The organism is Nocardia speluncae NBRC 108251, from assembly GCF_001613245.1.
Taxonomy (GTDB): domain Bacteria; phylum Actinomycetota; class Actinomycetes; order Mycobacteriales; family Mycobacteriaceae; genus Nocardia; species Nocardia speluncae.
In genome coordinates, this window is sequence record NZ_BDBZ01000039.1 from 1 (window position 1) to 57671 (window position 57671).

A 57671-nucleotide genomic window follows, 5' to 3' on the forward strand; every position below is an offset into this window, starting at 1 on the left:
GAGCTGCGCTCCGCGGTGCTGGGCGAAGGCCTCTTCGGGGCCGGCACCGCTCGGATGATCGAGGCCCACGCCCGGCTGTCCGCCGGCCACACCCACGTGTACTCGTTCGGCCACCGCTCGACGGCTTTGGACGGTCGGCTGGGCGCCACCCATACGGTCGAGCTGCCCTTCGTGTTCGATATCGCCGATGCACCGTGGCTGCACGGCGACGCCGGTCTGCTCGGTCCCGGCCCGGCGCCCGCCGGGCTCGCGGCCCGCGTGCACGGCGCCTGGGTCGCCTTCGCGACCCACGGCGACCCAGGCTGGGCCGCGTACGACCCGCGGCGTCCGCAGGCGGAAGTCCTGGGTGGCTGAAAGGTCCCCGTCGTTCTCACCGCGGCGTGCCGGACAGCGCCCGGGTCCGCGGACCGCCCGCCTCCGTCGCCGGCCGGCGACCGCGGATTCTGCGGACCAGACCGAGGAGAACCGACCGCAGCGCCTCGGCCCGACGGCTGGACGGGACGAACATCTGCTGCTTGAGCCGCGCGGTGCGTTGGTGCTTGGTGATGAACGGACGCAGGCCGGTCTCCCAGGCGGCCAGCGCGGCGGTGAGGTCGTCGGGGTGTTCCAGCAGGGCCGCGCCCAGCGCGGCGCCCCCGCGAAGCGAGGACGTGGCACCCATGCCCGAGTAGAGGTTCATGCACCACGCCGCATCCCCCACCAGCACGGCCCGACCGTTGCTCCACCGTGGCATCCGCACCTGGTGCACCGAGTCGAACAGGTGGTCAGGGGCCTCTTCCAGGGAGTCCAGGACATGCCGCGCCACGGGATCGTCCATTCCGGAGAAGACCGAGCGCAGCCGCTGGACCCGTGACCCGCTGAACTGCTCCTGGATGTCTGTCGTCCGGTACGTCAGCAGCGCGGTGGGCGAGTGGTCGGCGAGCCCGAACACCCACACCGCCCGCTTCGCGTGCGCAATGATGATGCTGTCACTCGCCTCGTACGACGGCACCTGCTGCTTCAATTGGAAGGCGCAGATCATCGCGTTCCACGTGGTCAGGTAGTCCTCGTCCGGACCGAACACGATCCGGCGCACGCTCGAGCGCATCCCGTCCGCGCCGACGACCATGTCGAAGCTCTCGCGGTACTGCGCACCGGTGCCGGTCGTCCCGAGCAGAACCTGCACCTCGGCAGGACCCTCGGTGATCGCGACCGGAGTGGTCCCGAACCGCACCTCGACGCCGGTGATGTTCTGCCACAGCGCGGCCTCGATGTCGCCGCGCAGCACCGCTGCCGGCTCCCCGGGCTGATCCAGGAATCCCAGCGCCGGCCTGCGCCTGCCCCGGCGATCCACCGACCACGAATTCGCGCGGGCCGCCCGTTGCGGGTTGCGGGCGTGCAGGTGGTCGGCGATGCCCAGGTCGACCGCGGCCTGCCGGCCCTCCGGGAACAGCCCGACGAAATAGCCTCCGGTACGCCGCTTGGGCGCACGTTCGACGATCACCGGTGTCCAACCGGCCCGGCGCAGCCCGATGGCTGCGGACATCCCCGCGATTCCGAGCCCGACCACCAACGCCCTCTTCCGCATGGCCGTCACCGCGTCGCGCCGGACGCGGCAGCGGTCGCCGCCGCGGTGAACTCCGCTGCCAGCCGGCGGTGCACGACCCTGCGGATCAGATCGAGAACGCCCGAAACCAGCACCTGGACCGGGCGGCTGGACGGGACGAACCGCTGTTGCTTGATCCGTGCGGAGCGCCGCTGGCTGGTGATGTAGGGACGCAGGCCGGTTTCCCACGCGTCCAGCGCGGCAGCGAGGTCGTCGGGGTGCTCCCGCAGGGCCACGCCCAGCGCGGCGCCGCCGCGAAGCGAGGACGAGGAGCCCATGGCCGAGTAGGTGTTCATGCACCAGGCCGCATCCCCCACGAGCACGACCCGCCCCGTGCTCCACCGGGGCATCCTCACCTGGTGGATCGAGTCGAACACGTGGTCAGGGGCCTGGTCCAGCGAGTCCAGGACGTGGCGCACCACGGGGTCTTCGTCCATCCCGGAGAAGGCCGCGCGCACCTGCTCGATCGGCGGCCCGGCGAACCGGTCCGGAATATCGCCGGTGCGGTAGGTCAGCCATGCGCAGGGTGCGTGGTCGGCGAGTCCGAACACCCACATCGCACGCTTGGGACGTGAGACGATGATGCTGTCGCTCGCCTCGTAGGAGGGCACTTGCTCCTTCATCTGGAACGCACAGATCATCGCCTTCCAGTTCGCCAGGTAGTCCTCGTCCGGACCGAACACCAACCGGCGCACGCTCGAGCGCATCCCGTCCGCGCCGACCACGAGATCGAAGTCCTCGCGATACTGCTTCCCGGTGCGGGCGTCCTCGAGCAGGACCTGCACCCCGCCGGCTCCTTCGGTGATGTCGACCGGAGTGGTCGCGAACCGCACCTCGATCGGGTCCTCGGTCTTGTTGCCGGTGACGCCTTGCCACAGCGCGGCCTCGATATCGCCGCGCAGCACCGCTGCCAGCCCGCTGGGCGCGTCCAGTAATCCCAGAGCCGGCTTCCGCCTGCCCCGGCTATCCACCGACCACGAGTTCCCGCCCGGTCGCCATTCCGGGTTGCGGGTGTGCAGGTGGTCGGCGATCCCCAGGTCGGCCGCGGCCTGTACACCCTCCGGGAACATGAAGATGAAGTAGCCCCCCGTCCGACGCTCGGCTGCTCGTTCGACGATCACCGGCGTCCAACCGGCCCGGCGCAGCCCGATGGCCGCGGACATCCCTGCGATCCCGAGCCCCACCACCAGTGCCTTCTTCTGCATGGCTTTTCTTCTCTCCGGTCACGTTCTGATGGATGGACGGCTCAATCCGGCACGACGACGGCGCGGCTGCGGCCGGTGTGTGCCCACGCCTCGCCGATCCGGCTCAGCGGGAACACGGTGTAGGGCAGCTGCAGGGACCCGTCGGCGAAGCGGGCCATGACCTCGGGCGCCTCGGCGAGCATCTCCTCGGCGGACCGCGATCCGACGCCGCTCCCGGTGATCCGGATCCGCCTGCTGCGCAGCAGGTCCGCGGGCAGCGATGCCTCCAGGCCCGCGAGCGAGCCGATCTGCACGTAGGCCGTGTTCGCCTCGGTGTCCTCGCCGCTGCGACCCAGCACGGCGAAGGCGGCCTCGGCGACGGGCCCCCACAGGTAATCCAGCACGAGACCGGGCGAGGTCTCGGATACCGCATCAGCCAGGGCCTTCTCCATGCCGTCGGGTCCGTCGTGGGCCAGCGACACGGTCGTCGCTCCCGCACCACGCAGCCGCTCCAGCGCCTCCGGATCGCGCCCGGCGGCGATGACCCGCTCGGCCCCGAGCGCCAACGCCCCCTGCACGGCAAGGCTGCCCGACATCCCCGTGGCGCCCAGCACCAGTACGGTGCCCAACGCCCCCATTTCCTTGCGTCGCGCGGTGAGGACCATCCAGCCCGAGAGGCCGGGATTCATACCTGCGGCGATCGCGAGTGGATCCACTCCCGCCGGGACCTCCGCCTGGAAGGACGTGACCAGCCGCTCGGCCATCGTGCCGAAGGGTGGATGCGCGTATCCGGTGTAAACCAGGCGCCCGTCGCCGGTGCGAGCGACCGCGTCGATGCCCGGCACCAGTGGATAGGTCATCTGCCCTCGGCCGTAGTGCCGCCCGGTGGCCAGCCCGCGAACGATGTTGTGCAGGCCGGCACCGACGAGGTGCAGCGGCTCGTGACCGGGTGGGGCCGTCGGCTCGGGGAAGTCGCCGCAGACAGGTGACGTATCGGGGGCGGTGACGATCGCAGCACGCATCAGGTTCTCCTTAACTAAGTTAAACGCTGTAGTCAGCATTACTTAACAACGTTAAGTTGTCAATCTTCTCTTCGCCGTGGGCTTCGCCATCGAGGAGCGGGAGCAGGAGGAGGGGGAGGAGTAGGAGCGGCGCCAGTCCTCCGCGACCGATCCGACGCGCTACTCGGCTACCGAGCGCGACGCCTGGCTCGGCGAAGGCGCGTCACTGGTGAAGGAGGCCGGGTATCTCTCGCAGGCCGGGCCGTTCCTGTCGCTGGAGCCACCGCCGACCGACGAACTCGGCTACGGCTACGCACTGGGGCAACTGGAAATGCCTGGTCATCGTGGGTGGCGAGGCAGTGTCAGTGAGGCTGGCCGATCTCATGAGCACGGCTGTCCGTCGGTGGGGCGGTGAACCGGGACGGTCGTCGGCGGGTCAGGCCGACGGCGAGCACGGTGGCGGTCGCCAGTGTGGCGGTCGCGATCGTGATGTAGCTGTACACGCCCGTCGCGGAGTTCACCGCCGTCCCGTCGATGATCGTCTGGGTGGACGAGAGCACGGCTGCACCCACGAACGTCATGACCACCGAGCCGAACGCGCCCACGACCGAGACCATGCTCGAGACCGCAGCTTGACGATCGGCCGGCACGAGCGACCCGGCCAGGTTGAATCCGGTGGTCAAGAGCGCACCCATCGTGCACTGCAGCAGAAAGGAGCAGGCAATCGCGGCGGGCAGCCAGGACGCCCCGGTGAGCATCCCGGCGGCGCCGGCGGTGCCGACCGTCGTGGCGGCGGCCAGCGTGGCGGCCGGTCCGATCCGGGTCGCGAGCCAGCCCGAGAGTACTCCACCCACGACAACCCCGACGGCGGGAATCCCGAACAATAGTCCCAGCATGCCCTGGGCGTCGAGCCCGTAACCGAGCCGCTGCTCGTGCGAGACCTGGGCGATCAGACTGAGGAGCTGGTCCATGCTCTGTGTCGCACCCGTGGCGAGGACGATGACGAGCAGCGTGAGCAGGAGGGGACGCCCGAGGTTGCTGATGTCGATCACCGGATCGGTGGCCCGCCGGGAGTGCCGTACCCAGTACGCCAGCGTGGTCACACCGGTGCCGAGGAGGGCGAACGGGATCACGCCGAACCAGCCGATCTCCGGCCCCAGGCTGATGTAGCCGAGTACCGTGACCAGGCCGGCGCCCAGTAGGAGGGCACCGCCCACGTCGAGCCGGCCCGGCGTCGTGGTTGTGGATTCGGGGATGACGACGCGCACGGCCACGGCGGCGGTGGCGCCGAGTGCGGCTGCCGTCACGAAGATGATGCGGAAGCCGAACTCGGCGACCAGATTCTCGTAGAGGAAGGCGGCGCCGAGGTTGAGCACTGCTGTGCCGGTGGTGACGATCCCGACTGCGGGCATCGCGATCCGTGGTTCGCAGAGTTCGCGGATGATCGTGGCGGAGAGGAAGACCGACGCGATGACGGCGCCTTGGGCGAGACGTCCGAGGGTGAAAATCAGCATGTTGGGAGCCACCACGGCGATGATGGAGCCGGTGCAGCCGATGAGCAGCGTGATGACGAGCATCCGGCGTTTTCCGCGCAGGTCGGCGCTCCGGCCCAGTAACGGGGCCCACAGCGCACCGGCGAGTACTGTGCTGGAGCTGATCCAGGCCGCCTGATCGGTCTGGAAGTGCTCGAGCATCTGCGAGAGGAACAGCAGCGGCGCCACGAGCACGGTATCCGCCATCAGATTTCCGATGAGGAGTGCGGCGATCTGCGCGGCGAGGCGCTTGTTCCACCGTCTGTGCCGTGTCGTACCCGGTGGCAGGCCGTTGTCCGGCGTGGTGTTCACGAAAGCTCCTTTGCGATGGCCGAGCAGTTTCAGCGCTGCCGCCACGGTCCGTTCCCGGGTGATCCCCTTCCCCGCCGTCAGCACCTTAACAACGTTAAGGAACGGGAGCAATCGATCGACTGAACTTTGATAAGGAGGATGTGGTGCGGGCGGCGGCCGTCACCACGTCCGATGTCGCGCCGGTGCGCGCGGAGTTCTCCGACCCCGGTGTATCCGCCTGTTGTGAGGGCCGGAACGGCTGACCGGTCGTCAGGGCAGCCGGGCGGCGAGGCCGTCGAGGAGAATGCCGAGTTGCCGTTCGAATCTCGGGTCGCCGTCGTCGCGGAGATGTCCGGCGGCCTTGACCAGTTCGGCGCCTTCGCCGAGCCATGCGTCACGTTCGGTGAGCGAGTATCGAGCAGGGTCGGCGCCGGCGGACGGGCTGCGCTCCTGCTCTTCGATGACGAAGCCGACTACGAAGGCGGTGACCAGGTCCAGGGTGTCGTCGGCCTCGGGCAGTGAGAACCCGGCCGCAGTCAAGCGTTCGAGCCACGACTCTTTCGCCTTCACCACTTCGGGGTCGGCGAAACGCGTGCCGCTGAAGATGCGCGCCCCATCCCGGTGCATCAGATACTCCGACCTCGAGACGTGGGCGTAGGCGGATACATCGTCACGCCAGTCGCCGCCGCGCGGGATCGCCGCGAGGGCATCGGTGATGCGTCGCATGACGAAGGTGGCCATTTCGTCGAGCAGTTCCTGTTTGTTGCGGACGTGCCAGTACAGGGCGGGGGCCTTCACGTCGAGCCGGGATGCGAGCGCACGGACAGTGAGGGCGTCCATGCCCTGCTCGTTGAGTAGATCGAGTGCTGTCGTCACGATCTGCTCCCGCGTAATTCCTTTTGGCACAGTTGACACCTTAACGAAGTTAAGGCACTGGTGCCGCCACCGGAGATCGAACTTGGTTAGTTGGCGTAGCGGTGCCCCGCAAGGGGCTGGCCCGAGTGCCGGCTGTCCTTCACGAACCCACGACCATCCTCGGGTCCAGCCGCGCTCCGATGACAACGATCCGACTCTGAAGGTGCGTTGTCACGTTACCGGGGACCTGTCACTACGATAGGGGCATGGCGGCTTCGTTCTCAAAGGGTCTCAACGGTACCGAGCCCCGGGCCGGTCGGCGGAACCTCAAGGGCGACATGCGAGAGCAAGCGATCCTCGAGGGGGCCTATGAAACACTGCGCACCGAGTCGATGCGTACGGTCTCGATCGATGATCTCACCAAGAGCGCAGGATTGTCGCGATCCTCCTTCTATTTCTATTTCGAATCCAAGTGGCAGGTGCTTTCGGCGCTTCTGTCGAGCGTTACCGACGATGTTTTCAAAGCATCCGCAATGATTTTCGATCGGCCGGCCGGAGTTCCACCAGAGGTTGCGATAGAGCACGCCGTCTCCGAAGTGATAGATGTATGGAAGCGGCACGGTCACATTCTTCGCGAGGTCGGTGATGCTGCGGCGGCTGAACCTGCCTTGCAGGCGCAGTGGGACAAAATCTTGGGTGGATTCATCGATGCCGCCGCCGCCGCTATCGAGCGCGACAGAGCCGCGGGTGTGGCTATCGACGGGCCGCCCGCCCGCTCCCTGGCGGCAGCTCTCATGTGGATGGGTGAGAGAAACCTCGGTCTCATGTCCATGCGCAGCGCGAACGCGATCCGCATGGAAGATATGGTCGAGACGGTGACGACCGTGTGGCTGAGAACAGTGTTCGGCCTCGAATACGCGGGAACCTCGAAAAATACCTGAGCGGACGTTTCAACTCCCGGTAGCGCCGTCCCGTTCCGTGTGCCGCTCCAGTCACCAGAGCAACTTTTCCATCCATTCTCCCCATTGTATTCTCCTCTTGGAGCGGGAGTTTCGTAAACTACCTCTGCTGTGGAGGGTTGCCGTATAGTCGAATCCCACGAATTCGGGCCCGCCACGAAACACCGATTTCGCTCACGGCGGTTCGCACCCGGCGGCGGATCGGTGTCGTGGGTGCTGGGCTTGCCGGGCGACCGGGCAAGCCGTCGCAGTCGCTCACCCTCGCGGAGCGTGCGGATGATCTGCTCGGGCGCGTGCCGACGTCGTGACATGGTGTGATCGTCTTCTTCTCATCCATTCCGGTGCATCAGAACTCTCACAACCGATGGACCCATTCGGTGGATCGAGGTCGCGGCCGTCCAGGTGCATATTCAGTGGTTGAGCGATTAGGGTGCACTGATGAGTGTGGAAGAAAACAAGAGGATTGCCTGTGAGTTGGTGCAGGGCCTCGACTCCGACCATGGCGACGCAGCTTTCGATCTTCTCCATGAGAGCGCCTTGTGGACTGTGATGGCACACGCTGATTCGTTCCCTGTCTCAGGCAGCATGTCCAAGGCGGAGTTCGTCGAGCACATCAAACGTTTTCGGCAGGCGATACCGAGTGGAATTCGAATTACCGTCACCGGGGTGACCGCCGAGGCCGCCAGGGTGGCCGTGGAAGCGGAATCGACCGCCACATTGCCAAACGGCAGAATTCTCAATCAGTTCTACCACTTCCTCTTCGAGATCGAGGACGGCACAGTTCGCAAGGCCAGGGAGTACATCGATACGGCGCACGGTATAGCAGTGCACAGCGGTTGAACCTGTTCGTCGAGCGACAGCGAACCGTTGTCCTGAACACGGGCTCTCTGGTGCCGGCCGGGCGGCTCGCCGGCCTCGGCTGAGTGATTCCGATCTCGGCTCGGTCGAGACAGCATCGGTCAAGGGGCCCAAGGCCAACGGCTCGCCGCCGATATGTGGACGCTGGCGAGGGTCGGCGAAGCGCGCCGGTCAGGTCGATGGCGACCCGCCGCAGAGTTCGGCCATAGTGTTCCCGGGGGCGCACCGACCTCAGCAGGCCGGTCGCTGCTTCGGCCGTGAGTCGTTTCGGGAGCTTCTGCTCGACGGAATGACCGCGACCCTGGCCGAAGCCCGCAAGCTCCGCATCTGGCCGTGTGGTTCGATCCGGCCAACGTGGGAATCGTGGCGCGGCTGTCGGATTCGTCGGAGGTGATCGATGAACTGGTCGCGGTATTCGTGGCGCGGTGACGTCCCGATCTGCCCGCCGCGGCGGCCCACCGGCTGGGCCGGTGGGCGGTGTGGGTGATGATCTCGCTGCTGACGCTGCCACCGGCGACCGAGGACGAGGAGCGCGCCCTGCTGCGCGATTTCCTGCTGCCGTTCCTCCTGGATTCCGGTCCGGCGGTGGGGCCCGGACCCGATCAGGACACCTGGCAGCCCGGAGCCGGCGGGGCCCCGGCGAAGCGGTCGGCGAGGAAGTTCATACCGCCGATGGCCTCACCCGCGGCGGCTCCCACATGGCCCGGGAACAGCGAGTGGGTCGCGGTGAGGGTCGCGCCCTGCGCGCAGTAGGTATCGACGAGGGCGGTGTAGCCGGCGACGGGGATCTTCTCGTCGGAGACACTGTGGTACAGGTACAGCGGCGTGTCGGGGGTGGCGCCGCCGAGCTCGTTGGGCGCGGCCGCGCTGCGGAAGGCGGGCTGCGCCGGCAGGTTCGGGACCGCGGCGAAGTTGTCGATATGGGGGTCCGGGAACTTCTGCGCCAGATCCGCACCGCAGGAGGAGGTATCCGCGGCGCGCAACGCATTGCGTCCCTGTTCGTTCAGGAGGTCGGCCAGCCGGGAATCGGGTTCGTTGCGGGCCAGCCCGAGCAGGATCAGCATCGCTCCCGCTTCGCCGTCGGCACGTTCGGCCATGGTCGGGATATCGGTGGGGACCCCGCCGGCGCTGGTACCGGCGAACCGCACGTCCGGTGCGTATTCCTGACGCAGCTGTGTGGCCCACAGGGTGGCGAAGGCTCCGGCCGAGTAGCCCCAGGCCCCGATCGGGCTCGCGGCGTCGATCCCGGCTGCGGCGAAGGATCGCGCGGCGCGAATTCCGTCCAGGACTCCACGCCCGGAGGTCACGCCGTCGAAGAGCCGTGATTGTGGGCCTTCGTAATCGCTGACCACGACGGCCCAGCCGCGCATCAGAGCGTCGGCGATGAACGGCACATCCTGCGCGACGGCCGCGATATCGGTGTTGCGTCCGCCGCGCAGCGTGAACGACGGCGCACATCTGGTGTCGAGACTGTTCTCGGGTACCTGATAGGACAATAACGGCCGCGGCCCGTTCGAGGGTACCGGCGGGACCAGCACCGTCGTCATATTCAGTTGCGGATTGTTGTCGGAATCGGTTGTGCGATAACGTAATTGCCATGCCTGCACCGGCATCGGCAGGCCGAGTGGCGTGATCGTCCGGGCCCCGAGCATCGCGCCGTTCGGATGTGCGGCGAGATCGGCGGGCGCGGCGTAGAAGGGGTCCTCGGCCGGCGGCGGCACCGTGGCCCGCGCGATGGGCGTGGACATTATCGCCGGTAGGGCGATCGCGGCGAGGGCGACGAGCGCGAGCCACAGTCGGCCGATCCGCCGGGGTATCGCCGGGGGCCGGCGGGTGCCGTCGGCCGGCAGGCCGGATGCGTCGGTGGCCGAATACCTCGTTCGGTACGAATTTCTCGAATTTCTCGCCAATGCCAGCCCGGATTCCATCACATCTCCCACATTCGGATTTCCGACGCGCAAGCACTCCGGGCCCGCATCGACCGGCTCCACCATTCCTGGGTAAAGATCACGATAGTGTAACGACTCGCAACACGATAACATAACGATTGCAGTCGCTCTGGCCGATCGAAAGCTCGCTGAACGCCTCGGGTATGGCCGCCGTCCTGTGCGGCGACCAGGCCGCACCGCGCGATCCGGCCTGGTACTACCGCAATATCGAAAGTGTGCGGGCGACCCAACCGGTGTTCGGCGCGTTCGCCGACAACATCACCGCCTGCGCGTTCTGGCCGGAGCCGTCGAGCTGCCCACCACCGTGCACAACTCGGCACCGGCCCTCATCCTGCAGGCGACCGGCGACACCCGCACTCCTTACCGGCAGGGCCTTGCCCTGCACCAGGACCTGACGTCGTCACGAATGGTCACCTTGGCGGATACCCGCGAGCACGGTGTCCTCCGCGCCGGTATGAGCGGCTGCGTGAGCGATATCGTCAATGCGGCCGGCCATTGCACGATGGCAGGTCCTGCACTGATAACGACAGTGCGGAGTTGGGTGTCGCCCCTGCCTTCGGTCGACTCGACCGAACGGTCCACGAGATTCCATACGGCGTCGCGCACCGTGTGCATCGGTCCTCCCTCCGCCGGCCCCGGACACTACAGAGCGTCCGCAACGGTCGGCGGAGATCGGTGGCCGTCGGCCTGCGACCGTCACGTCTTACCGGGGGATACTCGATCGGTCATCCGGCTCCGCCGGCTTCGAGGTCACTGCCTAGGCCAGTTCCGCGAGGCTGCGGGACCAGCGACCCAGTTGTGCGGTATCGCCGGGTGCCTGTTCCGGGACCTGCCGGGTCGCGGCGAGCACCTCGTGGCCGAGCCGGCGGATGCGCTGGTGCCGGGTCCAATGCGCACCTGCCCATTCGGGTTCGTTGTGGGCGGCATCGATCGCACCGAGGGTGGAACCCATCAGTTCGAACTCCAGTTCCCGTCGCAGCACCCGCACCTCGGGTAGCGCTTCGTGCAGTGGATCCGATGGCGGGCCCGGTGTCGCGGTGTGCGGATCCGGCGCCTCGCGCCGAGGAGTCGGCGGGGAATCGTGCTGCACCCGGCTCGGCGAAATTCGGCGCAGGAGGTGTCCGAGGACCTCGAGGACCCGCTGATCGTTGCGCAGTAGCACCCGCCGATGGGCACGGCGGTCGACCGCCCACAGCGCGGTCAATCCGATCACCACTCCGATAACGCTCTCGAGCAGCCGGTCGCGCAGCACCGGGAACATATCGCCGTACTGTCCGCCGCCACCGATCAGCAGCGCCAGCGGCGTGATGAAGACGACCGCGAGACCGTAGTTGCGGGCGACGAACATCTCGATCGCGAACTGCAGGGTCATCAGGATCAGCACCAGAGCCCAGCTCCGGGGCTCCAGCGCGTACAGCGCCGCGAACAGCACCAGCCCCAGCGCGGTGCCGCCGATCCGGTGCACTCCGCGGTACGTGCCGCGCACCCGGTCCGGCCCCTGATGCAGCAGGACGGTGACGGTGAGGACCGCCCAGTCCGGCCGGCCGAGATCCAGTGCCACCGTCGAACACCCGGCGAGGACCGCGGCGAGGCCGATCCGATTCGCCGAGACCACCGCATGACTGTCCGGTGACAGCGACCGCAGGATCCGATAGCGCACGGACGGTCGCGGTGTCGGCGCGGGGCGGCCGGTATCGAACAACAGGTCGGATTCGTCGTTACCGGACCCGTTGCGGTGCAGGACCTCGGCGAAGAGCCGCTGGGCGTCGGTCAGCGTGGCGGCGAGGTGGCCGTCTCCGGAGTGCCGGGCGTCGTCGAGCAGCGCCCACGCCGTCTGTACCTTCATCGCGGTCGAGTAGCGTGCGTCCACCCGGTCCCCGGCCAGGGTGTCGAGCGCGGCGTAGTCGCGCACCGCGCCGACCGCGGCGTGCACCGCGCGCTCTTCCGGTGCGTGCGCTCCGGTCAGCGCCCCCGACATCCCCATCAACAGTGCGCTGACCCCGCCCAGCGCAGTCCACAGCGCCACCTGGCCGGGTGGCACGCCGTGCCCCACGATCAGCGCGCCGACACCGGCGGCCAGCACGAAGAAGAACCCGCCCGGGGGACCCATGCGCAGCGCCGAGTTCACGAATGTCCCGGTCACCGCGACCGCCGACATCAAGAGCACGATCAGCAACTGCCACCAGTGCGAGCCGCCCGCGCCGAGCCGCTGCTGGATCAGTTCCCCGGCCAGCCCGCCGGCCAACGCCGAAATCGTCAGCGATATCGCGGCGGCGCCGATGACGCGCCACCGGCGGCGGTAGACCTGGCCTTCCCCGAAGATCACCGCCAGCGCACCGGTGGCGGCCATCAGGCCCTGCTGTTCGTGGCCGAGGGATACCGCGATCAGGGCCGGCGCACCGAAGGCCAGGGCCGCGCGCGCCGCGCCGGGTAGCCGCCGTCCGGCCGGCGGCAGACCGAACAGCGCCGATCGAGCCGGAGCGGGTGAGGGAAGCTTCGGACCGTCCGGCGCTACCATTCACCATCTCCTTGTCCGGCCGTTTACTCCTCGGTGACGAACCGTTGCGTCACCATCCGGTCGCGGGCGACGTCCGCGGGTTCGCGGTCCTCGACGTCTAGCTGCCGGTTCGGTTCGGTGATCGACTCGTTGGCCGGCAACCGCGAGATCGGTGCCATGATCTCGGCGACCCGCGGATGCGCCCGGGCGAAATCCGCGCGCATCACCAGCGCAGCATTGTACTTGGGGAAGAAGGAACGGTCGTCTCGCAGCAGGACCAGGTCCGGGCCGGGAATGCGGCGAGGTCTGTCGCGGCGATCCGGTGCAGCGGCCGGCCGCCGGTGTCGAGCACGAGGACCCGGGGTTGCCCGGCGGCCGCGGTACGTTCATTGCGCGCGGCCCGCCCGTGCTGCGCACACGAGTTCTCAGTAGGCGCCCCGGTGGAGCGCGAAGCGGTCGAAGATCGGCCGACGCTTCGGCGAGGCGGTGCCGGCCTGGAGTGCCTCGGCGCGCGCGAGGCGCATCTCACCTATCGACTCGATGTGGTGGGAATGTCGACTACCGCCGATGCTCAGCCATGTATATCGTCATATCTGTGACGCATGCAGAAATTATGACTCATGATATCGCGCCGTCGGTGAAACCGCAGAGTGTTCTGCTGACCGTTCTCGGGCGTTATGTCCTCGACCGTGACGTGATGGTCAGCACGACCGGCCTGATCGATGTGCTGGCCTCGCTGGGTATCGGTGAGCACGCTACCCGGTCCACACTCAACCGGATGGTCAAACGCGGCCTGCTGAACCGGCATCGTGTAGGCCGTCAGACCTATATGGTGCTGACTCCCCGGTTGACCGAAATTCTGCGGGACGGGCACGTGCGGATCTGGCGTACCGGCGCGGTCGAGGCGAACTGGGACGGTTCGTGGACCATGCTGACCTTCAGTTTTCCCGAGTCCTGGCAGCGGCAGCGGCATGATCTGCGTGCCCGGCTGCAGTGGGCGGGATTCGGATCGTTGCAGGGCGGTCTGTGGATCGCGCCGTCGACAACGAATGTCCGGGAGGTCCTGGACGGTGTGGAGGGCGCCGACCGGATCCGCGTCTTCCGTAGTCGTGCCGATGCCGAGACCGATATTCCCGCCATGCTGCTCGATGCCTGGGATGTCGCAGGTATCGCAGCGCTGTACCGCGATTTCCTCGGACGCTGGGGGGACGCGGAGCGCTCCCGATCCCATGATGCGCTGGCGGTGCAGCTCCTGCTGGTGACGGAGTGGCTGGATGTCATACGGCAGGATCCTCGCCTGCCCGTCGAGCATCTGCCCGCGGACTGGCCGGCCGCGGCGGCGCAGCGCGCGTTCCACGAACTGCACGACCAGTTGGACGCTGTCGCCAGGGCGGAGGCCGTGGATCGGCTGGAGTTGCGTTCGCTGGAACCGTTTGCCGAGCACTGATATTAGTCATTTTGTTGACGGGGGTCGAGAATACGTCTAATGTTCGCCAGGTCACATCGGCTGCCGAAGGCGGTTTCCGTCACAGGCCCGAAGCGTGCACAGACCCACTCGATACTCATCACGTGAGGGATTCGATGAGACCGACTCGAACACAGGCGTTCGTCGCCATCGTCGCGCTGTTGGCCCTGGCACTGGCCGGATGTACGTCGATCGACGAGAAAACGGCCGAGACCGAGCAGCTGTCCGGCCCGGGAGAGAACGCCGGCGCGCTGTACGACCGGCTACCGCAGGCGATCAAGGACAAGGGCGAAATCGTCTTCGTCGGTGATTCGCATCCGCCGTACCGCACGGTCGCCGCCGACGGGAAGACGATCACCGGCATGGATCCCGATATCCAGCAGGCGCTGTCCGGCGTGCTCGGGGTCCCGATCCGCATGGAGGTATCCAGTGGTCTTCCGGCGATGCTGTCGGGGATGCTGTCCGGTCGCTACGACGCGTTCAACGGACCGGTCAAGGCCACACCACAACGTCTGGCCGAATTCGACGGGGTGCAGTGGCTGACCAGCCGCACCTCCTATCTGCTGCCGATCAACGGAGGTATCGCCGCGCAGAGCACCGACGAGTTGTGCGGGACCCGGACCGCGGGGGTGATCGGCTCGATCACCGAGGAACAGGCCGCCAAGCTGTCGGGCTGGTGCGAGAGCAGCGGTAGGCAGCCGCTCGAGTTCGTCGGCCTGGCCGATACCAATGCGACCCTGCTGGCCGTGCAGTCCGGCCGTGCCGATTCGGCCGCGCTGACGCAGAGCGGTGCCATCGATACCGCCGCCGCGCAGCCCAACACCTGGCGTGCCGTCGCCCAGACCGAGGACCAAGGTGCCCGCGCCGACCAGCTGGTGTTGCTCTCACCCAAGACCAACGGTCTCGGGCCGGTTTTCTACCAGGCGTTCGAACTGCTGTTCTCCGGTGGGCAATACGCCGAGCTGGTCGCGAAATGGAAGCTCGAGGATATCGCCGTCGCCGAGCCGGTGCTGAACCCCACCGCGCCGGCATGAGCCGGGAACTTCGAGCCATCCCATGCCCGACGAACAAGGAAACGCGATGACCGCATCCCTGACCGAGCGGCCCCCGGCGACCGTACCCGTCGACGACGATGTTTCCGCGGCCCGGCCCCGCTTGCGACCGCTGCGATGGATCGTCTCGGTGGTCCTGGTCGTGCTCGCCGCACAGCTGGTGAATTTCCTCGTGACGAACGAGCGGTTCGGCTGGGATATCGTCTGGGGCTACCTTTTCTATCCGACAGTCCTGAAGGGGCTGGCCATGTCGGTGTTCATCACCGTGATCGGCATGGTGGTCGGTTCGCTGCTGGGCGTGGCGCTGGCCGCGGGCCAGAACAGCGACTTCTGGCCGGTGCGCCTGGTGTGCCAGGGGTACGTGGCGATCTTCCGCGGTATCCCGCCGCTGGTTCAGTTGATCTTCTGGTTCAATCTGGCCTATCTGCTGCCGCAGCTGTCGATCGGCATCCCGTTCGGCCCGACTTTCGCCTCGTGGTCGTCCACCGAGTTGATCAGTCCGCTCACCGCCGCGTTGATCGGGTTGAGCCTGCACGAGGCCGCGTATATGTCGGAGATCATCCGCTCCGGTATCGGCGCAGTCGACGCCGGTCAGCGGGACGCGGCAATGGCCATGGGTTTCAGCCGCCGGCGGACGTTCACTCGCATCATCCTGCCGCAGGCGATGCGGGTGATCGTCCCACCCACCGGCAACCAGTTCATCTCGCTACTCAAGGGCACTTCGCTGGTCTCGGTGATCGCGATGACCGATCTCCTGTTCTCCGTCCAGCTCATCTACAACCGCACCTACCAGGTGGTGCCGCTGCTGATCGTCGCCTGTATCTGGTACCTGGCTGTGGTCTCGCTGCTCACGGTATTCCAGCGCCGGCTCGAACGCCGCTACGGCCGCGGCGAACGGCGTGCGGGAAACCGGCCGAGTCTGTGGCGCAGCGCGCTGAATCGTGGAAGGAACGTTCGATGAGCGATAAGACCGCCACGCCCGTGGTGCAGGTATCGAACCTGCGCAAGGTCTATCACGGCCGTCCGGCGCTGGACGGTGTGGATCTCACCGTCGCCGAAGGGGAGGTGGTCGTCGTTCTCGGTCCCTCCGGATCGGGCAAGTCCACACTGGTGCGCTGTATCGACCAGCTGGAGAAGATCGACGGCGGGGCGATATATCTCGACGGCGAACTCCTGGGGTTCGCACACAGACACGGTGCCCTGCGGCCGCTGTCCGAGGACGATATCGCCGCCCAGCGGCGCCGGATGGGCATGGTTTTCCAGCAGTTCAACTTGTTCCCGCACTGGACCGTGCTGCGCAATATCACCGAGGCCGCGGTGGCGGTGCACGGGATGTCGAAGGGCGCGGCACGGGAGCGGGCCGAAACCTTGCTGGAGAAGGTCGGCCTACCCGACAAGGCGAACGCCTATCCGCGGCAATTGTCCGGCGGCCAGCAGCAGCGCGTCGCGATAGCCCGTTCGGTGGCAACCCGGCCGCGGGTGCTGTTGTTCGACGAGCCGACCAGTGCCTTGGACCCCGAGCTGGTCGAGGAGGTGCTGACCGTGATCAAGGATCTCGCCCGTTCGGGCTTGACCATGGTCGTGGTCACCCACGAAATGGAATTCGCCCGCCAGGTCGCCGATCGTTGTGTGTTCATGGTCGACGGAAAGGTCGTCGAACAGAACACCACCGAGGAATTCTTCGAACAACCGCGGACCGAGCGGCTGCAACGGTTTCTGAGCCGTTTCAACGAATCCCGCGGCCGGGCGGCCGAACTCGTGGAGGAGATCCGATGAGCGGCACCTGCAGCATCCTCGCCGTCGGGGATCTCGTTCTCGACGAACCCGGACCCGAGCTGTATTTCGCGCCGAGCGCGCGGTTGCTGCGGGGCGCCGATATCGCGATCGGTCATATCGAGGTCCCGCATTCGACCAGCACCGTCCAGTCCAGCACCGATGTCCCTGCCCCGCCGGCCGATCCGAAAGCACTCGAGGCCGTCGCCGACGCCGGTTTCGATATCGTCACCCTCGCCGGAAACCATCTCTACGATGTGGGCACCGAGGGGGTCCTGGATACGATCCGCTACTCGCGAGCGGCGGGACTGAAAACCGTCGGCGGGGGAGCGAATCTCGCCGCGGCCCGCGAACCCGCCGTCCACGAGGCGGCCGGGTGGCGGGTGGGCGTGCTCAGCTACAACTGTGTGGGCCCGCGGGTTTCGTGGGCGGCCTCGCAGAAGGCGGGCGCGGCCTACGTCAATGTGCTCACCCACTACGAGCTGGAATCGGCGACACCCGGCGGACCGCCCACCGTCTACACCTTCGTGGCCCCGGACAGCCTTGCGCAGATGAAGGCCGATATCCGGGCATTGCGGGCGGAAGTGGATATCGTGGTCGTCGCCCTGCACAAAGGGATCGGTCATACCCCAGCGGTACTGGCCGATTACGAATCACCTCTCGCGCAGTCCGCGGTCGACGCCGGTGCCGATATGGTGATCGGGCATCACGCGCACATCATGCGCGGGATCGAGATGTACCGCGGTAAACCGATATTCCACGGGCTCGGCAATTTCGTCACCGTGACTCGTGCGCTGACCCCGGTCGGTGGCGATTCCGCGGAACGCCGGGCGTGGGCCGCACGCCGACAGCAGATGTTCGGATTCGCCCCGGACCCGGAGATGCCGTCCTATCCCTTCCATCCGGAGAGCCGGAACACCGCGATCGCCTCGTGCACCTTCGGTCCGGACGGAACCCTCCGCGCCGGATTCGTACCGTGCTGGATCGACGACGACGCACGCCCCGTGCCGCTCGCCCCGGGTGATCCGCGCGGTATCGAGGTCGCCGACTACATCGAAAAGATCACCCGGGCAGCGGGGTTCGGCACCCTGTTCCGCCACGACACCGACCTCGTCACGGTGGCCGAGTCCGGGCAACAGCAAAGGAAACCCTGATGGATCGACGGCCGCTGGAAGGCAAGATCGTACTCGACCTGACGACGGCGCTCGCCGGTCCGTACGCGACCCTGTTGCTCGCTGGGCTCGGCGCCCGAGTGATCAAGATCGAGAACCCGGAGCGCGGTGGTGACGCCTCCCGCAACAACTCCCCGTACATCACACGCGACGGGTTGTCGGTGCGGCGCACCACCGACGAGGACATGTCGGTATCGATGCTCTCGCGGGGCCGGAACAAGGAGTCGATCACCCTCGATCTCAAGAAGCCCGCGGGACGGGAGGTGTTCTTCGATCTGGTCGCGCAGGCCGATATCGTCGTCGAGAACTACAGCGCCGGGGTAACCGCGCGGCTGGGTATCGACCACGGTGCCGTCGCCGAGGTGAACCCGCGCATCGTCTACACCTCGATCAGCGGATTCGGTAGCCAGGGCGGCCCGGGGACCGGCAAAGCGATGGACACCATCATCCAGGCCCTGAGCGGGGTCATGATGACCGCCGGCAGTCCCGGGGACGGTCCCATCCGGTTCGGCCTGCCCATCGGTGATCTGCTCGCCCCGCTGTTCGCGGTGATCGGCACCCTGTCGGCGGTGATCCAGGCCGGGCAGACCGGCCACGGCCAGCACGTCGATGTCTCCATGCTGGGTGCGCTCACCTCGCTGGTCGCCGCCGAACCCTTCGATGCCTTCGAGATGATCGGGTTGCCCACTCGCACCGGCGATATGGTGCCGCGATTGGCGCCGTTCGGGGTCTTCCCGGCCGCCGACGGCTATTTTGCGATCTGTGGTCCCACGGACCCGTTCGCGCACGGGGTACTCACCGCTATCGGCCGTGCCGACCTGATCACCGATCCGCGTTTCGCGAAGCGGGACGGCCGGGTCCACCACGCCGACGAGTTACACGCGATGATCACGAAATGGGCGGTCGATCAGCCGGTTGCCGAGGTGATCGCCGAGCTGGAGAGTCACGGGGCGCCCTGCGCGGAGGTCCGGTCACCGCGGGACGCGGTCCGGGATCCGATCGTGCGGCAGCGCGGGGAGGTCGTTCCGCTGAGCCATCCCAGCTACGGCGAGGTGGTCGAGCTGTTCGGCAGCGGTCTGCCGATCACCATGTCCGGCAGCGACACCAGCCTCGACCGGCCCGCGCCGGCGCTGGGCGAACACAACCGCAATGTGCTGGGCGAGCTGCTGGGATACGATGCGGCACGGATCGCCGCGCTGACCGAAGGTGAAGTGCTGTGAGCACACTCGCTGCCGAGTCCGGCCGGCCGGTGATCGGTGTGATCGGTGGCGATGTGCCGGTAGAGATCATCGAGGCCTGCGGTGCGCATGCTTTCCGGCTTTCCGCCGCAGCGCGGACACCGGGCGCCGATGCGGTCGAATTACTCGGTGCCGCAGTGGATTCCGTTTTCCATTCACTACTGGATCGCATCCTCACCGGCGAGTTCGGGTTCCTGCGCGGTCTGGTCGTCTCCCGCGACTGTCAGGGATCTCTGCGACTGTTCTATGTACTGCGGATGCTGGCGGAACAGGGTCGCGCGGTGCCGGAAGTGCACCTGGTCGACCTGCTGCATCTCCCGCGTGAATCAACGCGCGACTACAACGCCGTCCAGGTTGCGAAACTGGCGGACGTTATTGCCGAATGGACCGGAACTGCTGTCACCCCGGGCGCCTTGTACGAGGCCCGGGCCCTCCGGGGGCGGCTGGGCTCGGCGCTGCGTGAGCTCCGCGCGCGCCGGGCCCTGGGTGCCGTCCCCGGTGCGACCGCGCTGTGTCTGTACGCCCGCGCACAGACACACACCCCGGTCGACTGCCTCGCCCGGATCGGCGCAGCGCTCGAAACCGCGCCGGAAGCATCGGAGGAGCCCAGGGTCTTCCTCACCGGCAGCACCGTCGACCAGGGTTCGGTCTACGCCGGTCTCGAATCGGCCGGTGTACTGATCGCCGGCGAGGATCACAACTGGGGCGACCCGGTCGCCGACCTCTGGGAGACACCCACCGAGGTGAGTGACCTACGCACCGCCTTTACCGATATCGCCGGGCACCGGCTGCGACTCGGACCGATGGCACAGACCTCCGGACTGTCCGATCGCGCCCGCTTCAGCGCGTCCTGCGTCCGCCGCTGTGGCGCGCAGAGGGTGCTCTCGGTCGGCCGGCGCAACGACTCGGCGCCCGGCTGGGATCGCCCAGGACTGATCCGGGAGCTCGGTCCCGATGTGCAGGTGGTGACGTTGTCCGTCGCCGGCCACCTCTGGTCGGCGGGCGAACTCGCCACCGCCGCCCAGCTGCTCACCCGGCAAGATTGCGAGGCCACGGCACGATGAACACACCCCACACCGCCGCCCCGGTAGCACGGCTGGCCGCGGCGACCGCCGCGATCGCACACCAGAAGCGATGGTTCGCCCGGATGCGCGAAGAGGTCGCCGCCGGCGCGCCACTGGCCCTGGTCAACGCCGACGCGCCGCAGGAAATCTTGCGGGCCATGGGCATCCCGTACGTGGTGAACCAGTGGTGGGCATCGGTGGTATCGGCCAAACGGATGGGCCCCGCCGCGTTGGACAGTGTCGCCGCCCGAGGCTATCCGGACGATTCGCTGCAATACGACGCGATCGGCCTGGGCTCCATGGACCTGCCGGCCGCCGACGTACCCTGGGGTGGCCTGCCCAGACCCGATTTCGTGATCGCCGAATGCGGCGCTGACGCCACCCGCAAAGTCTTCGATCTGTGGGCCGAACATCCGGGAACCGAATTCTTCCCATTCGAGAGGTCCTCGGCCACCACGGCCCCGGACAACTGGTGGGAAATCGTCCCGCGCGAATGGGAGCGCGCCTACGCCGAGGATCGGCTCGACTTGATGACCAGCGAGAACTGGCAACTCGTCGACTTCCTCACCGAGCGCACGGGCCGGTCCTTCGATATCGATCGGCTCGCCGAGGTCATGGCACTGGTGAACGAGCAGGCCGAGTGGAACAGGCGGACAAGGGATCTGCTCGCCGCCACCAGGCCCACCCCGGTCTCTGTCAACGACAGCATTCCCGCGGTGATGATCCCGCAGTGGCATCGCGGCAGTGTATGGGGACGGGACGCGGCGCGCGCGTTGTTCCAGGAGGTCGAGCAAGCGGTGCGCGACAGCCGCGCCGTCTGCCCCGGAGAACGGGTGCGGTTGATGTGGATCGGGCGTGGTCTGTGGTTCGATCTCGGTCTGTACCAGCGGTTTCAGGAGAAGTACGGGGCGGTGTTCGTCTGGTCCATGTACCTGGCGATCGCCGCGGACGGCTACGCCCGCTACGGCGACGACCCGATGCGCGCCCTCGCGGCCCGGTTCACCGGATTCACCGACCAGTTGTACACCCCACCGCTGTCGTCGCAGTGGTATGTCAAGGAGGCGCGTAGTCACGGGGTGGACGCGGTCGTCCACCTGGTGGCCGACGATGTCCCCGGCTCGGCGTTCACCACCGAGGCCCTGGAAATCGCCGGAATCCCGGTACTGGAGATCAACGCCGACAATGCCGATTCGCGTGGTGGGGCCGCGGCGGCGCTGGAAGCCGCCATCGGCGATTTCCTGGAGCGGCGAGTACTCGGCTGACCGCCATGCCGACCTTGCTTCCGCCCCCGCTGCGCCGGCGGAACTTCCTCCTGTACTTCTGCGGCCAGATCTGCGCCAATACCGGGGTCTGGTTCCAGAATCTGGCTTTGAGCCTGTGGATCGTCGAGACGACCGAGAGCGCACTCGCGCTCTCGCTGGTGGCGGTCTTCCAGTTCACGCCGATGCTGCTCCTGTCGGCACCGGCCGGTGCAGTGGCCGACCGGTTCCGGCCGCGCACAATACTCTTCGTGACCGCGCCACTCATGGCACTGTCCGCGGCGGCACTCGCAGTCACCGCGGCCTCGGGTCACGACGAACTCACCACCCTGCTGGGCATCGTTGCGCTCAGCGGAATCGTGCAGGCCTTCGACCGTACTGCCGGCCAGGCATTCCTGTACGAACTCGTCGGCGCTCGAGAACTGGGCGCGGCGGTCTCGCTCAATACGGTCGCTCTGTCCGCGGCCCGGTCGCTGGGGCCCGGCCTGGCCGGGGTGACCTATGCCGCGGCGGGCGCCGCGACCTGCTTCACGGTCAATGCGCTCACCTACTCCGGGGTTCTGCTCGCCCTGTGCGTGATGAATCCGAAAGCCTTTGCGGAGAAACGAGCTCGAACCGCTGCCACCGACAAAGGTGCAGCGCGGACGCTGCTCGCCGACACGACCCTGCTGCGGCTTTTCGGCGCAAATATTGCCGTGACCGTCCTCGCCATGAATTTCATGGTCGTCGTCACCGCCATGGTCACCATCACGCTCGACGGTGACCCGGCGCAACTGGGTGCAGCGCATACGCTCAATGCGGTGGGCGCCGTGATCGGTGGGCTGATCATCTCGACGATCACCCACCGGGGAACCCGGGTGGTGGCGCTGGCCACGGCCGTCCTCGGGATTTCGCTCGGCTCGGCGGCCCTGGCTCCGAATCCGCTGGTGTTCCTCGCGATCTCGCCGCTGATCGGGCTCGGTCTGGGGGCGTTCCAGAGTTCGCTCAACAGCACGGTGCAGCAGCTGAGCCCGCCCCGTCTGCTAGGGCGTTCCGCGGGTCTGCTCACCATGAGCAGTGTCGGTGTCGCACCCGTGGGCGCGTTGATCGCCGGCTCCATCATCGACAATTCCTCGGCGCGTATCGCACTGCTCGTCGGGACCGTCACCTGTCTCGTCTGCGGCGCCGTATTGGCGAAAGGCGGCCGGACACCCCATCCGGCGCCCGAACACGCTCCGGCTGTTCCGTAGCGGACCGGTGCGTACAGGCGAGATCTGTTCTCGCCGTGACAATTGCAAGGAGATTAGTATGTCCAGATCTCGCTGGCTGGTGGCGGGTCTCGTCGGCCTGCTGGTCGTGGCGGGCGCGGTGTTCGCGATCACGCGAACGACCGGAACCGACTCCGCGCGAAGAGGTTTTGCTGAATACGCCCCCGAGAAGCAGTTCACCGACGCGACTACCGAGACCTTCTACCTACCCATGAGCGACGGCACCAGGCTGGCGGTCCTCCTGCACCGTCCCGCCGTGAACGGGCAGGCGGTCGAGGGGAAGTTCCCGGTGATCTGGCACCACAAGCTGGATATCTACCCCAGCCCCAAGGACGGTGTGGGCCCGCGCGAAGCAGGCTACTCGAACCTCACCGCCATGACCGAGCACGGTTACGTCATCGCGCAGGTGGCCCGCCGCGGCAACGGTCAATCGTTCGGAGTCCGGCGCGGCTATCACGACCGGGTCGAGGCGCAGGATGCCTACGACGTCACGGAATGGCTCGCCACTGCGCCCTGGTCGGACGGGCAGGTCGGTGTCTACGGCTGTTCGAATACCGGTGACGCCGCAATGCACGCGGTCTCGATGCGGCCCCCGCATCTGAAAGCGGCCTTCGCCGGATGCTTCTCGTGGAACAAGTTCGATGCCATGCGGCGGGGCGGGATCGCGGCGCAATGGGGCTACGGTCCCACGCGCACCGTGGCCGACGATATGAAAGTCACCCCGGTCACCGGTGACGAGGACAAAGTCCTGCTGCGGCAGGCAGCCGAGGAACACCAGCAATCCACCCCGCTGGCGAAGATGTGGGCCGGTATGCCGTATCGGGACGACTTCTCGCCGCTCGTCGGCTCCCGGTTCTGGGCCGAAGGCAGCCTGAGCACCTATGCCGACCAGATCCGGGAATCGGACGTGCCGCTGTACATCGTGGGCGGCTGGCGCGACGAGTTCCGGGATCAGGGGATCGTGACCGCTCTCAACACCTCCGGGTCGAAACTGCTGATCGGACCGTGGCTGCACTGTGAGAACCCGGGCCTGGCCCTGGTGCAGGGGGCGCACCGTTTCTTCGACGAGAACCTGAAGGGGATCGATACCGGTCTCGACGACGCACCCCCGATCCGCTACGCCACCGTCTCCGATATCGACAACCCCACCGGCCCCATCGACTGGCGCGAGGCCCAGGCCTGGCCGCCCACCGATTCGGGACATACCGATTTCGTGCTCGGCGGTGACGGGGTGCTCGGCTCGTTCGCACCCGGCCACCGGAAGTTCACCGTGAACACGGCTGTCGAATGTCCGGACGCCGGTTCGGGATCGACCGTCCAGCCGTGCCATACGGCCGGCGAGGGCACCTCGTATACGAGCGCACCGCTGTCCACGGATACCGAGGTGACCGGAACCCCGCTCGCGGATCTGACCGTACGGGTCGACCGCACCGACGCCCATATCTTCGCCTATATCGAGGACGTGGCACCGGACGGCACCGTCTCGGTGGTCACCGAGGGCCGGCTCACCGCTTCCCTGCGCGCAGAAAGCGAAGCGCCGTACACACTTCCGGACGGTGTTCCGTACCACCGCTCGTTCCGCGAGGACGCGCAACCGCTGACACCCGGTGAATCCGTGCGCCTGCGATTCGACATCCTGCCGCTGTCCTATGTGTTCCGCGAAGGCCACCGCATGCAGATCACGGTGACCGGCTACGACCACCGCGAGAGCATCCCGCTGCCCGACGCCCACGGGTCGGCGATCGAGGTCGTCTCCGATCCGGCGCAACCCTCGCTGGTCCGGTTGCCCGTTGTGGAGCCCTGACATCTGCCCGAATCGGTAGGAGGCGAACCCATGAGATTTTCCCGAACCGCCGCACTGGTGTGCGCGCTCGCCGTGGCCGGTGGTCTCACCGCCTGCGGAACCGAACAGAAGGAGCCCGCACCGACCTCGGTCGCCGATGCCCGCGACGACTACCACCCGACCGTGCGGGACGCGACCACCGGGCTGGACGGGCACACGGTTTTCCGCCCCGCGGACCTGGACACCTTCCCCGACAGCAGCGTCCCGGTCCTGGCCTGGGCCAACGGCGGTTGCCGCACCAGCAATATCTCGACCACCAGCTTCCTGAGCGGGATTGCCGCCCAGGGTTATATCGTGATCGCGAACGGGGCACCCGACGAACATCCGATCGAACAATTGCCCGACGACACCCTCGCCCGCCCGGACCGGCTGACCGACGCGATCGACTGGGCGCTCGGCGCCGGCAGCGAGCAGTTCGGCGGGAAGGCCGATACCGAGAAGATCGGTGTCATGGGCACCTCGTGCGGCGGGGTGGAGGCGCTCCTGGCCGCGTCCGATCCGCGGGTCGATTCGGTGGTGGGCCTGAACACCGGTTTCTTCCCGCGTAAGCGCTTCGGCTACGAGCGCACCGAACTGGACAAGATCGAGGTACCGACGCTGCTGTTCAACGGCGGTGACAAGGACCAGGCGAAACAGAACAGTATCGACAATTTCGAACTGCTCGACGCCCCGGCTGTTCTCGTAACCCAGGAAACCGCGGGCCACAGCGGTCTGACATACGGTCTGGACGCCGGCGATACCAGCGGTCCCATGATGATCGCCGGCTACACCATGGTCACCGACTGGTTCGACTACACCCTGCACGCCAGTGCCGAGGCGGAAGCGCAATTCGCCGGTCCGGACTGCGGGTTGTGCACGAAACCCACCTGGACGGTCCGGGCCAAGAATCTCTGAGCACAGCGAACGGCCGGATCTCGATATGAGGGAGATCCGGCCGTTCGGCCTCCGGCAGGTGGCCGTCTCGCCGCTCGCCCGGTCGGCCGTGGGCCCGTCGCGGGGCTCGGTCGCCGGCGACCTCGTCGACACCATTCTCCTGGACAACTTCCCAGGGACTGAATGCTGCCCCGTGTCATGCCCAGGCACGCCATGTTTCGGCTCGCACTGAGGTTCCGGCTTACAGCATTGCGGAAGCCCCCCGAGCCGATGCTGAAGTCCCTGACCTGGGACCGGGAAAGGAGTTGTCGGCCAATGCGGAGCTGGCATCGAAGACCGGCGTCCAGGTCTTCTTCGCCGACCCACGCAGTCGTTGGCAGCGCGGAACCAACAAGAACACCAATGGCCCTCTACGCCAGTACTTCCCGAAGGGCACCGATATCTCGCGGTGGACCGCGAAGGATCTCGCGGCCGTCGCGCATACCCTCAACACACGACCGCGCAAGGTTCTCGAATGGCGCACTCCCGCCGAAGCGATGGAACAACATCTACAATCGCTGCGACAGCTGAAGTATTGCGACGACCAGTTGAATCCGCCCAATACTCGGCGCCGTTATTTGTCGATCCGGATGATCGGTCCGATCGCTGATGAACAATCACTCTCCGCAGCTGCTACTGCTGCTTGATTTCCTGTCTACCACTCGGGGTGAACTCGGTCGGTGACAACCGCTCCTGCCCCGAGGTTTCGTCATTGCCGGACAGATTTTGCCGGTAGGTCTCCCGCATGGCGATCACACAGACCACGGAGACGGCACACATTGCGACCATGAATAGCGCCACGGCAACGTACGAGCCGGTGCGATCCAGCAGGTACGTGGCGACGATCGGCGCGGGAGCACTCGAGGCAAGAGTGCCGATCGTGTATCCGAAGGAGATCCCCGTGTAGCGGATGCGAGTGTCGAAAGCTTCGGCGAAGAAGGCTGCGAGCGGGCCGTAGGAGGTCGCGAAGGCGAGACAGAACACCACGAACCCGACCATCGCCAGCAGGAAAGACCCGGTATTCACGAGCCAGAACCATGGAAAGGTGAAGAGTAGCATTGCAACGACTCCGGCCAGGAACACCGGCTTCCTGCCGTAGGAGTCCGATAGTTTGCCGAACAACGGGAGCGCGACGAACGTGACCGCCATGGCGACGAGGACGAGTGCCAGCATCTGGTTTCGGGTGTAGCCGACCTGGGTGACGCCGTAGCTGAGACCGAATACCGTGGTGCCGTAGAAGGTGACCCCGATGGCGAAGTAGGCACCGCAGGTCAGAAGGACCTGTTTGGGATAGTGCCGCAGGACCACTCCGATGGGCAGCTTCTCCAACTTTGCGTTCTCCTTGACGCGGTGGAAGTTCGGGCTTTCGCCGACATGCAGTCGAACGAGGAGGCCGATCGCGACGAACGCGCCACCGATCAGGAAGGGAATTCGCCATCCCCAGGATTCGAAGGCTTCGGCCGAAAGCCCGAATGTCAGCAGGAATACCGTGTTACCCAATATCAATCCCGCCGGCACCCCCATCTGCACCCAGCTGCCGTAGTAGCCGCGTTTGCCGGCAGGTGCGTGTTCGACGGCCATGAGAATCGCCCCGCCGATTTCGCCACCGAGCGCGAGGCCCTGCACGAAGCGCAGGGTGACGAGAATGATCGGTGCGGCGACGCCGATGGATTCGTAGCTCGGGAGCAGCCCGACTCCGAGGGTGGTGAAGCCCATGATGGTCAGGGTGATGACGAGCATCGACTTGCGTCCGATCCGGTCTCCGAAATGGCCGAACACCACTCCGCCGAGTGGGCGCGCCACGAAGGCTGCCGAGAATGTGGCGAAGGCGAGCAGAGTGCCGATCAGGGAGTCGAACTCGGGGAAGAAGATCTTGTTGAACACGAGTCCGGCTGCGGTGCCGTAGATGAAGAAGTCGTACCATTCGACTGTCGTACCGACACCGCTGGCAAGGCCGGCCTTCGATGTTTGGGATATTTTGGGCATGTATGGCCTCCGTTGCCACGAGCGCGGAATGATTTCTGCGCTCGAATATATGGGTGACCCAGGACACAGAACATCTCCAGATGGAGAGGTGAATTGGTCTCCCGGGGAGGTGAATTATGGTCAGAGCAAGCGAAGTTCGTGGGCGCGTGCAATGGCTTCGACGCGATTGCGTGCGTTCAGTTTCTGCATCGCGCTCTGCAGATAGGTTTTTACGGTATTCCGTGCAAGGGACAGTTCCTGAGCGATTTCCGGGTTGCTGTGACCCATTGCCGCGAAACGCAGCACTTCGTACTCGCGTCGAGTCAGGCCCGCCCGGTACAGAGCTTCGGATGTCACGACTTTTCGTGGTCCGGCCAGTCTCGGGTCGACAACCCGGATTCCGCCGAACACGCGGTGAATTGCCGTGGCGAAGTCCTGCCCGCTGATGTCCTTGACGAGACATCCGTCCGCGCCCGCCTCCATCAACAGATCGATGGCGCCGTGATCGGCGAACGCGGTGAACAGCAGTATCCGCGCGTGCGGCGCGACCCGCCGAAGTCGCGGAATAAGTTCGGGCGCAGGGATGTCGGGGAGTCGAAGATCGAGGAGGATGACGTCGACGGAGAGGGTACGGGCCAAGTCAACCGCCGCGGCACCGGTCAGTGCACCTCCTACGACTTCGAGGTTCACGTCCTCCCGCGCGAGAAGTTCCACCCCGCCGCGCACGATCGGATGATCGTCGACGACGAGGATGCGGATCGTCTTCGACGGCACGGTTATGTACTCGACCCGTCGATGGCGTCCACCCAGCCGCGCACGGTGGTGCCGTTTTCGTCGTCGCTGACGACGGACATGCCGCCACCGAGTCGCTCGAGCCGTCCTGCGGCAAACCCGAGCCCCAATTGGCTTCCTCGCGCCGGGGCTTCGACCCCGTCCACGCCCCGGCCGTCGTCGCTGATGACGACTGTCACTCTGCCCGACCGAACCGACAAGCTGACCACCACAGTGGATGCGTCAGCGTGCTTTTCGACGTTGACGAGTGTCTCCCGAACCAGTCGCTGGAGGGCCTCGACGCGGCTCACGTCGAGATCCGGAGATTCGGTCAGCGGTACGAAACGGGCCGGGACACCGGTCCTGAGCGTGAACGCCTGGCAGTCCTCCTCGATGCCGACTGGAAGGTCCCGTTCGGGGGGGCGCGCGGTGAGGCCGGTGAGCGACCTGCGAATAGACGCATTGACGGCGTGTACCTGATCGGTGATCTCCTGCAGCCGATCGTGGATCGCCTGAGCGTCACCCAGTGCACGCAAACTCTGCAGCTCGGCACCGATCCGGAAAAGGACCGGGCTCACGGAATCGTGCAGGGATTCGGCAAGCCGTTTCCGTTCGGCCTCGAGCGCGAGCTCTGTCTGGGTTGCGGCCCTCTGTGCACTGACGAGAGTGACGGCGGCCGTCTCGGCGATCGATTGGATCTCCGCGATGACTCGATCACCGAAGGACAAGTATTCGCGGGTGCCGACGTACATGGCACCGAGAACACGACCTTCGTACGCCATGGGCACTGCGAGCATTCCTCGCAGTGACTCCTGCGCAACGAGCGCGTCGAAATCGTGAGTGATTCCGGGGTCGGACAAGTAGTCTCGGACCCAGACGGGCTTCTGCAGCATGATGCTCTTGCCGCCGAGCCCGATGCCTTCCGGCACCACCAGGCGGTGCAGAGCGTTGCTCTTCGTTCCCTGCCAACTGCGGTGAACCATCGCGCCGTTGACCTCGATGCGCCCGATGAGAGACATGTCGAAGTCGCCGATCTCCCGGACGCGCTGACCTGCCGTGGTCATGGCCGACGCTTCGTCGGTCAGGACAAGCAGTTCGGCGCGCGAGAGTGCGAAGTCGTCGAGGATCGACGTCCTGAAATCCGCGTGCGTGAATTCGTAAGCTTCGGTATGCGTATTTTTCGACACCGGCTTTCCTTAATCTTCTTCCCCCGGGGCCTCGGGTAACCCGTTCATGTCGGCTGGGTCACAGCCTTACAGTATCGAACCGGTTGTCCAGGCTGATCAGGCACTCGAGCACGAAGTAATCGCCCCAGATCAGCTCGTTTCGGGTAGCGAAGTCCCGGCGCTTGTCGAAACAACCGTCCGTGAGGATCCCTGCTGGTCTGCTATCATGCGACCCGGTCGGAGTGAGGTGGTCGAGGAGCGCATCCACGTGGGCGATGGCCCTGGCCCGGAAGTCGGTCCGCTCGGGAACCAGCCGGTCGAGCTTGAGCAGCGCGGCGGCGGCGATGGCAGTGGCGGACGTGTCGATCGGAACGTCGGGCCCGGCGCCGGCGGCGAAGTCCCATGACACGATTCCGGCGTTCGGCGTGCGGTCCAGCCACCAGTCGGCCAACCGGACAGCGGTCGGCAGGAAGGACGGCGACGCCCACTGCGCAGCCTGGGCGTACGCCACCATCGCCCACGCCTGTGCCCGACCCCAGGTGCTGTCGGCGTTCAGGCCCTTGTGGGTGTAGCGGTCCAGGAGCGCACCGTTGGACGTGTCGAACAGTGCCGACTGGCAGACCGAACCATCCGCCCGGACACAGAGCTCGATGTGCCGCTGCGCATGGCGGACGGCGGCGTGGCGGAATCGCGGGTCGCCGGTCTGCTCCGACGCCCACGACAGCAGGGCGACGGTGCCCGGGACGGCGTCGATGTTCGCCGCGCCTTCTCCAACCGCTTCCGCTTCTTCCGCGTCGGCGCCGAGCGGGATGATGCCGGCCCGATCGTTGAAGCTGGTGAGCAGGCCGCGGGCACCGGCCAGAGCAGTCTGCGCCGCCTCTTCGCTTCCGGTGACGAGGTGGTTGACCGCCGCGCCATACCAGAAGAGAAAACCGCGGAAGGCGGTATCGGAGTTCTGCCGGGGCAGGATCTGCTCGGTGATCTCGCCGGAGAGTCGTGACAGGCACTCCTCACCGGAGCCGGCGAAGCCGAGTGCGGCCAGGCCTCCCCAGAACCCTCCCGTCCAGTTGCCGTCGGCGGTGGTGGTCCATTCGCCGGATTCGGTGTCACCGTAGTGCGGGAACTTGCCGCTGGTCTGCTCGGCGGTCGAGTCGATACGCTCGAGCAGCGCGTCTATGGCGGCGGCGTACCGGGAGTCGGTCACAACTGACCTCCGGTGGTGAGAACCGGCTTGAGCGTGCGCCCGTCCCGCATGTCAGCCATCGCCTCTTCCGCCTTCCCGAGGGGGTACTCGGTGATCATCGACGCGAGATCGAACCGCGCTGCCAGCCGAGGTAGCGATTCGACGTACTCGAGGTGGTTGTGCGGGGAGAACGCCCAGCTTCCCAGCACTTGCAGCTGCTTCTTCGTAATGTAGTGGGGGTTGATCGGAGTCGTGCCGTGGTCCGTGTACTGACCGACGACAAGGTACTTGCCGCCGCGCCGGGCGATGTCGATTCCCTCGGCCACCGCCGTCGGTACGCCGGTGGCCTCGATGACGACGTCGGCGCCCCGCCCACCCGTTGTTTCCGCGAGAATTCGGTCCAGGCGGGCCGCTCGATCCGTCTCGGCGAAGATGTCGATGTGGAGGTCGCCGATGCCGGCCGCCCGTGCGACCTCCAGACGGTTGGCCGGTCCACCGACGATGATCACCTTCGCCGCCCCGGCGAGCGTGGCGTACATGGCGCAGGCCAGTCCGACCGGCCCGCTGCCCTGGACCACGACGATATCGCCTGCGTCAGGCTTGGCGATATCGTTCACAGCATGGACAGCAGTCGGTCCGGCACAGCCGAGAGCGATCACCTGCTGCGGTGTCACCGACGACGAAATGCGGACGATTGTCGAGCCGGGCTGGAGGTAGATCTGCTCGGACCACCCACCCGACAGGTGGGGCCAGTCGGCCGACGACTGATTGATGCCGTAAACTCTGCGGGTCTCGCACAGTGACGGCGATTGTCGGTCCTGGCAGTAGTAGCAATGCCCGCACGGGATGTTGGACGCCCACGACACAGCATCTCCGACGCGAAGCTCCACGCCGCGTGCGTCCGTCGTGATCCCCTCGCCGAGGGCGTGCACTCGACCGACCGCCTCATGCCCCAGGATGACCGGTACCGGAATGGGCAAGCGACCCTGCTGCAGGTGGATGTCCGTTCCACAGATTCCCGCGTGCGTCACGTCGACCACGACCGCGCCGACGTCGGGATCCACGCGCGAAAATGTTCTCGAGGTCACGGGCTGCCCGAACCCTTCGAGCACCATTGCTGTGGCTGTGCCGGTGGTCGGGCTCGTCGAGTCCGTCTGCGTCGCATTACTCATCGGATCACTTCCTTGCTGCGCAATGTCTGGACACGCGACTCGGGTATTCCGAGTTCGCGAAGGATTTCGTCGGCATGTTCACTCACCGCGGGCACCCCTCGGCGCACCTGTGCGGGGGTACGGGACAAGGTGACGGGGCTGCCCATCAGGCGGGCCGTCCGCACACCCTCGACTTCGACGTCGACGAGTGTGCCGTTGTGGCGCGTCTGGGGATGATCGAGCGCTTGCTGGAGGGTGAGCAGCGGTGCGCACAGCAGGTCGACCCCATCGAACAGTTCCGCCGCCTCGGTGGTGCTCAACCGTGCGATCAATGGACGCAGGACCGCGTTGGCGGCCTCCTTGTTCTCGGCCTGGAGCTGTGGCGTCGCGAAGGACGGCTGGACGGACAGATCGTCGATGCCGAGTGCTTTGCACGCCAGCCGCAGGGGGTTCTCGCGGAACAGGCCGAGCACCAGCAGCAGACCGTCCGTCGTCTCGAAGATGCCGCTGTACCAATCCCTCACCCAATTGGTCTCGCGCTGGTCCATCAACAGCGAGGCACTTTCGAGGGTCTGCAGCGACAGTGCCGTATCGAAGAGGTTGACACTGACCTTCTGACCGCGGCCGGACCGCTCGCGTTCGAACAGTGCGGCCAAAATCCCTTGGGCCAAGGCCATACCCGATGCATAGTCGACCGTCGGAACCGGATGCACGTACGCTGAGATCGACGGGTGACCGCACGAGCGCGCCATCCCGCTGAGCGCTTGCGCAAGCATGTCCTGGCCCGCCTTGTGGGCATACGGCCCGGTTTCCCCGAATCCGGTCGCGGTACCGTAGACAAGCCGGGGATAACGCTCCTGCAGATCGTCGTAGGTCAACCCAAGTCGTTCGACCGCCGCGGTCCGGTAGCTGTGGATGAAAACATCCGACTCGGCGAGGAGCTGATGCAGAATATCCTGCCCCTCAGCGGTCTTCAGATCGAGGGCGATGCTGCGCTTGTTGCGGTTTACCGCGGCGAAGTAAGCACCGGGGCGACCTGCCTCGAGTGACTCGCGATCCAGGCCCCGCAGCATGTCTCCATTGCCGCCTCGCTCGACCTTGATCACTTCGGCGCCGAGGTCGCCGAGAACCTGCGCCGCAACGGGGGCCTGCATGATCTCGCCGAGATCGAGGACCCGGATGCCGCTCAGCGCTTGCTGTTGAACGTGTCGCACTGACGCCTACTTTCCGTAAACCGATTTGGCGACGATGAGTCGCTGAATCTGATTGGTGCCCTCATAGATCTGGGTGATCTTGGCGTCGCGCATCATCCGCTCTACCGGGTAATCACGTACATAGCCGTAACCGCCGTGCAGTTGGAGCGCATCGGTGGTCACCGACATGGCGGTGTCACTGCACAGCAGTTTCGCCATGGCCACCTTCGCGCGACCCGCCGGATCCCCGTCCTCGATGAGACGGACCGCGTCGTAGAGCAGCGAGCGAGCCGACTCGATCTTGACGGCCATATCGGCGACCATGCCCCGCAGCAGCTGAAAGTGCGAAATGGACTGGCCGAACTGGTCGCGGTTCGTCGTGTAGGAGATGGCAGCGTCGAATGCGCCCTGTGCGATTCCGAGGGCCTGCGCCGCGATGAGCGCACGGCTGACGTTCAGTTCCGCGGAGATGTACTGGAACCCTTTATAGGGATCATCGACGACACGGACGGCGGGCAGTCGGCAGCCGTCGAGGATGACGTCGGTCGTAGGACTGCCGCGCATTCCCATCTTCTTCTCGGGCGCACCGAAACTGACGCCGTCATCGTCCTTGTGCACAATGAAGACACCGAGCGAGTTGTCGCCGGTCTTTGCCAGGACCGCGTACCAGTCGGCCCACGGCGCGTTACTGATAAATCGCTTCTGCCCATTGAGAACCCAATCGGATCCATCCTGCGTCGCGGTCGTCGCGATCGCCGACAGGTCCGAACCCACGCGCGGCTCGGTCATGCACCACGCGGCGCCGACAGAGCCCGACGCGACATCCGGTATCACCAGTTGCTTCAACTCGTCGGAGCCTTGACTCAGCACAGTGGACGTGCCCGCCCAGTTGACCAGCATCACCAGCGCCGAGCTCGCGCAGGATGCTGCCACTTCCTCCACTGCGATGACCTGGACGAGGAGATCGGCTCCACTGCCACCGAGGCTCTCGGGATACGCGAGTCCGGGCAGGTCGTTGCTGGACAGGGCCGCCCAGGATTCCGACGGGAAGCGTTCCTTGTCATCCACTTCGGCGGCATGCGGTGCGATCTTGGTCTGCGCGAGTTTGCGGACGCTCTCGCGGAACTCGCGGTGTTCGATACTCATGAATTGCTCCTGGTGTCTGTGGGGAAGGTGATGCTTCGGGAGTCGCTGGTCACAGCGGTGGCCAGCTCAGACCCGTTACCGAGGGCGGGGTGCCGCCCGCGGCGGCACGGTGGGCGGAATCTTCGGGAAGTCCGGCGCGGCGCAGGACTTCTTCGGTCTTGACGCGGGTGTCGGTGACCCGCCGTTTCGGTCCGTCGGAGAACACGGGGACCACGGGGACCGAATCCAGTGAGAATTCCGGATCCCTGGTCGCGATCTGGTCGAACGTGGACAGCTCGTGCGGTTCGAGCACCGGTGTCACACACGCATCCACGTCGGCGAACACAGCGGTCCACTCCGCCATCGTCTTCTTCTCGAACGCGGCGGTCAGCGACTTCTCGATGAGGTCCCAGGTGGACTGATCGAAATGATCAGGGACGACGCCGAGGTCGAGGGTGGTCCACAAACGCTCGAAGAATGCCACCTCCAGGGCACCCACCGCGACGTATCGACCATCGGAACAGCAATAGCATCGATAGAACGGCATCGACCCGGCCAGGACGCCACGTCCGCGGCCGGGCAATGTCGGGGTCTGCCAATCGGCGAAGTTCATCCCCATCATCGACAGGACGCCGTCGACCATAGCGGAATCGATATACCGGCCCTTACCTGTTCGAGTCCTGTCGTACAGTGCGGCCACAATGCCGAAAGCCGACAGCAATCCACCGCCCGCGAAGTCGGCGACCAGGTTCAAAGGCGGGACCGGCGGCTGATCTGATGGCCCGAAGGTTCCGAGGGCACCCCCGATCGCGAGGTAGTTGATGTCGTGACCGGCACGTTGCGCCATCGGGCCGCTCTGGCCGTAGCCCGTCACGCTGCAGTAGACGAGTCCCGGATTGAGGGCCGACAGTTCTGCATAGCCCGCGCCCAACCTGTCCGCGACACGGGGTCGGAATCCCTCCATGAAAACGTCGACTTCCGAGACGAGCGTGCGCAGGGCCTGGCGGCCGTCCGCAGTCTTGAGATCCAGCGATATGAACTCTTTGCCTCTGGATACCGCCGGAACCGGAAGCCCGGAACGACCGCCACCGATTACGATCACGTCTGCACCGAGGTCGGCGAGCAGCATGCTCGCGTACGGTCCAGGTGCCAGACGTGTCATATCCAGCACCCGCACCCCCGCAAGTGGTCCCGTCGTTGCAGTCATCGTCGCCCTCCAAAGTCATTCGGTACCTCATGTGAGACCAATCCTGGCGTCGTGACTGCACTCACACCATCTCCAAGTGGAGGTATGGAATCACGCCCGTTCTCCCGCACACTGAGGTCCACGACCTAGACACGGGACGCTCCGATCTCAGGAGGAATTGAATGGAACATATTGCGGGAGTACCACTCCCAGATACCACTACGGAGGAATACGAGCGCGTTCTCTCGGCCGCGGCGACTGCAGCGACGTCACTTGCCCGAGCGGAGCCGAGCAAGAGATCGCACGTTCTGCGGTCGGTGGCCGACGCAGTCGACGCAAGAGCCTCGGAATTGGTGCCACTGGCGGCCGCCGACAGTTCGCTCCCCGAGGGACGCCTCCGCGGCGAAGTCACGCGGACCACGATGCAGCTTCGAATGTTCGCCGACGTCGTCGAGGAGGGCTCCTGGCTGGAAGCGGTCATCGACACAGCAGATCCAGACGCGCAACCCGCTCCACGCCCCGATCTGCGGCGGATGCTCGTACCCACCGGACCCGTCGCGGTGTTCGGTGCGAGTAACTTTCCGTTCGCGTTCGGACTCGGCGGCGGAGACACAGCTTCCGCATTGGCCGCCGGCTGTCCTGTCGTCGCCAAAGCGCATCCCGCTCAGCCACGATTGACTACCGCCTACGCGCGGGCGATCGACGAAGGGCTTCGCGCGGGCGGCGCCCCGGACGGCACGTTCGGGGTAGTGCAGGGCACCGACATCGGACGTCGGCTCGTTCAGGATCTCCGCATTACGGCTGTCGGGTTCACCGGTTCGACAGCGGGTGGTCGGGCTCTTGCAGATCTGGCAGCCGCTCGGCCGGTTCCTATCCCGTTCTACGGCGAGTTCGGTAGCATCAACCCGGTGTTCGTGACACCTGCTGCGGCTGAGGAGCGGTCGGGAACGATTGCAGGTGAATTCCTCGAATCATTGCTACTCGGCGCCGGTCAGTTCTGCACCAAGCCGGGGCTGCTGTTCGTCCCCGAACAAAGTTCGATCGAGTTGCTCGTCGGAACCGCGGTCACGGACGATCCGTTCCGTCTGCTGCATAAGGGAATCCGACAATCGTATTTCGATGTCTCCCGGGAGATCCTCGAGCACCCCGATGTCCGGCCGGTGACTGCGTCGGCGCAGGCCGATCTGGACGATCTGTCGGTCCGCCCGGTGATCGGGGTGACCGACGCTCGGGCGTTGCAGCAGAACTCTCGAGCCCTGATCAAAGAGTGTTTCGGCCCGTTTGGACTGATCGTGACGTACACATCGATCGCGGAACTGCACGCGACGATGACTGTCCTGCCTGGCACGCTGACTGCGACCGTCCACGGCACCGACGACGATCCCCATGCCGCAGCACTGCTCAATGCACTTGCACGCTGTGCGGGGCGTGTCATCTGGAATGGATGGCCCACCGGTGTGGCCGTCAGTTGGGCTCAGCAACACGGTGGCCCCTACCCGGCCACCAACTCCGTTCACACGTCGGTCGGGCCTACCGCGATTCGTCGGTTCCTGCGGCCGGTCGCATACCAGTCGGTGCGCCAAGAGCATCTTCCTCCCGGACTCGTCGACGCGAACCCGTGGGGTCTTCCCCGACGGGTGAACGGCCTTCTGTCGTAGCGCCTGCCCCGATCAGCGCGGTTTCCGGGTGCGCCCAGCCGTCCTGCAATGTCGGCTCCGGTTGACGCGTGCGCAGGCTTTCCGGGGCTGGTTTGTCGTCGATGTTGCCACGCTCGAGGTGAGAGGCCAGCCATCGCCGCGATCACCACATGGCTCCAGAATTCTTCCATCGAGTGGAGCTACACGAATCGGGCAGTGCAGCGCCGGCAGCCGAAAGCCGACCGTACTCATCCGCCTGGACGGCAATTTCCCCCGGCGCCGCCGCCGTGCACTACCGGTTCGAGCTCGACGGTGACAGGATTCGACGCATCGCCATCGAGGCCTGATACGCCCCCCACCACACCCGGCACAGCCGCAGGTCGAGGATCCGCCTCCGGCCAGTTGGTAATCGCAGCAGATCTCGCGCTTGGCGGACGGCAAGGTGCGGTGTTCAGTGCTGTCCGTCGCAGTGATTACGGCAGTTCGCTGAGGGCTTCGACGGGCCACCGTCTCCCACTCGGCCTCGTCCACCTCACCCAACACACCCTGTAGAGCACCCGGATCCTTCATCCCCCGTGATGCCCCGACGTCGCCAACTCGACCGAGCCGAACGCCAACCGCGTACCCAACTCCTTGTGCGGCACCCCCACACGACCCCCGTACCCTCCACCACAGCAACCGCTGCTGCCACCCACACGACGCCTTCCCCGCATCGTGAAACAACCCCAACACATACGCCGACTCACCCGCACCAAAACTCGCCGCGAACCACCCCGCCCACCACGCAGTCGACCGGCAATGCTCAACCAAACCATGCCGAACACCCGTGTTCGTCCACGGCGTCGAGTTGTGGGTCCCCGCACCCGCCCTGGTCACCGCACGCAACTCCCTCGGCGAACTCGATCGGAAGCTGAGCAAGTACCGTGCAGCGCTGGAAGCCGGAACCGACCCGGCCGTAGTCGCCACCTGGATCAAAGAGATACAAAAGCAGCGAGAAATCGTCACCGCACAGGTGGCAGCACTCGAAGCGACACGAGGCACCCAGCGACAGCTGAGCAAGAAGGAAATCGAACGACTTGCCGAAGCCTACGGCGGACTCACCCCGGTACTCCGTACAGCAGAACTAGGCGAGAAGCAGGAGGTATACCGGCGCCTCGGCGTAAAGTGGTTGTGTCCGGAGGGGGATACAGCGGCTATCCACAGAGATCGACCTGCGGAAACTCTGATAAACCAGGCGGGCAGACCTTTGCCCGGTGCTCACTCTAATCCGATAGTCCCGGTGAGTTCGGCGGCGTCCAGTTCGGCAGCGTTTAGCTGGGCGCCGCTCAAGTCGGCCCCAGTCAAGTCAGCGCCGTCCAAGCACGCACGGGTCAAGTCGGCTCCAGCGAGGTTTGCGTGGGTCAGCGTTGCATCGGTCAAGTCCGCGCCCGTCAGGTTCGCGTTGGTCAATCTTGTACTGTTCAGTCTCGCGCCGGCGAGATTTGCGGCGGTGAGATCTGCGGCAGTCAAGTCGGCGCCGGAGAGGACTGTCTTTATCAGTGTTGCCATACTCAGGTGCGCGCTGGCGAGTCCCGCATTGATCAGCTTGGCGCCGGTGAGGTCCGCACCGCAGAGGTCCGCATGGCCCAGATTCGTGTGAGAGAGGTCCGCGCCGGTTAGGTCCGCCTCGGTTAAGTTCGCGTTGGTCAGGTTTGCGCCTGTGAGGTCCGCTTTTGGCAGCTTGGCCTCAGTAAAGTCCATACCGGAAAGGTCCCCCCGGATACGGCAGTTGGGCAGGGAGGCTTGGTGCAAGCTAACCTCCGTTGAGGCCCAGGATTTCCGATGCCCTTGTTCTCGGCGTTGGCGTTCAGCAAGCAGGGTCACGATCGTTTGTCGTACTTCAGACTCCGCTAAGTCGTTGCCGCCCGAAAGTGGAACTCTGAGGTACCAGCGCAACAGATTGATACAGACCTGGCGCTCCTCATCCTCACCGAACTCGTGCCAGTCATCAGCCAAAGCCGCCAGTGCGTACACCCCCGCTTGCCGAATCGCTGCGGAATGATGAGCGATTTGCTCCGAAATCGTCGTGTAGCGCTCACGTAATGTTGATTCGTGCTCGCGGCGGATGTCTCCGTCGTGTCGTTCTCGTTCTCGGGCCATATCGGCCTTGTGATGAACTTCAGCCTGATCTCGGCTCCTCTGTCCGTTTAGATAGGCTAGGACGCCAGCGGTGACCGCGCCAAGCCCGGCAGCGAGCGTTGCGACTGGCTGTGTGAGACTGGCAGAGTGTCCAAGCACCACTGCGACACCGAACCCTGCAGCCAGTCCGGCGATCCCGATACCCAGACGGATGCCCAGAGCACCACCTATTGTGACCGACGGTATCCGAGGCAAGGAAACGGTAGGCCTTCGGCCTCGTGCACGTGTCTTTATTTCCCTGTCTTGCATGGCAATACGGTACAAGGCATGCCAGCTGGACATGCGGATTGCGGACTGCTGTACACGGTCGGACTACCCGAAAATTGGGTCGTCACCTGTGACGGTGCACATTATGACTCCCCGATTCGGGTCTGTCAACACGGTCGACCCTTCCTCCCATCTCTGATCTGGTCGACGCCTTGTGGAGACTTGGTGCGCATTCGTCTCAGCACTTGAGGTAGTCGATCTCGCAAACGTGGCGATTGTGGTGGGAGCATGCGAGGACCGTCGCCAAAGTAGGTTACCAAGTCGTCAGGTACGGGTAGGTCCTCGACCTGTACTCCTACGCTGGGGCCTTCCCGGTGGTCAGTGTAGAAAAAATTGTGATTACCCTGCATCACCCAGTGCACATGCACCGCGTAACGACGGTTCGCGCCGACCGAGGGATCGAACCATGGAACATCTCGCAGGCGCTTGGCATAGTTATCGTTCTCTCTCGTCGTGTGGCCGTTGCTTGCCCATCGCAGCAGGAGCGACGAGATCGGGAGGCGCGCAGCGGGTCGCGCTTGCCATGAATTCCACAAGCGATGCCGGCCGTCTGTAAGATGGCGGTGCCATGGATCCATGGATGGCGGGATCCCGGTCTGGAACCAGGACTTGAGGATGATCTGTTCCGCCTCGCCGAGCTGCCGGGTGGTGCAGTCGACCCAGAGCAGCGTTCCTTCGTCGCTGTAATTGCGGTGATCGGCCACCACGTCGTCTCGTTCGAGTTGCGCGGCAATCTCGTCGGCGGTGTCCGCGACCGCGGACCAATCGACTTTGTCTTTGTCGGACCAGCGGATGCGTTGATCTGTGGCATCCGGATCCGCAAGATTCATGAGGTCCGTTCGGCGGGCTATCCACCAGAACCGCGGACGCCAGACCGCGAACCGTCCTCCGGCGATGGTGGATTGGTCGTCCCCCACACTCATGGATATCAGTATGCCCTCCAACCCGGGTGTCTACGTCCCGAAAGTATGGGCTTACCACCGGTCTGATCCGTTCAGCATGGCGGGAAGGTGCGGACAGGTCCCTGCGGACTGCAGTCCGCAGGGACCTGTCCGCACCTGTTTCCCCATCCGAACAGCGGTTTTGCCCACCTGCCTGCCCGCCTCATCTCACGGACACTAAACACACCCTGCGGGCGCGTTTAGTGTCCGCGAGATGTCGGCGGGCAGACAGGTGGTTGGTAGGTCTGGTCATGGGGCTAACAAGTACGAGGGGACGAGGCCAGGGAGATCGGCGCGGGGAGAGTTGGCAACCGAGCTGGGTTGGTGGGCCGAAGTGTGGCGAATTCGGTTGGGTGGTATCGAACGGCATCGGGGATTTGCTGGGGTACGGCTTCCCGTCACCGGGACTCCCGGACTACCACGTACACGCGAATAGCTGACGCCATTACGGGATAGCTTCCCATCCTGTCCACGGCCGGGATCCACAATGTCCGCGGAGGCACTCCAGTCTGTGTTGCGCCTGCTCGGTGAGTTCGGGTTGTTGACCTGCAGCCTGGGCAGCCATACAGGTCATGCGCATCTCTCGAATGTCTCGCAGCAGCGTAAATCCCACCCAGGTGGTGACGTCGTAACCATAGGCCCGGGCGAACTCATCGTTCAGATCGCGGTCGATCCAGCCGAATGAACTGTGTTTGATCGCGGTTGAGGTCAGGTCCCATTCGGGTGGTCCGATGGATGCGCGTTCCAGGTCGAGGAAGAGGGTGGTGCCGGTGTTCGTCGTGACGACATTGCCTTCCCAGGCGTCCCCGTGGATAGGGGCCCACGCCAGTCCTTCTGGGCGGTGCGTCCAACGGTCGCGGAGTTCGGTGAGGTGGTGGCGCATCCATTCGCGGTCGTTGACGCTCAGGGTGTGCGCGGCGTCGATACGCTGGTCGAGCCGGACGAACGGGTCCACTTGCGTCAGGATGGGTGGGGCTTCGAGTTTGTGGAGTGCGCGCAGGGCGCCCGCGATTTCTGTCGCGGTACCGCCGCGGTGTTCGGGTAGTTCTGCCCAGAAACTCACCGGATGGTCGTCGACCATGACGAAAGTGGTGGGTATGTCAGCCGGTTCGACTGCTGGCACGTTGCTGGCGCGCAGCCATTCGGCGATCCGCAGCTCGCGTTCGGCGGCTGATCGCTGGCCGGGCTTGGCGATGCGAGCGACGATCTGGTGCGCCGGCACTCGGTAGATGCCGTTTTCCGCCACTTTGATCGGGGTGAGGCCGGTCGGATCCAGCCCTACGGCCTCGCAGGCGGCGCGGGCGATCTCCTCGAGGCGGTGACCGTTCACTCGGCGGGAACCTGGTCGAAGGCCCGTCCCGCGTGCCGAGCGTATGAACGTAGCTCGTGGACGTCCTCGGCTGCGCGCATGGATTTCAGGCCCGCGGCGCGGGCGATCGCGATGGATCCGATCTCGGCTGCTTCGTCGGGGTCACCCGTGGACATCGTGAGGGAGGCGAGTTTGATCATTGAGATCGTGCGGGAGCGTTCGGCGTCTGCGGTGTGGTCGGCTACAGCGGTTCCGAGACGCCGGCGGGCTTCGCTGCCGAATTTCCCGTGGACGGCTATATCGAACAGCGCATGTCCGGTGTCACCTGCATGCTGGGCGGTGTCGTAGTAGTTCATCCATGTCGGGTCCTCGGTTGGCCGCGAGTGGCTGAACTGGTCGTCGGCACGTCCTACCGCGGTGGTGACGGCTTGCACGTGTCCGAGTTTGCCGTGGGCGCGGGCCTGTGTGGTGTAGAGCATCGCGCGCTCGGTGGCGGTGAGGCGGTCGGAGTACAGGAATGCCTTCTGGGTCAAGCGTAGTCCGTCCTTCGGTTTGCCGGTCCAGATGCGGTGCCGGGCCATCGAGGAGAGGATTTTCGCGCGCAGCTGCCAGGCGTCGGCTTCTTCGGCGCATTTCAGCGCCAAGTCGAACATGTCGGCGGCGTCGCTGTGTGCGCAGGCGTCGAAAGCCATGAACCCTGCTGTGTGGCTGAGGGCGCCGACCGCGGAATACAGGCCGTTGCGATGCTTGGGAGCGCAACCGGCTCGCAGGTAGGACACGGCGACGCGGAGCTGGGCGGCGACTACTTCGCGTACGAGCCCGCCGCCGTAGAGGGCGTCCCAGCCGGCGAACAGGTCGGAGGCGGCGCGCAACTGCTCGATCTCGGCTGTCCCGACACGGGCAGGTATTTCGGTGAGTCGGGTGTCGTTGAGCATCTGGAGGAGGCTGTGAGGCGATGCCGCAGCTGTCGCCGTCACGGCTGCCGCGGCCCGCAGGAAATCGTTGCGGTTCACTTCGTCGAGCGTAGACCCGGCGGGCATTTTGAACCACAACAGCTCAGCGGGGATACGAAGCACCCGTGCCCAGCGGATCAGCTTGGTCAGCAGTTCGGGAGCGGGACCTGTTTCGATTCGAGACAATTGCGCCTGCGTGAGGTCGAGCCAATACGCCACCCGTTTCTGCGCGATCGGTTGCCCTCCATGGATCGGGTGGGTGCGATATGCGTAGATGACCCTGCCCATGTGCCAGCTGGAGAGCGCGGCGAGCATGTGCTCGCTCCACCAGAAGTGCGCCGGCATATCCAGCGGCTCGTCTGCGATCGAAGGTGTACAGGACCCGCACCATTCTGCCGGATTGTAGCGGCTGAGGTGTCCGCCGCAGTGAACGCAGTAGCGGTCTTCGATTTTCCGCGTCTTCATCCCCACTCCACAACGTCGCCCCACACTGTTTCCGCCGACGTTATCACCAAGCGGCGCAGCGGATATGCGCCCGACGTATACCCGGAATGCAATTCGTGTGTAGTCATTCCCGGCCCCCTCACGCGATTGTCGTCTTGTCCGGAAATCGAATCTGGAAAGGGGCAATATGACGTTATCAATCGTGGTTCCCATCCTCGGGCCACCCGCCGCCGGTAAAACAACCCTCACCCTCGCGCTCGAGACCGATCTGCGCCGTCGGATCTTCCGGCTGCGCGAGCACGTCCCCGCCGATGCCCTTGCGGCAGCGGCCTCGGCGGCCAGCCGAGTCGGCTGGATCGACGACAGCATCGTCAGGCCGGCGGTCCACAACTACCTTGAGCAGGTGTGTGCCGACGACCTCGTCGACACCGTTCTCCTGGACAACTTCCCAGGGACAGCGGAACAGGTGTCGATGTTGATCGACAGCGTCGGCGCGGTCGCCCCGCAGTGCGTGGTCGAACCGCTCGAGCTGGCCGTCGACGAGCGAACCCGTAGGAGCAGGGCAAAGAATCGGAGGGTTTGTTATCACTGCGAGAAGGACCCGATCGCCGATCCGCGCCTGCCCGCCACCGCGGCTGCGCAAAGCGCGTGGACGTGTGGTCGGTGCGGGGGCCAACTGCACCCGAGGCGCGGAGACGCGCCATCGTTGTTCGCCGCGCGAAGCCGTCGCCACCAGAGCGCTACCGACGCAATCCGTGCGGCGTTCATCAGCGCCGGATATCCCGTCACCACCCTCGACGCCAACCCGACACCCGACACGATGGCCGGCTACGTCGAACCGATGCTGATCAGCAGGAGACGAACCGCATGACCACTGTTCCACTGCCGATGCCGAAGGCCGAGACCGACAGTTACGGTCACGCGCGCATGCCGCGGGGCTTTACCGCGCCCGAACCCGACCGCGTGGACCGGGTGGCCTACGGCCGGTACCGCAACGTCTACCTGTACATCACCGAGGCATGCCAGCTTCGCTGCGAGCACTGCTACATGGGCGAACGCCTCGAGCGGGCGCTGAAAATGAACCCGCAACAAATCATCGACACGCTCACGGTGTGGCGGAAGATGGGCGGTGACAAGCTCACCGTCCTCGGAGGTGAGCCCACGCTGCACCCGTTCTATGTCGACTCCATCAAGATCGCTAGCAAGATCGGTTACAGCCACGTCATCACAACGACCAATGCCCAGCAGCCCGCCCGCAGGAAGTTCGCCCAACTCGAACCGTCGGACTTCGCCTACGTGCAGGTCAGCCTCGACGGGGGTAGCGCGGCGACCCATGACGCAGTGCGCGGTCCGGGGACTTTCGATATCGCTATGGAGACCAGCGAAGAGCTGTGTGCCCGCGGGTTCGACACCCGCATCATCTGCACGGTGAACAAAGCCAACGAAGGCGACGTGCTCAACCTGCTCACCATCGCCGATGAGATCGGCGCGTCGCTGGTGAAGTTCCATGTGTTCAGCACCATCGGAACCGGGCACGGGAACCCGGGTATGGCGATGACGCCCCCGGAGTGGGTCGACTTCTGCAACCGTCTGGAGGGCGTCGCGCCCGCACACAACACCCGGGTGTGGTTCCAGCCGACCTACGCTCGCCGCGACCAGATGGATCGCTACGCCGCCGAGGGCTACCAGGGCTGCATCGGCCGCACCCTGGATCGGATCAGCATCTTCCCTGACGGCCGCGCTTACGTCTGCTCTTACCTGTTCGACACCGATATGTACCTCGCCCGGATGAAGGGAAACCAGGTCGTACTCAACCGCGAAACCGAGCACAACGAGTTCGACTTGTTCACCCTCCCCCTGGCCGACAACGCCTGCGGCGGCTGCAAGTCCTCGGCATGCTTCGGCGGCTGCCCCGCTGAGGAGATCGTGATGGGCGCCAGCTCCTGCGCGGAGTACCCCGACATCGTTCCTGTCTGCCGTCTCTGGAAGTCCAGCGCCAAACCTGAATAGGAGAGACCCATGCTCACGTTCGAGACTCTGCTCGAACCCCTGCGCGCCGTCGATTGGGACGATGTGGAAGCCGTCGATGCGGCAGCCCGGAAAGTCTTCGGCCAGTTCGCCGGCGGCCGGTATCTGTTGCGGCGCGGATTGACCGCGATCCGGGAGGAGCCCCGGCTGATGGCGCTGTGCGAGCACTACGACATCCTCGACAAACTCGTCCTGTTCGATGACCCCGACACCGGAGTCCGTGTGCGACTCCACGTGTTCGGGCCCGGCTACCACGATCGGCCACACAACCACCGCTGGACCTACGCCAGCCATATCCTGCGCGGCGATTATTGTCATCGGATCTACAGCCCAGTGGCCCTGCACAGTGACCTTAATCCGGCCACCCTCGACACCATGATGGTCCGGCAGGAACAGGCCGGCTCCAGCTACACCCTGCACCACAGCGCGATCCACGCGGTCGTCGCCGAACCGGGCACGGTGTCGATAGTCGTGCGCGGCCCGGCGATGACGGAGCGATTCCTGGTCATGGACAACAAGACCGAGGAGGCGTGGTGGCAGTACGGCGCGGCAAAGGAAACCCCCGAAGATGCTTGCCGCAAGCGCATGACCGGGCAGCGCTTCGACGAATTGGTTACCTCACTCACCGAGTGGAATGTCATCTGAGTCAGGCCGACGCCGCAGGGCGCTATCGAGAGGGGATGGCGCCCCACGGTGAACTCGCCTACCAGCCGTACAAAGAGAACTGCCGCTCGGCGGCGATATGCTGCATCGCCTCGCGGCAGTAGGGGATCATCCGGTCCGGCAAAGCGTCGAGGTAAAACCAGTCCAGATCATCGCATTTGCCGGGCTCCATATTCTCCGGGTCGCCACCCCAGTCCTGCACCAGGAAGAAGAACGCCACCCGTCCACCGGAGGACGAATTGTGCATGACGTGCGCGAAGCGGACAGCCTCGGCGCTGATCGTGACTCCGATCTCCTCTTTCGCCTCCCGCACCAGCGCAGCAACCATCGACTCGCCGGCCTCCAGGTGGCCGGACGGTAGGTGGTAGGCGCCGTCTTCGTAGCCGGTATTCACGCGCCTGCCGAAAAGCACGCGTCCTTGTTGATCGATGAGCAGGAGATGTACATCCCCGATCAGCTTGTGTCGTTCTGTACCGGCAACCGCCATTGTCGACCCCGATCTATCGCACACACGCACCCGATCTGGGCGATGCGTTCAACACCGTAGGCCCACCGTGGCCGGCCGCCTATGCGTCCGACGTATATCGCCCGGACACACCACCGAACCGGAGAGACCGTGCAGGAATTGCCCCACCGCCCATCCGAAACCCGGCACCGATATCCGCCGCCGCTCAGAGGACCGATCGAGCGTGTATCGGAGGAGCTACTGCAACGCACCGCAGCAGCGATGCACGACGCGTGGCCCGAAGTCGGCAACCCGACCCAACGCAGCGCACCCTCGTAACAGCGCCCACGCTCTCCGGCGGCCTGAGATACTGCCAATGGACTGATATAGCGATCGTGACGATCGGTCAGGTCCGAAAACCCACTTCGTGCGATGTCTCGAAGTCAGCCACCCTTGTTGCTGAAAACAGCAGGGCTCGTTGCGTCGTGCCGCAAATTTTCCAGAGAGGGTGCGCGCTCACCACCCGCTCTGCAGATCCCTCTCATCGACTCCGGCAACCCTCAGCCCTGGGCACGAGACCACGCGCTGAAACCACGGACCAACTCCGCGTAGAACTGCTCGCCCGGGACTGCGCCTGGATTCTTGCCGATGTTGTAGAACGCGACATTGCGAAAGGTAGCCGAGGTCGACGAGTTGAGGTTCTTGTAGAACGCCATCTTCCCTCGACCGAATCCGATGAATATCCAGAAAACTCCCAGCATCGCGGTGTTCTGCAGCAGCGTTCGAACGGCCGCTTTGTCGTCGGGTTCGTCGCCCACCTGGACAATGACCAGTGCCGGATCGGATGCCCCTGATTCCTGGTAGTGGTTGACAACGCAGCGCATTGCCTCGTCGACTTGCGACCAGCCCCAGTCGACTTGAGTGTGCAACTGACCGATTCTGCCCCGGTAGTTCTGCAGACTGAGGTCCTCGACGAAGGGCTCGTGCCGACCCGAAAACACCACGGGGACAGTGCCGTCGTCGTCTAGGTTCACCGCCAATGCCAGAATACGTTCGGCAAACGCTTGAACGGTGAACGACTCGTACAGTTCCCGCATGTCATAGCTATGGTCGAGAATCAAGTACACCGCAGCGCGTCGGCCATCCATGCCCGTGTTCGCCAGTGCCCGGTTAGCCTCGCTGGCCACCGGCAGCAATCCAGGTGCGATATCGCTGACCTTCGAGAGTGCGGTCGGTGTTCTCAACCCCGAGGTGGTACTGACATCGACAGGTGCGGATGTCTCGTCGGTGTCGACATCGACTCCGTAGTCGGTTGCCAAGCCACCCAGCCCTGAGGAATAGCCTTGGCCGACTGCCCGGACCTTCCAGGTATCATTTCGGCGGTATGCCTCGGCAACGACCACGACGGTTTCCCGGTTGGCGAAGTCTGGCGCAATGTACTCGATTGTCGGTCCTACGTCCTGAGTGACGACAAGCCGCGGCGCGCGGCTGAATACTGCCCCTGGACTCGAAGGATCAATACTCGCGACAACGACCACGGTCGCCACGTCGCGAGGTATGTGAGTGAAATCGACAGTCACTACGGTGCCGGCTACCTCGACGCCGTGACGAGCCGGGTTGTTGTAGAACACGAGATCACTGTCGTCGCGTACTTTCCCACCGGGACCGAGCAACAGCGCCGACACATCGATGGGCGTCTGAACTGTTGTGAGGGAGAAGGACACACGCCTACCGCTGATGGCGATGTTCTCGCCCTTACGCATTGCCGTACTCGACATTCACTTCCCTGGCTGTCGCGGGGTCGACTCCATCCGGTCGCTACACCGCATCAATTCGAGTTCGGCGATCCAGACGTTACAAGTCGTGCCGCAAGCCGGATATCTCGATCTGTAGCGAACACGCAGCACCCATGATCCGCACGGCACGGCCACCACGCGGGACCGCTGGGCAATGATGATCCCGCTACGCAACCACAACACCGCCAAGACCAGCACCGACCCGCTGGATACGGTCGCGGCGACGGGGACACATCACGGGTTGGCCGAGCGGCGCAGGTGGAGCACTGCGAGTTCCGGATGCCGAAACCGTATGAAATCAAACAGGCCATGGCCTGCCACCGCGCTGGAGCGGTACACCCGAGCAATCGAGGCCAGCATCGATCCCAGCAACTTGGTCGGCGCGATGAACACAGCACAGGCGGAGAGAGCTGCCGCTCAGGTCGAGTTGGACACGATACCGAGACCAGTGCAGGCACAGTGCGCGAACGCAGCCGATCATCAATTCACATGGCGAAATCCGAACCCGACTCGATGCGGGCGACCCCATGGACAAGATCAAGCTGTACAAAGCGCTGGAAATACAGATTCGATACCAACCGATACAGCGCCGCGCTCAGATGAGCATCGGGGGTTGCTGCGGTTAGCACTGGTGTCCGGAGAGGGAATCGACCACTACGCCAACCTCCTGCAGCACCGAAAAGCACTGGTCATCGGCAAATAGTGGCGGAGTGACGGTTCTGGTCCGGTCGCCGCAGGTTCGTGTTTCCGGCAGGGCCTGTCGAGCATGGGGACGGAGACGATCCCGCAGCGCTCGGGGGCGATTGGTGACCGGGTCCGATTGTCACCTGTAAGTGGACCGAACGTTGACCGTGAGAGAATTCGAACTTCTGAGTCGGGCAGGGGTTCGAACGCGGCATTGGGACGACGCGCATCCTCTCGACATCCATGCCGACGACCACACATCAGTGACGTGCCGATCCGCCCGCCGCTGTACATGCCACCGAACAGCAGATCCGCGATCAGATCGTCGATCCCTTCCGCTGCCGAAATGAATAGTGGGGATACGACTTTCGGCCCCGAAAGCGGCGCCGGGTCAAGCGTCCACACGGGCTGCACGGTCTGCTGCGAGTTGCATTTCCGGTAAGAAGAAGTGGACTACTTCGCTCTCGCCAACACGATTCCGCACCACCACCCCTGCTCTGCGGCGATGACGCCGGCCGGGCGATCGAACCCGAGTAATTCAGCTCCCGGTCACGGTGAGCACGAGCAGTACTACGTTGAGGGCAGTGACAACGGCGGCCACCGCCCAAGCGGCCAGGGTAGTGAGCCGATGATTCGCGTCGGTACCCATCAGCCTCCGGCTGCCGGTGAAACGCACCAGTGGTATCAACGCGAACGGAATGCCGAATGACAGGATCACCTGCGAGACGATGAGTGCCCGGGTCGGTTCGATGCCGATAGTGAGAACCACGAATGCGGGAACGAGTGTGATCAACCGGCGCGTGACCAGCGCGATATGCCGGTGGAGCAAGCCCTGCATGATCATGGCGCCGGCGTAGGCACCTACCGAGGTCGAGGCGATACCCGAGGCGAGCAGGCCGACGGCGAGCAGCAATCCTGCCGCCGGCCCCAGTGCATCACGAATTCCCGCGTGAGCGGTTTCGAGCGAGATACCGTCCACCTGGCCGTGCAGAGTGCGCGCAGCCAGCAGCAGCATCGCCAGATTGACCGCACCCGCCAGCAGCATGGCCGCGGCGACGTCACCGCGGGTCACCCGCAGTAGCCGGGTGCGGTGGGAGGTGGTCGTGGGATGGCCGTGCCGGTCACGGACCAATCCGGAGTGCAGATACACAGCGTGCGGCATCACGGTCGCCCCCGTGATCGCCGCGGCCAACAGCATGCTCTCCGTCCCTTGGAACCGCGGCACCGCACCGCCGAGCGTGTCGGATATCGATGGTTGCGCTATTACGGCGGCGGCGAGAAATCCCAGTGCGACGACGATCAGCAGGCCTATTGCGAGCCGTTCGAACGGTCGCTGTCCCCACCTGCTCTGCACCACCAGCAACATCAACGACGCGAACCCGGTCAGGACGCCCCCCATGATGAGTGGAAGGCCGAACAAGATGTTGAGCGCGATTGCGCCGCCCACCACCTCCGCGAGGTCGGTGGCCATCGCGACGGTTTCGGCTTGGGCCCAGTAGGCCAGTCGCACGGGCCCGCTCGTATGGTCGCGGACCATCTCCGGCAGGGTCCGGCCTGTAACCAGGCCCAGCTTCGCGGAGAGGTACTGCACCAGACCCGCCATGACGTCGGCCGCCACGATGACCCACACCAGTAGGTAACCGAATCGTGCGCCCGCGCTGATATTGGCGGCGACATTGCCAGGGTCGGCATAGGCGACCGCGGCGACGAACGCCGGACCGAGAAGCGCCACCGCCGAACGAACCCGCGTTGAGGTCACGCGCCTAGACACGTCACCGGTCGTGTCCATGAACCTCGATACTACGACGCGTGAAAGGCAGCACTTTTGCGAGGTGCACATGAGCAGAACTTCCAGGTGCCGGCAAGCCAGAACGGTGCCCGGTACGGCCATGCTGGGCAGAGCGGCCGAGCGGGGGGCTTCGCCGGTTGATCTGTCCACCGCAGAATGCCTCGATCGCCGTCGGTGGTCGCGGGCCGAGTAGTGCGGTGACCGTTGCGTCCATCGCTGGTTGCCGAGTTCGACGAGGCGTTCCAGGGGGCCGTATCTGAAGGTGGTGCGCCGGAAGCCGGTGGCCGGCAGTCAGGTCCATGGCTCGAGGCTGTTTGGTCGAATCGGAGTGTCTGGTTGTGGGAAACGAGGGACGCGATGGAGAACTTCTTCTCCATCCCGAAGACCGAGTTGGTCTGTCGCCGAGCCGGCGGACTCGGGGTGGGGCCGAGCACGCCCTGTTCTCCTGCATCGCTGGTCGGTACAACACTCAGCGCATCCAGAAGAAGCTGGGTTGGCGGTCACCGATGAGTTCGAGGCGAGCTACCCACTTCCCGGTTCCGGCTGGAACCTGATTATTTGCCCGCCAGCAATGTGGTGGAACCTCACAATTGGAAAACGCCCGGTTATTGTAGGGGATCTGAGGAGCGCGGGTGGTGTCCGGCGCTCGCCATATGGTTATGGTGCGGGTACCATAACCTTATGGGTTTGAAGAAGACGACGGTCATGGTCGACGAGGCCGACCTCGAGTTGGTGAAGATGGCTGCAGCACGTGAAGGGCGGCCGGAGTCCGAGTATTTTCGCGAAGCTTTTCATCTGGCCGCGATACGCACTCGTCGATGGGACGAGGAGTGGGATATCCCCGTTCTCGACTACGGGCACGCGGTGTCGGCGGATGAAATCGATAGCACTGTGCGAGAAGCGATCATCAACACCGAATCCGATGCCGGATGATCGTCATCGGCGACACCTCGGGTCTGGTCGCCGCTTTCAACTCAGCAGATCCCGAGCACGTCCGTGCACGCGTAGCGCTGCAGCAGGCGGCGCTGACCATCGTCTCTCCGCTCGTGTTGCTCGAAGTCGAACACATCACCACCCGAAATCTCAATCGTAGAGCCGCATATGCGGTGAATGATTGGTTGTTGGCGCAGGAGCGCACCGGACGCATCGAAGTGCCCACGGTGTCGGCGGATTTGTTGCGGATCGCACGCAGGGTGCAGGACAGATACTTGGCCTTGCGTCTGGATCTCACAGACGCCACCAATGTTTCCTTGGCGGAACGATACGAGACCGTGGCGGTGTTGACACTCGACCGACGTGATTTCCGCGCAATCAGCCCGCTCACCGGTGATGCCGCGTTCCGCCTGTTGCCCGATGATCTCTAGGCCCGGCGAACAGGCGAGATACCCGCTGGGTTCCGGGCACTGCGTCGCCACCCGAGCCGGGATGACGGCGTGTCCGATGCCATCGCGGGAGGTCACGCCAGACCACCGTGGATGTGCATCAGCGGTGCCGGGTCGGCTGCTGAGGCGGTCGACGCGGTGAGGGCCTCAGCGAGAGCCGCCGCTCGATGCCGAAGGTGATCGTCGTGCAGGACTGCTCGATGTCGGCCGCGTTCCAATGAGCTGCCCGGTGGCCTCGTCGCTGCACATCGCAGGTGCTCGACCTGCAGCGCGCGGATGCAGCTGTGTCGGTGTCGCGGTAGAGCCGGCCGATACCGATCGTGCGCTCACCTACGCGGAACACGAAGCGGCAGCAGGCCATGGGACAAACTGCGGGCGCGGCTTTACGGTAGCGGGACGCTCCAGCGCAGCGTGGTGCCTCGGTCCGGTCGTGCGGTAATGGTGAACTCGCCACCGCCCTGCTCTGCCCGGGCTGCCATATTGGCCAGGCCGCTGCAGCGTTCCGGGCTTTCGGGGATGCCGATGCCGTTGTCGGTGATCTCGATGGTGACGTTGTTGCCGATATCGAGGTCGACCGAGACGGCCGTCGCGTTCGCGTGGTGGACGACGTTGCTCACTGCTTCCCGCACGACGGCTTCGACGTCGTCGGTCATTGGATCCATCAAGACGGTGGCCGGGCCACTGACTCGTACGGTGGTGCGCAGTCCGGTGTCTCTAGTCAGTTCTGCGATCACCGAGTGCAGGTGTTTGCGGAAATCGACCGAGCCGGACTCGGGGCCGTTGTGCAGGTCGAAGATGGAGTGGCGGATATCTTGAATGATCGCTTGGATGTCCTCGATCGCGTAGCCCAGGCGTGCTTTGACCTCTGGTGAGCGTGCACGCTGGACTGTGCTCTGTAGTGACAGCCCTACAGCGAAGAGCCGCTGGATAACGTGGTCGTGCAGGTCACGGGCGATGCGGTCGCGGTCGGCGACGATACCGAGTTCCCGCATTCGGCGTTGGCTGTTGGCCAGTTGCAGGGCCAGTGCCGCTTGATCGGCGATCGCGGTCATCATTGCTTGCTGTTCGGTCTCCAACGGTCCGGCGTCGGCGGGTTGGACGACGCCGAGAATGCCGATGATGGCGTGCTCGGCGCGCAAGGGCAGGATCAAGGTGGCGCCGACGTCGGCCTCGAGTTCTGGCAGTTCCTGGTGGCGGCTGTAGTCGAGGGTGACTGTTTCACCTTGGAGGAATGCTTCGGTGGGGGAGCTGGGCATGGGCAGCCGTTGCCCGGCCAGCCGGTCGGCCTCGGCGCCGGCTGCGGCGACTACGACCAGTTCCGGGACTTCTTCCACCGGTAGGTCGGTGTCTTCGGGTAGGGCAACGAAGGTGGCGGCGGAGCTGGTGAGGGTCCGTGCCCGCTCGGCGACGAGGTCGAGTACTTCGTGGGGTTCGCCGCCGGTGAGCAGCTCGGTAGCGACGTCTTTGGTGGCTTCCAGCCATTGCTGGCGTACTCGGGAGTGTTCGTAGAGGCGGGCGTTTTCGATGGCGATTCCGGCGGCGGCGGCCAAGGCTTGGACCACGACCTCGTCGTCTTCGGTGAATTCTTGGCCGCCGGCTTTCTCGGTGAGGTAGAGGTTTCCGAAGACTTCGTCGCGGACTTTCACCGGAACACCGAGGAAGGTGCGCATCGGCGGGTGGTGGGGTGGGAAGCCCACCGAGGAGGAGTGTTCGGACAGATCGGCGAGCCGGATGGGGGTGGGATGTTCGAACAGCAGACCCAGGACTCCGTGGCCTTCGGGGAGATCGCCGATCAGGATGCGGGTGTGGTCGTCGATGCCCTCGTAAATGAAGGCGGCGAGCTGTTTGGTGGTGCTGGTGTCACGGACGCCGAGCGCCCCGTACCGGGCGTCGACGAGCTGGATGGCGGTGTGGATGATCGAGTGCAGTGTGTTGTCCAGATCCAAGCCTGCGGTGATGGCCAGCATGGCTTCCATGAGCCGGTCCATGCGGTCGCGGACGTCGACGATCTGGGTGATGCGGTCGCGGAGTTCGTTGAGCAGCTCGCGGAGCTTGAGCTGCGATAGTGCTTCCATCACCGGAGCTCGGCCCCGGGCATCGCCTGGTTGCGCGCCCTGTGCGCCCATAACACTATTGTTGCACCGGCCTGCCGACGAAGGTCAACTGTGAGACGTCAACGCTTCAATACCGTTTACGCTGCTGGCCGAGCTGGGAGGCCATAACAGCGGCTTGCGTGCGGCGTTCTACGCCGAGTTTGGTCAGCAGCCGTGACACGTAGTTCTTGACCGTCTTCTCGGCGAGATACATCTGTTCGGCGATCTGCCGGTTGGTCAGCCCTTCGCCGAGCAACGCCAGCAGGGTGCGTTCTTGTTCGGTCAGGTCGGCCAGGGGGCCGGTCTTCTTCTCGGCGTCGCTGCGGAGTTTGGCCATCAGTGCGGCGGCGGCACGGTTGTCGAGCAGTGAGCGTCCGGCACCGACATCACGGATGGCGTCGATGAGGTTGAGGCCGGTGACGTCCTTGATGACGTAGCCGCTGGCTCCGGCGAGGATGGCGTCGAGCATGGCCTGTTCGTCGGTGAACGAGGTCAGTATCAGGCAGCGCAGGCCGGGAACGGTCGAGAGCAGTTCGCGGCACAGTTCGATGCCGTTGCCGTCGGGTAGCCGGATGTCGAGGACGGCGACATCGGGTTGCAGGGCCGGTATCCGAGCCAAGGCATGCGACACGCTGTCTGCTTCCCCGATCACATCCATATCGGGTTCGAGGGTCAGCAGTCCTGCGATTCCGCGCCGGACGATTTCGTGGTCGTCGACCAGGAAGAGCTTGATCATGGCGTCACCTCCTGCAGCGATGTCTTCAGCCTACGACCGCGCGGTGCGCAAGGAGTGCACCTCACAGGCCCGGTGTGGCAGGTGTCGAGCCGTCGGCCCGCTGGGCGGAGATAACGGAGGTCACCACGACCGAGGTCCTCATGCCCTACGGGTGTCGGGGTGGCTGCGCGAGGCTGGAGTGCAGTGGGAAGCCCATCCGGAGGACGCCATGGAGCAGGGATTGCCCGACGACCGTACGGTCGCGACTGCGCTGGCGCAGGCTGAGCAGGCACCGTCGATCCACAACACTCAGCCGTGGCGGTGGCGTGTCGGTGACCGGTCGGTGCATTTGGACCTCGATCCGAGCCGGGCGCTCATCGCAACCGACCCCGACCAGCGTGATCTGGTGATCAGCTGCGGTGCAGCGTTACATCATCTCTGTGTTGCTTTCGCCGCGTTGGAATGGTCGGCGGTGGTGCACCGGCTACCGAATCCGGACGATCCCGCGCATCTGGCCGCGGTCGAGCTGGTGCCGCATCGTTCGACCCCGCTCGATATTGCGCTGGCCTCGGCTATTTCGCGTCGGCGATCCGATCGCAGACGCTACAGTTCATGGCCGATTCCTGCGGGCTACCTGGGGCTGGTGACAGAGCGGGCCGGGGCGCTGGGTGCGACGATCAAATTGGTGTCCGACGGCTCGCGCGACCGGCTCACCGACGCCATCCGCAAGGCTGCGGCCTGGCATGCCGCCGATCCGGAGTATCTGTCGGAACTGGCGATCTGGACCGGCCGGCACGGCAGCACCGAAGGTGTGCCGGCGCGTAGCGCCCCACAACCGCGGCCCGGCGACGAGCTGCCGGCGCGGGCTTTCGCCGCCGCGTCGCTCGCCGATCCTGCCTACGAGCCCGATCACGCCGAACTACTCGTCGTGGGTACCTCCGGCGATGATCGCCTGTCCCGGCTGCGGGCCGGGGAAGCGCTGAGCTCGGTCTTGCTCACCGCCACCAATGTCGGACTCGCGACCTGCCCGCTGACCGAACCCCTCGAGATCCCGAAACTGCGCCGCGACGTGCGCGTCGGAGTGCTCAACAACGTCGCATACCCGCAGGTCATCATCAGGATCGGCTGGGCACCGACCAGCGATGCGCCGCTTCCGGCCACGCCCCGGAGATCGGTCGACGAGACAGTGGAGCCCCTGCAGACACCGGTCTCCTGACAGGGCCCCGGTACCGGCGGGCAGGGCGTGCGCAAACGGTACGAGAGACGAGGTAGGCCGGCTTGTCCTACTGTTCCGCCGCGGTTGCGTGGTGCTCGATGGCGTGCAGTGCCGTGGCCAGTGCTCCGCGTGCCAGCCGAGCGATCGGTTCCAGCTCCCTCGCGGACTGCTGAGCGCCGGTGAGCAGTTCGGGGTCGATAGCTTCGATCACCGTGTGACCGCCCTCGGCACGCACACCGACATGGCAGGCCAACAACGGCCCGAGGTGGGAGCCGATAGCGAGTACACGGTGGGCGAGCTGCGGATTGCAGGCGCCGAGGAGGCGAAACGGCTCGGTCTCCTCGCCTGATTCCGCCGACAGCGCGGCCTGCATATCGATATCGGTGAGCACCGTGAAACCATTGTCGGACAAGGCTTGCCGCGTACGCGCTACCGTATCGTCGAAGGAGTCGGTGACCCGGACCGCCAGCTCCTCGGCCACCACAGGGATGCGGATCTCGGTGACCAGGTCGCCCGGGGTGACCGCGGCCTCCGGGCCTACCAGATACAGCTCGGTGGGTGGCCCGACCGGCTGGTATCCCGAGTCGCTGAGCCACCGCTGGAGTGTGTCGTAGGCATGTCCGAGACGGCTGTAGTCACCGAGGTGCACGGTGCGGGCGGTGCGGGTCGGTTCGGTGCGGCGCAGGGTGCACTCCCCGGTGCGGCCCTCACCGGCACCGAAGGTGACCGCGATCCCGAAGTCGACTGCGGTCGCCTCGCCGGAACCGAAATCACCGAGGTAGGTCGTCGACGGTGGGCCCACGGTGATGAGGTTGGCTGCGTCAGCGATTTCGAACAATGCCTGCATGCCCGACCCGATGTCGTCGCCGGCGTGGTCGGGTCGCACGATGCGCCGCAGTCCGAGGACGGTCTGCGGTTCCGTGCGGTCGACAGTGACGTGATAGGACACCGAACTCACCGCCTATCGGCCCTGCCGGGCGCGGCGATCGTTTTCCGCGGAGGCCATGCGCTGGGCCCACAGCTTCGCGCGGTCGAATTCTCCGGCGGCCAGCGGCCCGGTCATACCGACGACATAGAAGTCGATCGGACGACGCACGAGGACGAAACCCTGCCGCCGTAATTGTCTGCCGATCCCCCGAGCTGCCGAACCGGGCAGCCAACTCGGGCGCTGAAGTTTGGTGGCGAATGCCGCGGCCCGAGTACCGCGGAGCGCCCCATGTTCGGCCTCGAGCCACTCGCGGATACCCGTTGTGTTCTCGTCCGGCCCGAACGGGCCCCCGACACGGTCCGCGGCATCCTGCCGGGTTTGGCGACGGCTCATTCCGAAGGCGTGGGTCGGCCCTCCCACGACCAGCAGATCGACCGGTGAGTGGCTGTCAGGCGTCGCATCCGCCACATTCACCACGTCCACCTCGGCAAACTCTTGCAGCCCTCGTGCGATGGCGGTGGTCGCGGCCTGGGTGTTGCCGAATATGGACTCGTATACGACGCGTACGCGCATCTGCGGATCTCCTGCCTGCTTGTGAACAGCGGCGATACTGTCTCGCTTCTACCGAAGTTACTGGTGCAGACAGCCGTTTCGGCAGTGCCGAACGGTGGAGCTGCGTGGTGACCTTCGGCCACTACACAAAGGCCCCCCGGGTGGGCCCGGCTAT

The 57671-nt window shown here is 65.3% G+C and carries 46 protein-coding genes and 4 pseudogenes; 23 read left to right on the forward strand and 27 right to left on the reverse strand.

Annotated elements, in window-relative coordinates:
- A pseudogene (locus tag NS6_RS28925) lies at positions 1-354 on the forward strand (carboxylesterase/lipase family protein); the annotation flags it as partial.
- A gap of 16 nt (positions 355-370) precedes the next feature.
- Here the strand turns inward: NS6_RS28925 and NS6_RS28930 are convergent.
- From NS6_RS28930 to NS6_RS28950, 5 genes are all read right to left on the reverse strand, one after another.
- Entirely contained in the window at positions 371-1567 is a 1197-nt protein-coding gene (locus NS6_RS28930; RefSeq protein WP_068048420.1) for an FAD-dependent monooxygenase, read from the reverse strand.
- Between the two features lie 5 nt (positions 1568-1572).
- The gene (locus NS6_RS28935; RefSeq protein WP_084471505.1) at positions 1573-2790 is read right to left on the reverse strand and encodes an FAD-dependent monooxygenase; all 1218 of its coding nucleotides are present in this window, start codon (positions 2788-2790) and stop codon (positions 1573-1575) included.
- Positions 2791-2831: 41 nt separating this feature from the next.
- Entirely contained in the window at positions 2832-3791 is a 960-nt protein-coding gene (locus NS6_RS35365; RefSeq protein WP_068048423.1) for a quinone oxidoreductase family protein, read from the reverse strand.
- A gap of 341 nt (positions 3792-4132) precedes the next feature.
- Positions 4133-5698, reverse strand: a complete 1566-nt coding sequence (locus NS6_RS28945) for an MFS transporter (RefSeq protein WP_210746794.1) — start codon at positions 5696-5698, stop codon at positions 4133-4135.
- Between the two features lie 165 nt (positions 5699-5863).
- Entirely contained in the window at positions 5864-6469 is a 606-nt protein-coding gene (locus NS6_RS28950; RefSeq protein ID WP_245669548.1) for a TetR/AcrR family transcriptional regulator C-terminal domain-containing protein, read from the reverse strand.
- Between the two features lie 245 nt (positions 6470-6714).
- Between NS6_RS28950 and NS6_RS28955 the strand changes: the two genes are divergently transcribed.
- A complete protein-coding gene (locus tag NS6_RS28955) occupies positions 6715-7389 on the forward strand; it encodes a TetR/AcrR family transcriptional regulator (protein WP_068048428.1) in 675 nt (224 codons plus the stop codon).
- 456 nt (positions 7390-7845) lie between these two features.
- Positions 7846-8247, forward strand: coding sequence for a nuclear transport factor 2 family protein (locus NS6_RS28960; protein ID WP_068048431.1), 402 nt, complete (start codon positions 7846-7848; stop codon positions 8245-8247).
- Positions 8248-8867: 620 nt separating this feature from the next.
- Here the strand turns inward: NS6_RS28960 and NS6_RS28965 are convergent.
- On the reverse strand, positions 8868-10193 hold the full coding sequence (locus NS6_RS28965) for a lipase family protein (RefSeq protein ID WP_245669559.1): 1326 nt from the start codon (positions 10191-10193) through the stop codon (positions 8868-8870).
- Between the two features lie 325 nt (positions 10194-10518).
- Here NS6_RS28965 and NS6_RS36090 point away from each other — a divergent pair.
- Positions 10519-10638, forward strand: a pseudogene (locus tag NS6_RS36090) (alpha/beta hydrolase); the annotation flags it as partial.
- Positions 10639-10971: 333 nt separating this feature from the next.
- Here the strand turns inward: NS6_RS36090 and NS6_RS35520 are convergent.
- A complete protein-coding gene (locus NS6_RS35520; RefSeq protein ID WP_068048437.1) occupies positions 10972-12732 on the reverse strand; it encodes an FUSC family protein in 1761 nt (586 codons plus the stop codon).
- Between the two features lie 23 nt (positions 12733-12755).
- Positions 12756-13010: pseudogene (locus NS6_RS28975) on the reverse strand (glycine betaine ABC transporter substrate-binding protein); the annotation flags it as partial.
- 314 nt (positions 13011-13324) lie between these two features.
- Between NS6_RS28975 and NS6_RS28980 the strand changes: the two are divergent.
- From NS6_RS28980 to NS6_RS29035, 12 genes and pseudogenes are all read left to right on the forward strand, one after another.
- Positions 13325-14158: a PaaX family transcriptional regulator gene (locus NS6_RS28980; RefSeq protein ID WP_068048797.1), complete on the forward strand. Its 834-nt coding sequence runs from the start codon at positions 13325-13327 to the stop codon at positions 14156-14158.
- Positions 14159-14292: 134 nt separating this feature from the next.
- Positions 14293-15210, forward strand: a complete 918-nt coding sequence (locus NS6_RS28985; RefSeq protein ID WP_068048443.1) for a transporter substrate-binding domain-containing protein — start codon at positions 14293-14295, stop codon at positions 15208-15210.
- Between the two features lie 46 nt (positions 15211-15256).
- On the forward strand, positions 15257-16189 hold the full coding sequence (locus NS6_RS28990; protein ID WP_068048801.1) for an amino acid ABC transporter permease: 933 nt from the start codon (positions 15257-15259) through the stop codon (positions 16187-16189).
- Complete coding sequence (locus NS6_RS28995; RefSeq protein ID WP_068048446.1) at positions 16186-17004, forward strand: amino acid ABC transporter ATP-binding protein; 819 nt, start codon at positions 16186-16188, stop codon at positions 17002-17004. Before NS6_RS28990 ends, NS6_RS28995 begins: the two co-directional genes overlap by 4 nt.
- The gene (locus NS6_RS29000; RefSeq protein WP_068048449.1) at positions 17001-18155 is read left to right on the forward strand and encodes a CapA family protein; all 1155 of its coding nucleotides are present in this window, start codon (positions 17001-17003) and stop codon (positions 18153-18155) included. Before NS6_RS28995 ends, NS6_RS29000 begins: the two co-directional genes overlap by 4 nt.
- Positions 18155-19393: a CaiB/BaiF CoA transferase family protein gene (locus tag NS6_RS29005; protein ID WP_068048452.1), complete on the forward strand. Its 1239-nt coding sequence runs from the start codon at positions 18155-18157 to the stop codon at positions 19391-19393. Before NS6_RS29000 ends, NS6_RS29005 begins: the two co-directional genes overlap by 1 nt.
- A complete protein-coding gene (locus NS6_RS29010; protein WP_068048455.1) occupies positions 19390-20475 on the forward strand; it encodes a 2-hydroxyacyl-CoA dehydratase family protein in 1086 nt (361 codons plus the stop codon). Before NS6_RS29005 ends, NS6_RS29010 begins: the two co-directional genes overlap by 4 nt.
- The gene (locus NS6_RS29015) at positions 20472-21737 is read left to right on the forward strand and encodes a 2-hydroxyacyl-CoA dehydratase family protein (protein ID WP_068048456.1); all 1266 of its coding nucleotides are present in this window, start codon (positions 20472-20474) and stop codon (positions 21735-21737) included. Before NS6_RS29010 ends, NS6_RS29015 begins: the two co-directional genes overlap by 4 nt.
- 5 nt (positions 21738-21742) lie before the next feature.
- On the forward strand, positions 21743-22963 hold the full coding sequence (locus NS6_RS29020; protein WP_068048461.1) for an MFS transporter: 1221 nt from the start codon (positions 21743-21745) through the stop codon (positions 22961-22963).
- A gap of 58 nt (positions 22964-23021) precedes the next feature.
- Entirely contained in the window at positions 23022-24785 is a 1764-nt protein-coding gene (locus NS6_RS29025) for a CocE/NonD family hydrolase (RefSeq protein ID WP_084471509.1), read from the forward strand.
- A gap of 30 nt (positions 24786-24815) precedes the next feature.
- Positions 24816-25718, forward strand: coding sequence for an alpha/beta hydrolase (locus NS6_RS29030; RefSeq protein ID WP_068048467.1), 903 nt, complete (start codon positions 24816-24818; stop codon positions 25716-25718).
- 240 nt (positions 25719-25958) lie between these two features.
- Positions 25959-26263: pseudogene (locus NS6_RS29035) on the forward strand (IS30 family transposase); the annotation flags it as partial.
- 106 nt (positions 26264-26369) lie between these two features.
- Here NS6_RS29035 and NS6_RS29040 read toward each other — a convergent pair.
- The 8 genes from NS6_RS29040 to NS6_RS29075 all read right to left on the reverse strand — a co-directional run bounded on the left by NS6_RS29040 (position 26370) and on the right by NS6_RS29075 (position 35497).
- Positions 26370-27722 carry an MFS transporter gene (locus NS6_RS29040; RefSeq protein ID WP_068048472.1) on the reverse strand — a complete coding sequence of 451 codons (1353 nt, stop codon included), beginning with the start codon at positions 27720-27722 and terminating at the stop codon, positions 26370-26372.
- 120 nt (positions 27723-27842) lie between these two features.
- Positions 27843-28475, reverse strand: a complete 633-nt coding sequence (locus NS6_RS29045) for a response regulator (RefSeq protein WP_245669549.1) — start codon at positions 28473-28475, stop codon at positions 27843-27845.
- A 2-nt stretch (positions 28476-28477) separates the two neighbouring features.
- Positions 28478-29659, reverse strand: coding sequence for a GAF domain-containing sensor histidine kinase (locus tag NS6_RS29050; RefSeq protein ID WP_068048480.1), 1182 nt, complete (start codon positions 29657-29659; stop codon positions 28478-28480).
- A gap of 58 nt (positions 29660-29717) precedes the next feature.
- On the reverse strand, positions 29718-30842 hold the full coding sequence (locus tag NS6_RS29055; protein WP_068048483.1) for a glycoside hydrolase family 88 protein: 1125 nt from the start codon (positions 30840-30842) through the stop codon (positions 29718-29720).
- Positions 30839-31993, reverse strand: a complete 1155-nt coding sequence (locus tag NS6_RS29060) for a zinc-binding dehydrogenase (protein ID WP_068048486.1) — start codon at positions 31991-31993, stop codon at positions 30839-30841. The genes NS6_RS29055 and NS6_RS29060 overlap by 4 nt, the downstream gene beginning before the upstream one ends.
- Positions 31990-33186, reverse strand: a complete 1197-nt coding sequence (locus NS6_RS29065) for a CaiB/BaiF CoA transferase family protein (RefSeq protein ID WP_068048489.1) — start codon at positions 33184-33186, stop codon at positions 31990-31992. The genes NS6_RS29060 and NS6_RS29065 overlap by 4 nt, the downstream gene beginning before the upstream one ends.
- Positions 33187-33192: 6 nt before the next feature.
- Positions 33193-34311 carry an acyl-CoA dehydrogenase family protein gene (locus NS6_RS29070; RefSeq protein ID WP_068048491.1) on the reverse strand — a complete coding sequence of 373 codons (1119 nt, stop codon included), beginning with the start codon at positions 34309-34311 and terminating at the stop codon, positions 33193-33195.
- 49 nt (positions 34312-34360) lie between these two features.
- A complete protein-coding gene (locus NS6_RS29075) occupies positions 34361-35497 on the reverse strand; it encodes a CaiB/BaiF CoA transferase family protein (protein ID WP_084471510.1) in 1137 nt (378 codons plus the stop codon).
- A gap of 161 nt (positions 35498-35658) precedes the next feature.
- On the opposite strand from NS6_RS29075, the gene NS6_RS29080 reads away from it, so the two are divergent.
- Entirely contained in the window at positions 35659-37134 is a 1476-nt protein-coding gene (locus NS6_RS29080; RefSeq protein WP_068048494.1) for an aldehyde dehydrogenase (NADP(+)), read from the forward strand.
- 1236 nt (positions 37135-38370) lie between these two features.
- Here NS6_RS29080 and NS6_RS35525 read toward each other — a convergent pair.
- The 4 genes from NS6_RS35525 to NS6_RS29100 form a co-directional block, all read right to left on the reverse strand.
- On the reverse strand, positions 38371-39252 hold the full coding sequence (locus NS6_RS35525) for a pentapeptide repeat-containing protein (protein WP_210746793.1): 882 nt from the start codon (positions 39250-39252) through the stop codon (positions 38371-38373).
- 413 nt (positions 39253-39665) lie between these two features.
- Entirely contained in the window at positions 39666-40481 is an 816-nt protein-coding gene (locus tag NS6_RS29090) for a hypothetical protein (protein WP_068048500.1), read from the reverse strand.
- A 463-nt stretch (positions 40482-40944) separates the two neighbouring features.
- Positions 40945-41829, reverse strand: coding sequence for a phosphotransferase (locus NS6_RS29095; protein ID WP_068048503.1), 885 nt, complete (start codon positions 41827-41829; stop codon positions 40945-40947).
- Complete coding sequence (locus NS6_RS29100; protein WP_157113007.1) at positions 41826-43106, reverse strand: NsdA family TPR-like regulatory protein; 1281 nt, start codon at positions 43104-43106, stop codon at positions 41826-41828. The genes NS6_RS29095 and NS6_RS29100 overlap by 4 nt, the downstream gene beginning before the upstream one ends.
- Before the next feature lie 286 nt (positions 43107-43392).
- Between NS6_RS29100 and NS6_RS29105 the strand changes: the two genes are divergently transcribed.
- From NS6_RS29105 to NS6_RS29115, 3 genes are read left to right on the forward strand one after another with little or no spacing between them, the layout of a single operon-like run.
- Positions 43393-44076: an adenylate kinase family protein gene (locus NS6_RS29105; RefSeq protein WP_068048505.1), complete on the forward strand. Its 684-nt coding sequence runs from the start codon at positions 43393-43395 to the stop codon at positions 44074-44076.
- Positions 44073-45215 (forward strand): radical SAM protein, encoded by a 1143-nt coding sequence (locus tag NS6_RS29110; protein WP_068048508.1) that lies wholly within the window; start codon positions 44073-44075, stop codon positions 45213-45215. Before NS6_RS29105 ends, NS6_RS29110 begins: the two co-directional genes overlap by 4 nt.
- 9 nt (positions 45216-45224) lie before the next feature.
- Positions 45225-45878: a hypothetical protein gene (locus tag NS6_RS29115; protein WP_068048516.1), complete on the forward strand. Its 654-nt coding sequence runs from the start codon at positions 45225-45227 to the stop codon at positions 45876-45878.
- A 58-nt stretch (positions 45879-45936) separates the two neighbouring features.
- On the opposite strand, the gene NS6_RS29120 is transcribed toward NS6_RS29115, so the two are convergent.
- From NS6_RS29120 to NS6_RS29135, 3 genes are all read right to left on the reverse strand, one after another.
- Positions 45937-46383, reverse strand: a complete 447-nt coding sequence (locus NS6_RS29120) for an NUDIX hydrolase (RefSeq protein WP_068048520.1) — start codon at positions 46381-46383, stop codon at positions 45937-45939.
- 518 nt (positions 46384-46901) lie between these two features.
- On the reverse strand, positions 46902-48104 hold the full coding sequence (locus NS6_RS29130) for a VWA domain-containing protein (RefSeq protein ID WP_210746792.1): 1203 nt from the start codon (positions 48102-48104) through the stop codon (positions 46902-46904).
- Positions 48105-49359: 1255 nt separating this feature from the next.
- Positions 49360-50610 carry an Nramp family divalent metal transporter gene (locus NS6_RS29135; protein WP_068048529.1) on the reverse strand — a complete coding sequence of 417 codons (1251 nt, stop codon included), beginning with the start codon at positions 50608-50610 and terminating at the stop codon, positions 49360-49362.
- Positions 50611-51291: 681 nt separating this feature from the next.
- Here NS6_RS29135 and NS6_RS29140 point away from each other — a divergent pair.
- Positions 51292-51543, forward strand: a complete 252-nt coding sequence (locus NS6_RS29140) for a CopG family transcriptional regulator (RefSeq protein WP_068048532.1) — start codon at positions 51292-51294, stop codon at positions 51541-51543.
- Positions 51540-51974 (forward strand): type II toxin-antitoxin system VapC family toxin, encoded by a 435-nt coding sequence (locus NS6_RS29145; RefSeq protein WP_068048535.1) that lies wholly within the window; start codon positions 51540-51542, stop codon positions 51972-51974. Before NS6_RS29140 ends, NS6_RS29145 begins: the two co-directional genes overlap by 4 nt.
- Before the next feature lie 401 nt (positions 51975-52375).
- On the opposite strand, the gene NS6_RS29150 is transcribed toward NS6_RS29145, so the two are convergent.
- On the reverse strand, positions 52376-54118 hold the full coding sequence (locus NS6_RS29150) for a sensor histidine kinase (RefSeq protein WP_068048538.1): 1743 nt from the start codon (positions 54116-54118) through the stop codon (positions 52376-52378).
- Between the two features lie 55 nt (positions 54119-54173).
- Positions 54174-54821: a response regulator gene (locus tag NS6_RS29155; protein WP_068048542.1), complete on the reverse strand. Its 648-nt coding sequence runs from the start codon at positions 54819-54821 to the stop codon at positions 54174-54176.
- Positions 54822-55029: 208 nt separating this feature from the next.
- Between NS6_RS29155 and NS6_RS29160 the strand changes: the two genes are divergently transcribed.
- The gene (locus tag NS6_RS29160) at positions 55030-56016 is read left to right on the forward strand and encodes an Acg family FMN-binding oxidoreductase (RefSeq protein ID WP_068048545.1); all 987 of its coding nucleotides are present in this window, start codon (positions 55030-55032) and stop codon (positions 56014-56016) included.
- Between the two features lie 67 nt (positions 56017-56083).
- On the opposite strand, the gene NS6_RS34365 is transcribed toward NS6_RS29160, so the two are convergent.
- Positions 56084-56965 carry a DUF302 domain-containing protein gene (locus NS6_RS34365; RefSeq protein WP_168443404.1) on the reverse strand — a complete coding sequence of 294 codons (882 nt, stop codon included), beginning with the start codon at positions 56963-56965 and terminating at the stop codon, positions 56084-56086.
- Between the two features lie 12 nt (positions 56966-56977).
- A complete protein-coding gene (locus NS6_RS29170) occupies positions 56978-57517 on the reverse strand; it encodes a flavodoxin family protein (protein WP_068048548.1) in 540 nt (179 codons plus the stop codon).
- Between the last annotated feature and the right edge of the window lie 154 nt (positions 57518-57671).

What these genes read in the sequence shown, in the direction of transcription:
- NS6_RS28930 (WP_068048420.1), bottom strand. Translation starts at nt 1,567, where the DNA reads ATGCGGAAGAGGGCGTTGGTGGTCGGGCTCGGAATCGCGGGGATGTCC.
- NS6_RS28935 (WP_084471505.1), bottom strand. Translation starts at nt 2,790, where the DNA reads ATGCAGAAGAAGGCACTGGTGGTGGGGCTCGGGATCGCAGGGATGTCC.
- NS6_RS35365 (WP_068048423.1), bottom strand. Translation starts at nt 3,791, where the DNA reads ATGCGTGCTGCGATCGTCACCGCCCCCGATACGTCACCTGTCTGCGGC.
- NS6_RS28955 (WP_068048428.1), top strand. Translation starts at nt 6,715, where the DNA reads ATGGCGGCTTCGTTCTCAAAGGGTCTCAACGGTACCGAGCCCCGGGCC.
- NS6_RS28960 (WP_068048431.1), top strand. Translation starts at nt 7,846, where the DNA reads ATGAGTGTGGAAGAAAACAAGAGGATTGCCTGTGAGTTGGTGCAGGGC.
- NS6_RS28965 (WP_245669559.1), bottom strand. Translation starts at nt 10,193, where the DNA reads ATGGAATCCGGGCTGGCATTGGCGAGAAATTCGAGAAATTCGTACCGA.
- NS6_RS35520 (WP_068048437.1), bottom strand. Translation starts at nt 12,732, where the DNA reads ATGGTAGCGCCGGACGGTCCGAAGCTTCCCTCACCCGCTCCGGCTCGA.
- NS6_RS28980 (WP_068048797.1), top strand. Translation starts at nt 13,325, where the DNA reads ATGACTCATGATATCGCGCCGTCGGTGAAACCGCAGAGTGTTCTGCTG.
- NS6_RS28985 (WP_068048443.1), top strand. Translation starts at nt 14,293, where the DNA reads ATGAGACCGACTCGAACACAGGCGTTCGTCGCCATCGTCGCGCTGTTG.
- NS6_RS28990 (WP_068048801.1), top strand. Translation starts at nt 15,257, where the DNA reads ATGACCGCATCCCTGACCGAGCGGCCCCCGGCGACCGTACCCGTCGAC.
- NS6_RS28995 (WP_068048446.1), top strand. Translation starts at nt 16,186, where the DNA reads ATGAGCGATAAGACCGCCACGCCCGTGGTGCAGGTATCGAACCTGCGC.
- NS6_RS29000 (WP_068048449.1), top strand. Translation starts at nt 17,001, where the DNA reads ATGAGCGGCACCTGCAGCATCCTCGCCGTCGGGGATCTCGTTCTCGAC.
- NS6_RS29005 (WP_068048452.1), top strand. Translation starts at nt 18,155, where the DNA reads ATGGATCGACGGCCGCTGGAAGGCAAGATCGTACTCGACCTGACGACG.
- NS6_RS29015 (WP_068048456.1), top strand. Translation starts at nt 20,472, where the DNA reads ATGAACACACCCCACACCGCCGCCCCGGTAGCACGGCTGGCCGCGGCG.
- NS6_RS29020 (WP_068048461.1), top strand. Translation starts at nt 21,743, where the DNA reads ATGCCGACCTTGCTTCCGCCCCCGCTGCGCCGGCGGAACTTCCTCCTG.
- NS6_RS29025 (WP_084471509.1), top strand. Translation starts at nt 23,022, where the DNA reads ATGTCCAGATCTCGCTGGCTGGTGGCGGGTCTCGTCGGCCTGCTGGTC.
- NS6_RS29030 (WP_068048467.1), top strand. Translation starts at nt 24,816, where the DNA reads ATGAGATTTTCCCGAACCGCCGCACTGGTGTGCGCGCTCGCCGTGGCC.
- NS6_RS29040 (WP_068048472.1), bottom strand. Translation starts at nt 27,722, where the DNA reads ATGCCCAAAATATCCCAAACATCGAAGGCCGGCCTTGCCAGCGGTGTC.
- NS6_RS29060 (WP_068048486.1), bottom strand. Translation starts at nt 31,993, where the DNA reads ATGAGTAATGCGACGCAGACGGACTCGACGAGCCCGACCACCGGCACA.
- NS6_RS29070 (WP_068048491.1), bottom strand. Translation starts at nt 34,311, where the DNA reads ATGAGTATCGAACACCGCGAGTTCCGCGAGAGCGTCCGCAAACTCGCG.
- NS6_RS29075 (WP_084471510.1), bottom strand. Translation starts at nt 35,497, where the DNA reads ATGACTGCAACGACGGGACCACTTGCGGGGGTGCGGGTGCTGGATATG.
- NS6_RS29080 (WP_068048494.1), top strand. Translation starts at nt 35,659, where the DNA reads ATGGAACATATTGCGGGAGTACCACTCCCAGATACCACTACGGAGGAA.
- NS6_RS35525 (WP_210746793.1), bottom strand. Translation starts at nt 39,252, where the DNA reads ATGGCCCGAGAACGAGAACGACACGACGGAGACATCCGCCGCGAGCAC.
- NS6_RS29090 (WP_068048500.1), bottom strand. Translation starts at nt 40,481, where the DNA reads ATGAGTGTGGGGGACGACCAATCCACCATCGCCGGAGGACGGTTCGCG.
- NS6_RS29100 (WP_157113007.1), bottom strand. Translation starts at nt 43,106, where the DNA reads ATGCCGGCGCACTTCTGGTGGAGCGAGCACATGCTCGCCGCGCTCTCC.
- NS6_RS29105 (WP_068048505.1), top strand. Translation starts at nt 43,393, where the DNA reads ATGACGTTATCAATCGTGGTTCCCATCCTCGGGCCACCCGCCGCCGGT.
- NS6_RS29110 (WP_068048508.1), top strand. Translation starts at nt 44,073, where the DNA reads ATGACCACTGTTCCACTGCCGATGCCGAAGGCCGAGACCGACAGTTAC.
- NS6_RS29115 (WP_068048516.1), top strand. Translation starts at nt 45,225, where the DNA reads ATGCTCACGTTCGAGACTCTGCTCGAACCCCTGCGCGCCGTCGATTGG.
- NS6_RS29120 (WP_068048520.1), bottom strand. Translation starts at nt 46,383, where the DNA reads ATGGCGGTTGCCGGTACAGAACGACACAAGCTGATCGGGGATGTACAT.
- NS6_RS29130 (WP_210746792.1), bottom strand. Translation starts at nt 48,104, where the DNA reads ATGCGTAAGGGCGAGAACATCGCCATCAGCGGTAGGCGTGTGTCCTTC.
- NS6_RS29135 (WP_068048529.1), bottom strand. Translation starts at nt 50,610, where the DNA reads ATGGACACGACCGGTGACGTGTCTAGGCGCGTGACCTCAACGCGGGTT.
- NS6_RS29140 (WP_068048532.1), top strand. Translation starts at nt 51,292, where the DNA reads ATGGGTTTGAAGAAGACGACGGTCATGGTCGACGAGGCCGACCTCGAG.
- NS6_RS29145 (WP_068048535.1), top strand. Translation starts at nt 51,540, where the DNA reads ATGATCGTCATCGGCGACACCTCGGGTCTGGTCGCCGCTTTCAACTCA.
- NS6_RS29150 (WP_068048538.1), bottom strand. Translation starts at nt 54,118, where the DNA reads ATGGGCGCACAGGGCGCGCAACCAGGCGATGCCCGGGGCCGAGCTCCG.
- NS6_RS29155 (WP_068048542.1), bottom strand. Translation starts at nt 54,821, where the DNA reads ATGATCAAGCTCTTCCTGGTCGACGACCACGAAATCGTCCGGCGCGGA.
- NS6_RS29160 (WP_068048545.1), top strand. Translation starts at nt 55,030, where the DNA reads ATGGAGCAGGGATTGCCCGACGACCGTACGGTCGCGACTGCGCTGGCG.
- NS6_RS29170 (WP_068048548.1), bottom strand. Translation starts at nt 57,517, where the DNA reads ATGCGCGTACGCGTCGTATACGAGTCCATATTCGGCAACACCCAGGCC.